General features: G+C 62.6%; 57 protein-coding genes and 6 pseudogenes (1 of these 63 only partly in view). 34 read left to right on the plus strand and 29 right to left on the minus strand.

Going from position 1 to position 53,790, the window contains the following annotated elements:
- Positions 1–98: 98 nt before the first annotated feature.
- Positions 99–386 (plus strand): annotated as a pseudogene (locus tag AC25MA_RS05300) (IS3 family transposase); the annotation flags it as partial.
- Positions 387–519: 133 nt separating this feature from the next.
- Here the strand turns inward: AC25MA_RS05300 and AC25MA_RS05305 are convergent.
- From AC25MA_RS05305 to AC25MA_RS05325, 5 genes and pseudogenes are all read right to left on the minus strand, one after another.
- Complete coding sequence (locus AC25MA_RS05305) at positions 520–1,152, minus strand: hypothetical protein (RefSeq protein ID WP_486971838.1); 633 nt, start codon at positions 1,150–1,152, stop codon at positions 520–522.
- 64 nt (positions 1,153–1,216) lie between these two features.
- On the minus strand, positions 1,217–2,383 hold the full coding sequence (locus tag AC25MA_RS05310) for a DUF3800 domain-containing protein (RefSeq protein WP_486971839.1): 1,167 nt from the start codon (positions 2,381–2,383) through the stop codon (positions 1,217–1,219).
- A gap of 377 nt (positions 2,384–2,760) precedes the next feature.
- Entirely contained in the window at positions 2,761–3,315 is a 555-nt protein-coding gene (locus AC25MA_RS05315; protein WP_486971840.1) for a hypothetical protein, read from the minus strand.
- Positions 3,316–3,627: 312 nt separating this feature from the next.
- A complete protein-coding gene (locus tag AC25MA_RS05320) occupies positions 3,628–4,341 on the minus strand; it encodes a hypothetical protein (protein WP_486971841.1) in 714 nt (237 codons plus the stop codon).
- Positions 4,342–5,003: 662 nt separating this feature from the next.
- Positions 5,004–5,944, minus strand: a pseudogene (locus AC25MA_RS05325) (tyrosine-type recombinase/integrase).
- Positions 5,945–6,263: 319 nt separating this feature from the next.
- On the opposite strand from AC25MA_RS05325, the gene AC25MA_RS05330 reads away from it, so the two are divergent.
- Positions 6,264–6,788: an arsinothricin resistance N-acetyltransferase ArsN1 family A gene (locus AC25MA_RS05330; protein WP_082750395.1), complete on the plus strand. Its 525-nt coding sequence runs from the start codon at positions 6,264–6,266 to the stop codon at positions 6,786–6,788.
- Here the strand turns inward: AC25MA_RS05330 and AC25MA_RS05335 are convergent.
- Together AC25MA_RS05335 and AC25MA_RS05340 are read right to left on the minus strand one after the other, a co-directional pair.
- Positions 6,763–7,806: pseudogene (locus AC25MA_RS05335) on the minus strand (flavin-containing monooxygenase); the annotation flags it as partial. The gene AC25MA_RS05330 and the pseudogene AC25MA_RS05335 sit on opposite strands and share 26 nt — an antisense overlap.
- 44 nt (positions 7,807–7,850) lie before the next feature.
- Positions 7,851–8,189 (minus strand): ArsR/SmtB family transcription factor, encoded by a 339-nt coding sequence (locus AC25MA_RS05340; RefSeq protein ID WP_028692330.1) that lies wholly within the window; start codon positions 8,187–8,189, stop codon positions 7,851–7,853.
- A gap of 116 nt (positions 8,190–8,305) precedes the next feature.
- Between AC25MA_RS05340 and AC25MA_RS05345 the strand changes: the two genes are divergently transcribed.
- Genes AC25MA_RS05345 through arsJ form a run of 8 tightly spaced genes read left to right on the plus strand, consistent with a single transcriptional unit; the run spans position 8,306 to position 14,170 of the window.
- On the plus strand, positions 8,306–8,719 hold the full coding sequence (locus tag AC25MA_RS05345; protein WP_486971842.1) for an arsenate reductase ArsC: 414 nt from the start codon (positions 8,306–8,308) through the stop codon (positions 8,717–8,719).
- A gap of 8 nt (positions 8,720–8,727) precedes the next feature.
- Positions 8,728–9,084: a metalloregulator ArsR/SmtB family transcription factor gene (locus AC25MA_RS05350; protein WP_307945142.1), complete on the plus strand. Its 357-nt coding sequence runs from the start codon at positions 8,728–8,730 to the stop codon at positions 9,082–9,084.
- A 20-nt stretch (positions 9,085–9,104) separates the two neighbouring features.
- Complete coding sequence (locus AC25MA_RS05355; protein WP_069017335.1) at positions 9,105–9,575, plus strand: arsenate reductase ArsC; 471 nt, start codon at positions 9,105–9,107, stop codon at positions 9,573–9,575.
- Between the two features lie 18 nt (positions 9,576–9,593).
- A complete protein-coding gene (gene arsB, locus AC25MA_RS05360; protein ID WP_486971843.1) occupies positions 9,594–10,655 on the plus strand; it encodes an ACR3 family arsenite efflux transporter in 1,062 nt (353 codons plus the stop codon).
- Positions 10,656–10,658: 3 nt separating this feature from the next.
- Positions 10,659–11,375: an arsenical resistance protein ArsH gene (gene arsH / locus AC25MA_RS05365; protein ID WP_088853001.1), complete on the plus strand. Its 717-nt coding sequence runs from the start codon at positions 10,659–10,661 to the stop codon at positions 11,373–11,375.
- 12 nt (positions 11,376–11,387) lie between these two features.
- A complete protein-coding gene (locus AC25MA_RS05370) occupies positions 11,388–11,891 on the plus strand; it encodes a phosphatase domain-containing putative toxin (protein ID WP_486971844.1) in 504 nt (167 codons plus the stop codon).
- A 32-nt stretch (positions 11,892–11,923) separates the two neighbouring features.
- Positions 11,924–12,928, plus strand: a complete 1,005-nt coding sequence (locus AC25MA_RS05375; protein ID WP_069017338.1) for an ArsJ-associated glyceraldehyde-3-phosphate dehydrogenase — start codon at positions 11,924–11,926, stop codon at positions 12,926–12,928.
- 9 nt (positions 12,929–12,937) lie between these two features.
- Entirely contained in the window at positions 12,938–14,170 is a 1,233-nt protein-coding gene (gene arsJ / locus AC25MA_RS05380) for an organoarsenical effux MFS transporter ArsJ (protein WP_213883369.1), read from the plus strand.
- Between the two features lie 23 nt (positions 14,171–14,193).
- Here the strand turns inward: arsJ and AC25MA_RS05385 are convergent.
- Together AC25MA_RS05385 and AC25MA_RS05390 are read right to left on the minus strand one after the other, a co-directional pair.
- Positions 14,194–14,990, minus strand: a pseudogene (locus AC25MA_RS05385) (NAD(P)-binding domain-containing protein); the annotation flags it as partial.
- Between the two features lie 113 nt (positions 14,991–15,103).
- Positions 15,104–15,604 (minus strand): lactoylglutathione lyase family protein, encoded by a 501-nt coding sequence (locus tag AC25MA_RS05390; protein ID WP_069017340.1) that lies wholly within the window; start codon positions 15,602–15,604, stop codon positions 15,104–15,106.
- Positions 15,605–15,701: 97 nt separating this feature from the next.
- On the opposite strand from AC25MA_RS05390, the gene AC25MA_RS05395 reads away from it, so the two are divergent.
- Positions 15,702–16,577: a LysR family transcriptional regulator gene (locus AC25MA_RS05395; protein WP_069017341.1), complete on the plus strand. Its 876-nt coding sequence runs from the start codon at positions 15,702–15,704 to the stop codon at positions 16,575–16,577.
- Between the two features lie 43 nt (positions 16,578–16,620).
- On the opposite strand, the pseudogene tnpC reads toward AC25MA_RS05395, so the two are convergent.
- Together tnpC and AC25MA_RS05405 are read right to left on the minus strand one after the other, a co-directional pair.
- Positions 16,621–17,481, minus strand: a pseudogene (tnpC, locus tag AC25MA_RS05400) (IS66 family transposase); the annotation flags it as partial.
- Positions 17,482–17,705: 224 nt separating this feature from the next.
- Positions 17,706–17,939 (minus strand): DUF4224 domain-containing protein, encoded by a 234-nt coding sequence (locus tag AC25MA_RS05405; protein ID WP_207852794.1) that lies wholly within the window; start codon positions 17,937–17,939, stop codon positions 17,706–17,708.
- 106 nt (positions 17,940–18,045) lie between these two features.
- On the opposite strand from AC25MA_RS05405, the gene AC25MA_RS05410 reads away from it, so the two are divergent.
- The 3 genes from AC25MA_RS05410 to AC25MA_RS05420 all read left to right on the plus strand — a co-directional run bounded on the left by AC25MA_RS05410 (position 18,046) and on the right by AC25MA_RS05420 (position 19,021).
- Positions 18,046–18,210 carry a hypothetical protein gene (locus AC25MA_RS05410; protein WP_155952720.1) on the plus strand — a complete coding sequence of 55 codons (165 nt, stop codon included), beginning with the start codon at positions 18,046–18,048 and terminating at the stop codon, positions 18,208–18,210.
- 217 nt (positions 18,211–18,427) lie between these two features.
- Complete coding sequence (locus tag AC25MA_RS05415) at positions 18,428–18,652, plus strand: hypothetical protein (RefSeq protein ID WP_051555742.1); 225 nt, start codon at positions 18,428–18,430, stop codon at positions 18,650–18,652.
- Between the two features lie 141 nt (positions 18,653–18,793).
- Complete coding sequence (locus tag AC25MA_RS05420) at positions 18,794–19,021, plus strand: hypothetical protein (RefSeq protein WP_028692304.1); 228 nt, start codon at positions 18,794–18,796, stop codon at positions 19,019–19,021.
- Positions 19,022–19,099: 78 nt separating this feature from the next.
- On the opposite strand, the gene AC25MA_RS05425 is transcribed toward AC25MA_RS05420, so the two are convergent.
- The 6 genes and pseudogenes from AC25MA_RS05425 to AC25MA_RS05450 form a co-directional block, all read right to left on the minus strand.
- On the minus strand, positions 19,100–19,711 hold the full coding sequence (locus AC25MA_RS05425) for a hypothetical protein (protein ID WP_486971845.1): 612 nt from the start codon (positions 19,709–19,711) through the stop codon (positions 19,100–19,102).
- A 269-nt stretch (positions 19,712–19,980) separates the two neighbouring features.
- On the minus strand, positions 19,981–21,021 hold the full coding sequence (locus AC25MA_RS05430) for a purine-nucleoside phosphorylase (protein ID WP_486971846.1): 1,041 nt from the start codon (positions 21,019–21,021) through the stop codon (positions 19,981–19,983).
- A 23-nt stretch (positions 21,022–21,044) separates the two neighbouring features.
- Positions 21,045–22,004: a nucleoside-specific channel-forming protein Tsx gene (locus tag AC25MA_RS05435; RefSeq protein ID WP_486971847.1), complete on the minus strand. Its 960-nt coding sequence runs from the start codon at positions 22,002–22,004 to the stop codon at positions 21,045–21,047.
- Positions 22,005–22,331: 327 nt separating this feature from the next.
- Positions 22,332–22,517, minus strand: a complete 186-nt coding sequence (locus AC25MA_RS05440) for a hypothetical protein (protein ID WP_028691853.1) — start codon at positions 22,515–22,517, stop codon at positions 22,332–22,334.
- 297 nt (positions 22,518–22,814) lie between these two features.
- Positions 22,815–22,976 (minus strand): annotated as a pseudogene (locus tag AC25MA_RS05445) (alpha/beta hydrolase); the annotation flags it as partial.
- A gap of 349 nt (positions 22,977–23,325) precedes the next feature.
- Positions 23,326–24,237, minus strand: coding sequence for a LysR substrate-binding domain-containing protein (locus AC25MA_RS05450; RefSeq protein WP_486971848.1), 912 nt, complete (start codon positions 24,235–24,237; stop codon positions 23,326–23,328).
- Between the two features lie 103 nt (positions 24,238–24,340).
- Between AC25MA_RS05450 and AC25MA_RS05455 the strand changes: the two genes are divergently transcribed.
- From AC25MA_RS05455 to AC25MA_RS05465, 3 genes are all read left to right on the plus strand, one after another.
- Complete coding sequence (locus AC25MA_RS05455) at positions 24,341–25,045, plus strand: SDR family oxidoreductase (protein WP_028691850.1); 705 nt, start codon at positions 24,341–24,343, stop codon at positions 25,043–25,045.
- A gap of 71 nt (positions 25,046–25,116) precedes the next feature.
- Positions 25,117–25,608 carry a GNAT family N-acetyltransferase gene (locus tag AC25MA_RS05460; RefSeq protein ID WP_028691849.1) on the plus strand — a complete coding sequence of 164 codons (492 nt, stop codon included), beginning with the start codon at positions 25,117–25,119 and terminating at the stop codon, positions 25,606–25,608.
- 47 nt (positions 25,609–25,655) lie between these two features.
- Positions 25,656–26,009 (plus strand): SH3 domain-containing protein, encoded by a 354-nt coding sequence (locus AC25MA_RS05465; RefSeq protein ID WP_028691848.1) that lies wholly within the window; start codon positions 25,656–25,658, stop codon positions 26,007–26,009.
- A 2-nt stretch (positions 26,010–26,011) separates the two neighbouring features.
- On the opposite strand, the gene AC25MA_RS05470 is transcribed toward AC25MA_RS05465, so the two are convergent.
- Positions 26,012–26,572: a cysteine hydrolase family protein gene (locus AC25MA_RS05470; protein ID WP_028691847.1), complete on the minus strand. Its 561-nt coding sequence runs from the start codon at positions 26,570–26,572 to the stop codon at positions 26,012–26,014.
- A 615-nt stretch (positions 26,573–27,187) separates the two neighbouring features.
- Here AC25MA_RS05470 and AC25MA_RS05475 point away from each other — a divergent pair.
- Entirely contained in the window at positions 27,188–27,379 is a 192-nt protein-coding gene (locus AC25MA_RS05475) for a hypothetical protein (protein ID WP_028691846.1), read from the plus strand.
- A gap of 121 nt (positions 27,380–27,500) precedes the next feature.
- On the opposite strand, the gene AC25MA_RS05480 is transcribed toward AC25MA_RS05475, so the two are convergent.
- Positions 27,501–28,418, minus strand: coding sequence for a LysR family transcriptional regulator (locus AC25MA_RS05480; RefSeq protein ID WP_028691845.1), 918 nt, complete (start codon positions 28,416–28,418; stop codon positions 27,501–27,503).
- Between the two features lie 101 nt (positions 28,419–28,519).
- On the opposite strand from AC25MA_RS05480, the gene AC25MA_RS05485 reads away from it, so the two are divergent.
- The gene (locus tag AC25MA_RS05485; RefSeq protein ID WP_028691844.1) at positions 28,520–29,281 is read left to right on the plus strand and encodes a sulfite exporter TauE/SafE family protein; all 762 of its coding nucleotides are present in this window, start codon (positions 28,520–28,522) and stop codon (positions 29,279–29,281) included.
- A 1-nt stretch (position 29,282) separates the two neighbouring features.
- Here AC25MA_RS05485 and AC25MA_RS05490 read toward each other — a convergent pair whose 3' ends face one another.
- The 4 genes from AC25MA_RS05490 to AC25MA_RS05505 all read right to left on the minus strand — a co-directional run bounded on the left by AC25MA_RS05490 (position 29,283) and on the right by AC25MA_RS05505 (position 33,447).
- Positions 29,283–30,704 carry a GGDEF domain-containing protein gene (locus tag AC25MA_RS05490; RefSeq protein WP_069017199.1) on the minus strand — a complete coding sequence of 474 codons (1,422 nt, stop codon included), beginning with the start codon at positions 30,702–30,704 and terminating at the stop codon, positions 29,283–29,285.
- Between the two features lie 112 nt (positions 30,705–30,816).
- Complete coding sequence (locus tag AC25MA_RS05495) at positions 30,817–32,646, minus strand: SLC13 family permease (RefSeq protein WP_069017201.1); 1,830 nt, start codon at positions 32,644–32,646, stop codon at positions 30,817–30,819.
- Positions 32,647–32,812: 166 nt separating this feature from the next.
- The gene (locus AC25MA_RS05500; RefSeq protein WP_028691841.1) at positions 32,813–33,193 is read right to left on the minus strand and encodes a glycine zipper domain-containing protein; all 381 of its coding nucleotides are present in this window, start codon (positions 33,191–33,193) and stop codon (positions 32,813–32,815) included.
- Between the two features lie 74 nt (positions 33,194–33,267).
- Positions 33,268–33,447 carry a hypothetical protein gene (locus AC25MA_RS05505; RefSeq protein WP_028691840.1) on the minus strand — a complete coding sequence of 60 codons (180 nt, stop codon included), beginning with the start codon at positions 33,445–33,447 and terminating at the stop codon, positions 33,268–33,270.
- A gap of 176 nt (positions 33,448–33,623) precedes the next feature.
- On the opposite strand from AC25MA_RS05505, the gene AC25MA_RS05510 reads away from it, so the two are divergent.
- Positions 33,624–33,974 (plus strand): hypothetical protein, encoded by a 351-nt coding sequence (locus tag AC25MA_RS05510; RefSeq protein WP_028691839.1) that lies wholly within the window; start codon positions 33,624–33,626, stop codon positions 33,972–33,974.
- An 18-nt stretch (positions 33,975–33,992) separates the two neighbouring features.
- Here AC25MA_RS05510 and AC25MA_RS05515 read toward each other — a convergent pair whose 3' ends face one another.
- Positions 33,993–34,445 carry an Lrp/AsnC family transcriptional regulator gene (locus tag AC25MA_RS05515; protein WP_028691838.1) on the minus strand — a complete coding sequence of 151 codons (453 nt, stop codon included), beginning with the start codon at positions 34,443–34,445 and terminating at the stop codon, positions 33,993–33,995.
- Positions 34,446–34,557: 112 nt separating this feature from the next.
- Between AC25MA_RS05515 and AC25MA_RS05520 the strand changes: the two genes are divergently transcribed.
- A complete protein-coding gene (locus AC25MA_RS05520; protein WP_028691837.1) occupies positions 34,558–35,172 on the plus strand; it encodes a LysE family translocator in 615 nt (204 codons plus the stop codon).
- 61 nt (positions 35,173–35,233) lie between these two features.
- Complete coding sequence (locus AC25MA_RS05525) at positions 35,234–35,701, plus strand: hypothetical protein (RefSeq protein WP_062573578.1); 468 nt, start codon at positions 35,234–35,236, stop codon at positions 35,699–35,701.
- A 35-nt stretch (positions 35,702–35,736) separates the two neighbouring features.
- On the opposite strand, the gene AC25MA_RS05530 is transcribed toward AC25MA_RS05525, so the two are convergent.
- Positions 35,737–36,486, minus strand: coding sequence for an SIR2 family NAD-dependent protein deacylase (locus AC25MA_RS05530; protein ID WP_486971849.1), 750 nt, complete (start codon positions 36,484–36,486; stop codon positions 35,737–35,739).
- A gap of 128 nt (positions 36,487–36,614) precedes the next feature.
- Here AC25MA_RS05530 and AC25MA_RS05535 point away from each other — a divergent pair, with 128 nt between their 5' ends.
- The 5 genes from AC25MA_RS05535 to AC25MA_RS05555 all read left to right on the plus strand — a co-directional run bounded on the left by AC25MA_RS05535 (position 36,615) and on the right by AC25MA_RS05555 (position 41,254).
- Entirely contained in the window at positions 36,615–36,827 is a 213-nt protein-coding gene (locus AC25MA_RS05535; protein WP_028691834.1) for a PLDc N-terminal domain-containing protein, read from the plus strand.
- Between the two features lie 109 nt (positions 36,828–36,936).
- On the plus strand, positions 36,937–37,353 hold the full coding sequence (locus AC25MA_RS05540) for a RidA family protein (RefSeq protein ID WP_028691833.1): 417 nt from the start codon (positions 36,937–36,939) through the stop codon (positions 37,351–37,353).
- Between the two features lie 97 nt (positions 37,354–37,450).
- Positions 37,451–37,951 (plus strand): acetyltransferase, encoded by a 501-nt coding sequence (locus tag AC25MA_RS05545; protein WP_036986332.1) that lies wholly within the window; start codon positions 37,451–37,453, stop codon positions 37,949–37,951.
- 140 nt (positions 37,952–38,091) lie between these two features.
- Positions 38,092–40,191, plus strand: coding sequence for a putative bifunctional diguanylate cyclase/phosphodiesterase (locus AC25MA_RS05550; RefSeq protein WP_236180146.1), 2,100 nt, complete (start codon positions 38,092–38,094; stop codon positions 40,189–40,191).
- Positions 40,192–40,375: 184 nt separating this feature from the next.
- The gene (locus AC25MA_RS05555) at positions 40,376–41,254 is read left to right on the plus strand and encodes a DMT family transporter (RefSeq protein ID WP_062359711.1); all 879 of its coding nucleotides are present in this window, start codon (positions 40,376–40,378) and stop codon (positions 41,252–41,254) included.
- A 12-nt stretch (positions 41,255–41,266) separates the two neighbouring features.
- On the opposite strand, the gene AC25MA_RS05560 is transcribed toward AC25MA_RS05555, so the two are convergent.
- The gene (locus AC25MA_RS05560) at positions 41,267–42,175 is read right to left on the minus strand and encodes an AraC family transcriptional regulator (RefSeq protein WP_062359714.1); all 909 of its coding nucleotides are present in this window, start codon (positions 42,173–42,175) and stop codon (positions 41,267–41,269) included.
- Between the two features lie 102 nt (positions 42,176–42,277).
- On the opposite strand from AC25MA_RS05560, the gene AC25MA_RS05565 reads away from it, so the two are divergent.
- The 5 genes from AC25MA_RS05565 to AC25MA_RS05585 are packed head-to-tail and all read left to right on the plus strand — an operon-like array spanning position 42,278 to position 46,715.
- Positions 42,278–42,838, plus strand: a complete 561-nt coding sequence (locus AC25MA_RS05565; protein WP_028691828.1) for a carboxymuconolactone decarboxylase family protein — start codon at positions 42,278–42,280, stop codon at positions 42,836–42,838.
- Between the two features lie 47 nt (positions 42,839–42,885).
- Positions 42,886–43,950, plus strand: a complete 1,065-nt coding sequence (locus tag AC25MA_RS05570) for an acyl-CoA dehydrogenase family protein (RefSeq protein WP_236248638.1) — start codon at positions 42,886–42,888, stop codon at positions 43,948–43,950.
- Positions 43,947–44,768, plus strand: coding sequence for an ABC transporter ATP-binding protein (locus AC25MA_RS05575; RefSeq protein ID WP_028691826.1), 822 nt, complete (start codon positions 43,947–43,949; stop codon positions 44,766–44,768). Before AC25MA_RS05570 ends, AC25MA_RS05575 begins: the two co-directional genes overlap by 4 nt.
- Positions 44,755–45,960 (plus strand): ABC transporter substrate-binding protein, encoded by a 1,206-nt coding sequence (locus AC25MA_RS05580; protein ID WP_028691825.1) that lies wholly within the window; start codon positions 44,755–44,757, stop codon positions 45,958–45,960. The genes AC25MA_RS05575 and AC25MA_RS05580 overlap by 14 nt, the downstream gene beginning before the upstream one ends.
- Positions 45,960–46,715: an ABC transporter permease gene (locus tag AC25MA_RS05585; protein ID WP_028691824.1), complete on the plus strand. Its 756-nt coding sequence runs from the start codon at positions 45,960–45,962 to the stop codon at positions 46,713–46,715. The genes AC25MA_RS05580 and AC25MA_RS05585 overlap by 1 nt, the downstream gene beginning before the upstream one ends.
- A gap of 50 nt (positions 46,716–46,765) precedes the next feature.
- Here the strand turns inward: AC25MA_RS05585 and AC25MA_RS05590 are convergent, their stop codons facing one another.
- The 3 genes from AC25MA_RS05590 to AC25MA_RS05600 all read right to left on the minus strand — a co-directional run bounded on the left by AC25MA_RS05590 (position 46,766) and on the right by AC25MA_RS05600 (position 51,112).
- On the minus strand, positions 46,766–48,931 hold the full coding sequence (locus AC25MA_RS05590; RefSeq protein ID WP_486971850.1) for a TonB-dependent siderophore receptor: 2,166 nt from the start codon (positions 48,929–48,931) through the stop codon (positions 46,766–46,768).
- 115 nt (positions 48,932–49,046) lie between these two features.
- Positions 49,047–49,895: a TIGR03915 family putative DNA repair protein gene (locus AC25MA_RS05595; RefSeq protein ID WP_028691822.1), complete on the minus strand. Its 849-nt coding sequence runs from the start codon at positions 49,893–49,895 to the stop codon at positions 49,047–49,049.
- Positions 49,892–51,112 (minus strand): putative DNA modification/repair radical SAM protein, encoded by a 1,221-nt coding sequence (locus AC25MA_RS05600; protein WP_028691821.1) that lies wholly within the window; start codon positions 51,110–51,112, stop codon positions 49,892–49,894. The genes AC25MA_RS05595 and AC25MA_RS05600 overlap by 4 nt, the downstream gene beginning before the upstream one ends.
- Before the next feature lie 332 nt (positions 51,113–51,444).
- On the opposite strand from AC25MA_RS05600, the gene AC25MA_RS05605 reads away from it, so the two are divergent.
- Together AC25MA_RS05605 and AC25MA_RS05610 are read left to right on the plus strand one after the other, a co-directional pair.
- The gene (locus tag AC25MA_RS05605; protein ID WP_051555719.1) at positions 51,445–52,647 is read left to right on the plus strand and encodes a TolC family protein; all 1,203 of its coding nucleotides are present in this window, start codon (positions 51,445–51,447) and stop codon (positions 52,645–52,647) included.
- A 105-nt stretch (positions 52,648–52,752) separates the two neighbouring features.
- Positions 52,753–53,790 carry the 5' portion of an efflux RND transporter periplasmic adaptor subunit gene (locus AC25MA_RS05610; protein WP_028691819.1) on the plus strand. It continues 183 nt past the right edge of the window, so the window shows 1,038 of its 1,221 coding nt (coding positions 1–1,038); the start codon lies at positions 52,753–52,755; its stop codon lies off the right edge, out of view.

Raw genomic sequence — 53,790 nt, forward strand, 5'->3', positions numbered from 1 at the left:
GCAGACTATGAAGCGCTACTGCCGTGGAACTGCTCGCCGGAGATGCCACGATAACTGCGACTTCCTATTCTCGGTAGGTGGGGTTCATGGATCGCTTACAGTTCAGTAGCTCAGATTGGCAAAGCTTCCTGAAGGCCAACAATGTGATCAGCAGCATGAGCCGACGGGGAAACTGCCACGACAATGCCGTAGCCGAGAGCTTTTTCCAGCTTTTGAAGCGGGAGCGAATCCGACGAAAGATCTACGCAACGCGTGACGAAGCCCGAAGTGATATTTTCGATTACATCGAGATGTTCTATAACCCCAAGCGTCGACACAGCAGTGCTATGCAGCTGTCTCCAGTAGAGTATGAGAAACGCTATTTCCTGAGCTTGGAGAGTGTCTAGGAAACCAGGGGCGATTCAAAGGGCTTGGCAGCTCGAGCATCGGGTGCTGAATGGCGCGGTTTACTACGCCGTCCTGGACTTTTTACAATTACGTTCATCATGCTGTTTTTTGGGGCCTGATCAGAGCCTTTATTTACTCATCTGTAGCCGCTGGTTGCCAGAGCCATTCGATGCCCCACAGCGGTCGATCCTTTTGAATTTCCTTCACAACATTGATGTGGGCGTCATACGCTGCCTTGTCGAATGTCGTCCAGCTGCTGCCTTTTATAAGCGCTTCCTTGAACACTTGCTGGAGATTCGATCCTTTGAATGGTGGAGTATTAAGGTGCCGACCGATCGCTACGAGCAGCTGCCTGTCAAGGGGAGGGTGCAGCCTGGCAAGCTTGGCGTCGTGCTCATCCACGCCAGCTACGATGAGCTTGGATTTGAGGAAAATGTTCACCAGCTTTTGCGCTCTGCCATAGGTGCATTCGAGCTGGCATTCTTCGGTTCGAGTGTGGCCTGTGGTTTTGTCTTTCCACTCGCGTTTGTACGTGATCTTCTCGGCTCGACCCATGACCTCACGAAAAAGCCCATCCAGGTGGTCATCGATTTCATTTGGCGGAGGAAGGTCGTCCAAGGTGGCAATCTGACCCACCGGAGTATCGTTGATCAATTGTGACGCCACTGCCATCGTGTGGCCTGGCCCTTGTCTTGAGTAGGCGCGGCCTGCCGCCCAGATCGCAAAGCGATGCCGATGTTCCATCAGGGTGTATTTGTCTTGCATTCGGACTGCTTCCTGCGTTCTAAAGTGGGGTACGAGTTGACCGTCAATGAGGTGCGGGCAGAGGTTAGCCGTTACGCACGCCTCCACCTACGACACGGACAAATTCATCCTGCGCATCTTTGTCGAACAGGAAGACCGCATGCTTGTGATGCTCAGTTTGAGACATGACGTAATGAAGCATCTCAGGCTGCTCATCGTCAGACTTTTCCACGAGCTTTTGCAGCAGTGCTAGGCATTCCTGCTGCTTGTCGGTTAGCGAGTTCTTGGCTTCTAATACGTCAGCGACGCTCGTTTGGGCTAGGAAGGTGAAGTAGTTTTTGAGAAGGCCACTGATTACATCGGAGACCTGGACTGCCGGATGCAGTTTGGAGTCTACGAACTCAAAGTGGCAGGAGCCCAGTACCCCATCCTGTCTTTGAATTTCCTTGAAACTTTTCTCGATTTCGAACTCATTGTCGAAAATATGACGTGAGGAGGAAAAGCGGCTAATGCAATGGCGGTAGAACATTGACAGTCCGTCAATGAGCTTGAATGGCGTATGCGTGTACACCATGTCTAGGGATTCGATATTACGGCACAGATCAAACAGCTTGGACAGGCTAATGGTGCGGCTCAGATCTTCCTTGCTCATCTTACCGCCCAATCGGGCTGAAACCTGGCGATTTTTTTTGACGATTTCATTCAGGCGCTTAATGAATGGAGCCGCATTTTTGGGCGTCACGTTCGGATAGCGGTATTTTGTGAGTGCTGACAGGATATCGGACTTATACTTGCGCATAATGTAGTACAGCGCGTCTTTGTGATAGTCCGCATATGCCCGCCGCCCGCCCGCCGGTGCATAATTCAGCATGCCGTGCAGGTCAGCGTGGTCACAGCAATCATCGATGATGTCGACCAGCGACCAGTATTCCATATTCAGACTACTGTAGTGCAGGTAGTAGTCGGACGCCACCAACCATTTAAGAATTTGCGTGACTTTCGATGACTTCAAGTTATCAAGAAAGCTTCCTTTGGCAACCTGCTTGAATTTCAGTTCTTTCGCAGTGGGCGGTAAGCGCAGTGAGGCAATCAGCTCTTCACATTTGCTCTGTGCATGTTCTCCCTTATGGGCGATACCTGCCAGTACAAAGGATGGCGAGGGGTTTTCATGGGCATCAGTATTGAATCGGCCACCTGTCAGATACAAAGACCGGATATTGTTAGACTCATCATAGTAAAAGGTATAACTCATTACGACTCCTCTACATTACGTCGTAGGAATAAGCATTCAAAGAGGAAGGCGGGCTCATACTAGGTTCGGCGTATCCCATCCTGAGATTTGGCTGCCAATAGCCTCTATTGCGCGCGACTTTAGCATGATGGCCAGGTGCCGTCATCCAGCATAGCCCTCTCTACTAGTAGAAAAGTTTGGTAAATCGGAACGGATTGCGTGATCGAGTGAGATGTCGACATTTGTCAATACGACGAATGCAGAGTGAAGTCGTGACTGCTCTGCGTAGCGGCGTTAAGGAGCAAGTACCTCAGGAACAATCTACCCAATTGGCGTCAAACGTTAACGGTAGCTACGATCTATGACTGATCGGTAGGAAGGATTGAACAAGCTCAGGCTTACTCTTGTGTGCGGTTTGCTTTTGCCCGGTTGACCTTCCAAGGCAACGCTGGCTGAGTACGCACTTTCTTATGCTTACCTTTGGCAAACATATACGTTTGTAACTCCTGGAAATAACGGCTGCGGCCAGATAACTCATAGGTGATGAGGAACACCATCAATGGCGTGTCCGCCTTTTGCCACTGTGTGCCAATACGCTCCAGCGTGAGCGCGATATCATCAGTCCTGCTGTAACCTATGAAAATCTGGAATACCGCGTTGTCGGCGCGGTCATACAGCTTGGAAATCTCGTTGATATCAGTGTGCGCGCGCTTCCACTCCCACTCGACGTACGAAAGAGTGTCGCCCTCGGGGTAGCGCAGCACTGCGTCGGTGCGTCCACCTTGCTCGAACAGTGCCCTAGCCCCGAGAAGCGTAGCGCACTGGCGTACCACCAAGCCCAAGTGGATTGTCCAGTCCGCCCGCCCCGCAAGATCATTAGCCTCGGTTACCGGAAAATCACGGTACCAAAGGCAGTTAAAGAGCGTTATGAAATCCCGTTCAACTCTCTTCACAAGCGTCCTTGTCGATATGATTGGCCTGAGAACTGTAGCGGCGGGAACTCGCGAAAGTTGAGTGCGTGTCGAAATGTTTGTGAACGTCCTGTCAGTTGGCTTCGCATTTGGCCTTGGCGGGAAGGGAGGGCAGGGGATGAACCTGCCTTCCGAGAGTTATGCGGCCTATTGCTCGATCAGGCTTTGACGCTCATATCATTGGGTTCTTGAGAGATAGCATGAAGCGAAGCTCCTGATCAGCCAGCCTCACTCGTTCGTCGTAGGAGAATAGGCCATCAAAAAACGACCCTACTACGACATAGTGCTGGTCGATCACATCGTTGGTTGCCTTCTCAGGAGTAAGGTTTTCGATGCCCCCTTGATTGCCCACTCCATGGCGTGTCGCACAAGCGCAAGCTGATAGCGCAAAAACAGTGGGTTGCCTCTCAAAAAGCGTCGGATCCGAGCGGGAGGGTGACCTTTTTTGATCAGAAGGTCTTGAGCAATGCGAGTGGCCGCAAAATAGGCCAATGCCAGCCTTTCGACACTTGTGCAAGTCGGACGCTTGAGGAGTTTCAAATTATCAGGGCCCAAATGGTGCTTGACCGCCCGGGTGGTGTCTTGCAGGCGGCTGAGATTCTTCTCGTGATTGAGCTCATCACGTTTGAGTTTTTCCTGCGCGGCGGGTAAGTCCGCTGCGAGCTGCTGCAGTAAAGGCCCATCTGGATCGTTGGAGGCGAGCGCGGCCGACAGCGCCCTGTAGTAGCGCGTGTGATCCTTGCAGACCAAGCTCAGCGATCCGTGCTCTAGCTTCTCCATCTCATGACGCAGAGCTTCGGACAAAGAGATTGCGCCTAGGATTCGTCCAGGCGTTTTGGCCAGCTTACCCAGCGAGCCCTGCATTGTTTTCTTCCAATGTTCCCCTTTGGCCATCTCAAGGAAAGCAACGTCCAAAATCACAAATTTGGCTTTGGGGTCTTCTGCGATCACCCGCTCAAGCCCACCTCTCCTGAAGTAATTCTGGTCAAGCGCGTACACGTTCGCCATGTCCTGCTCCCTCGTCGTGAAGGGCTTGCCAACCCGGGGGCTGGGGCAGCCGTTTGGGTTGATGACGCGAGCATAGCGTCTGATCGATTCGAAAGGAAATGCAGGCTGACGAGTGACGAAAATTCCTCATTTAGAAGGGGAGGCGCATTGGCTGTTTACTGGCAGAGTCTTGGCTTTGAAGGCGCGATGCGAGCGATGCTGGTCTAGAAATTAGGTTAAGAACAGGGGGCCAAGCCTTCCTTTTCTAATGGGCCTTTCTGCATATGGTGTAGCCGTGGTGGTGGTGGTGGTGGTGGTGAGGCTAGCTAGCCAGATACCTTTTCCCAATGGCGGGACTGTGTCAGACAACCGGAGCCCCATAATTTTTGCTAGGGTTGGCAAGTGCGCAGTCAGATGCATGCTTGATGGGCATCCGGTGATGTCTGCAGGAGCCCCGGAATCATGGGACTAGTAGGATTTTTGGGTGTTTTGATTTCAAGGGTATTCAGAGGTTTTGGGGGAGGGTACCTTGGATAAGGGTTCGAATCCCTACGCTTCCGCCATACAAAAGCCCCTAAATTCGGGGCTTTTCGTGTTTCTGGGGTATGCGTTCACGCCAGATTATTCCCGCATGTGTTCCGCATCTTTTTAGTGGTGTTCCGCAACTTGGCTTGTTTAACCCATCACCGGGTGGGTTTTACAACCTCGCCAACGCGGCGGTAAACCACCTCTATTATGCGCTTGTCGGTGTGACCGAGCAGCCTGCTTGCATGGGCCACGTCCTCGATTTCGCTGGCGGCCTTCGGGCGAATGTCGCGGAACTGGAATTGGCTGATCCGGCCCGCAAGCACCTGGTCTCCGGCTGCTACAGCCTCCTTCACCGCTTGCTCTCGTGCATCGTCCCAGCGGTGTTGTAGCATTGCGGCTGTCACCCGTTTGCCTGCCTCGGTGAGTATCAAGTAGGGCGAGCCATGAGCCTCGTTGCGTTTCAAGATCTTTTCGATCAGGACGCCCATCCCGCTGGCCAATCCGTCCACCTCTAGCATGATCCGCAGCTTCTTGTGGGTCTTCTTCTGTTTGACGCCGAGGGCTTTGTCCTTGATGTCATCCTTCCCCATCACCAGCACGTCCGCAGGACGCTGACCTGTCAAATACGCCAAGTCCATGGCGACCCTCACATCATCAACCGCCTTCGCATATACCGCACTCCAGACCGCGTCATTGGCGTAGAATTCTCGCGGCGTCTCCTTGTTTTTACGCACACCTTGGCAAGGGTTCTCCTTCGTGGTGAGCCCCACTCTCGGGCCAGGTTGTAGACGTGGGAGTGAAGTGCGATCTCCCGATTTGCCCTCACGGGCGCTGACCTGGCATCCCGGTACTGTGCGACTAGGACCGGCGTTTTTGCGTCAATCGGCGCCTCGTCGAAGAAGGGGCGAAGCTGGCGGAGCTCTGCCAGATTGTCCTTTGGTGTTCGTTCTGCCTTCTCGGGGATTACGTCGCGTTGGTACCTATCGAAGATCGCTTTCATTAGCAGCAAATCAAGAGGCTTGTCTTTCGCTTCCAGCTCAGCCCATTTTTGACGCCGGGGGCGACAGGGCAAATGACCCTCTACGGTTCGGGACATCAAACAGCGGCATCTCAATCCTCCCCCGTTGCTTCGCCTTGCGAAAAGCTTCGTAGAAGGCGGGCGATTTTCTGCGCCGCACATCGCTACGGAAATGGGCTTGGGAGTGCATCGAGGGAGAGCAAGTCGAACAGTTTCCCCCGTCGATTTGTTGGTTGAGGACATCCCTAAAAAGTGCTGATTGCTCGGCGAGTCGCCGCCGAAATGTGAAAATCCCCATGCCCGCGTTGTACAGTGCTGGTACGCCGGGGGGTGAATAGGCAGTTGCCGAAAGAAAAATGCAGTCCTTTAACCACTAGTTCCCGCGAAAGGAAGTCAGATGCACATCCGCCTTGCTCAACTCAGCGATGTCCAGGCCATTGCCGAGATCTACAACCAGGGGATCGAAGACCGCAGCTCTACGTTCGAGACCCTGCCACGCACCGCCATGGATGTGCAGCCCTGGGTGGCCGACATGTCTCGCCATCCGGTGCTGGTCGTCGAGGTCGACGGCGCGGTAGTGGCGTGGGCAAACCTGAGCAGCTACCGCGCGCGTTCGTGCTACGCCGGCATCGCCGACTTCTCGATCTATCTGCACCGTGACGTCCGCGGACGTGGCATCGGCAAGGCACTGCTCAAAGCATTGCTCGGTGAGGCTGAGGCACGTGGCTTCTGGAAAGTCCTCTCACGCATTTTCACCTTCAACGAGGCGAGCCTCGCGCTCTGTCAGTCCTGCGGTTTCAGGACGGTTGGCGTCTATGAGAAGCACGCTTGTCTTGAAGGCCGTTGGCTGGACTGCGCGATCGTTGAACGGGTGTTTCCGTCGAACCAACCCGGTCCAGATGGCGAAGCAACTGCGGCATGAGATAGCCCGCATCAGCCCCTACACCCCTGAGGGTTGCCGAGGCGAAGTTCCTTTGCTTGGGTAACCCGACGAAGTACAGGCCGGGCACCTGATTTGCCACGCCGTTTCGCTGCAGGACACGCCCTTGCCGGTCGGCGACTGGAAGCTGTGCCAGAAACTCCAGGTTCGGCCGGAAGCCGGTGGCGAAGATCAGCGCGTCGGCCTGGTGGATGGTTCCATCCGGCCAGACAACGCCGTCGGGCAACACCTCCTGGAACATGGCTTTGCGCTGGAACCGGCCGGTACGTAAGGCCTGCCGGTACTTGCCGGTATCCAGCACGGGCGTGCTCTGGTCACTCAACCACCGCGTGTGCTCCAACCGGGTGAGTTTCAGCCAGGCATGAAAATCGAGCCCCAGGATCCGCTGGGGGAAGAAGCGGATCTTCTCGCGGGTCGCCAGCACTACCTGCGCAACGCCGGCAAGCTCATAGGCAATTTGAACCGCCGAGTTCGCCGCGCCGACCACGACGACGCGCTGGCCGGCAAAGGCCTCAGGCGTTCGATACGCCGAGCTGTGCAGGCAGGTACCTGAAAAGCTTTCCAGGCCAGGGATGTCAGGCGTGCTTGGACGGCTGAAGCCCCCTGATGCCACGACCACCGCACGCGCCGTGAAGGTCGATCCGTTGGCAGCGCGAACTTCGAATGCCTTGTCCTTCTGCACGACGTCCAGCACTCGGGTGCCGCCCTCAAAGGGCAGTTGAAACTCGGCGGCGTATGCCTCCAGGTACTGCACCACTTCGTCTCGCAGCGGGTAGCCCTGGGGATCGCCGGGAAACACCATCCCCGGTAGCGCTGAATACTCTGCCGGGGAGAACAGTTGCAGGCTGTCGTAGTAGTTACGCCAGTTTCCACCCGGGCGCGTCTGCTCATCCAGGATGAGAAAGTCCAAGCCCTGTTGCTGCAAATGCCAGCCAAGCGCCAAACCCGCTTGCCCACCACCGATGACGATCACATCCACCGCGCGACTCGATTTATTCATATGTGCGCAATCATGCATATATCAGGACAAAAAAAGGGCACGAGCTACGGGCAGCACAGCGAAACCAGACCCTTGGTTCGCTGGAGCAGCCCCTCAAGGCGCTCGACGATCGCCCCACCATTCACTTCGTAGAACACCTGCCTGCCCACCTTGGTGGCTTTCACGATCTGGGCATCGTGCAGCACCTGCAGATGCCTGGAGACCACCGAGCGCTCCTGCGGCAGTTCTTTAGCGATTTCGCCGACATCCGCCCGGCCCAGCAGGAGCACGCGCTTGAACACCGCGACCCTGGAGGGCTCGCAGAGTGCTTTGAAGAAGGCTTCGTCCAGCGACTCGATGGCAGCGTCGATGGCTTGGGTGCGGAGGTTCTGGTTGGTCGTCATGCCGCCAATATATGTGCGCGAATATGCACATGTAAAGCCACCCATCATCGGAGGGGTTGCGATACATTCGAAAAAGCGTATATTCGAAAAACCATATGCACGCAGAGCACCTCGTGATGACTGGCAAGATCCGCGTCCTGTTTGTTTGCACCGCAAACGCTGCTCGCTCCCAGTTCGCCGAAGCATTGCTCCGACACACAGACCCTGTGCGCTTTGAAGCATTCAGCGCCGGTACTCAGCCTGGCGAAGTAGATCCGCGTACCTTCGCGGCGCTTGAGCACCTCGGTATCGATGCCAGCGGCCTGCGCAGCAAGTCCATTGATGAGTTCGCCGACGAACACTTCGACTCCGTCATCACCCTTTGCGACAAGGCGGCATTGGAATGCCAGGTACTGCCGGCATTGGGCGATCGCTTGGCGTGGCACTTCGAAGATCCGGCCACCAGCGAAAAACACGATGCCTTCCGCCATACGCTTCACGAGATCCATGAGCGCATCAAGATGTTCGTCCTCGTGAAAACCCAACACTGAGAATCGTTATGACTGATCCACTGACCCCTACCAAGGTTTTCAAATGCCTCGCCGACGAGAACCGCATTCGGATGATGTTGCTGATCGCCCGCGAGGAAGAGCTCTGCGTCTGTGAGCTGACCTGTGCGCTGGAGGAAAGCCAGCCCAAGGTTTCCCGCCACCTGGCGCAGCTGCGCACGTGTGACCTGCTGGTAGACCGCCGCCAGGGCCAATGGGTTTACTACCGGCTACATCCGGAGCTGCCCGCCTGGGTACGCGAGATCCTGAAAACGACGCTGGAGGCCAATAGCGAGTGGCTGAACAGCAGTTCCACTCGACTGGACGCCATGGGTGACCGCCCACAGCGCGTCGCCACCTGCTGCTGATCACTGCCGAGCGAAAATCGATGAGAGTTCTGTTCCTCTGCACCGCCAATAGCTGCCGCAGCATCCTGTCAGAAGCCGTTTTCAACCACCTGGCCCCGGCCGGTATGAAGGCCTACAGCGCCGGCAGCCAGCCCAAGGGCGAGGTACATCCGCTGTCCATCTCCGCGCTGCAGCGCGCCGGTATTTCCACCGATGGCCTCAGCAGCAAATCCAGCGATGCACACGCCGAGCTGGCACCGGACTTCGTCATCACTGTCTGCGACAAGGCCGCCGGCGAAGCCTGTCCTGTGTTCTTCGGGCCGGCAGTAAAAGCCCATTGGGGGCTTTCCGATCCATCGGACCTGCAGGGTAGCGCCGCCAAATTGGATGCGGCTTTCGACACCACGCTTGAGCAGATCGAGCGACGTATCACGGCATTCCTTGCACTGCCTTTTGAACAACTGAATGCCGGGCAGCTCAAGGTCGAGCTGGCCCGCATCGGAACGCTCTGACGTTTAGGGAGATCCACCATGAGCAAAAGCCGACTTTCCTTCCTTGACCGTTACCTGACGGTCTGGATCTTTCTGGCCATGGGCCTCGGTATCGCCCTGGGCAGCTTGCTCCAGGGATTGCCCGCGTGGCTGAACAGCCTGTCGGTAGGCTCGACAAACATCCCCATCGCGATTGGCCTCATCGTCATGATGTACCCGCCGCTGGCGAAGGTGAAATACGAGGAACTTCCTCAGGTTTTCAAGGACAAGCGCATCCTCGTGCTGTCGCTGGTCCAGAATTGGGTAATCGGCCCGGTACTGATGTTCGGGCTGGCAGTAGTGTTCCTTTCCGACAAGCCTGAGTACATGACTGGCCTGATCCTCATCGGCTTGGCGCGCTGTATCGCCATGGTGCTGGTGTGGAACCAGATCGCCGGTGGCAACAACCAGTACGTGGCGGGCCTGGTCGCCTTCAACAGCATTTTCCAGATCCTGTTCTTCAGCGTGTACGCCTGGATCTTCCTGGGCCTGCTGCCGCCGCTGTTTGGCCTTGAGGGGAGCGTCATCGAGACCAGCTTCCTCGACATCGCTCAGTCGGTGATGATCTATCTGGGCATCCCGTTCCTGGCCGGTTTCCTGACCCGCAAGATCCTGATCAGTAGCAAGGGTGAGACCTGGTACCAGTTGCGCTTCATTCCGAAGATCAGTCCGCTGACGCTCGTGGCGTTGCTGCTGACCATCGTGGCCATGTTCAGCCTGAAAGGCGACATGGTGCTGCAGCTGCCGCTGGATGTGCTGCGCATCGCCATCCCGCTGACCATCTACTTCGTGGTGATGTTCTTCATCAGCTTCTGGATGGGCAAGCTGCTGGAGGCCGACTACCCACGCACCACCGCGCTGGCGTTCACCGCAGCAAGCAACAACTTCGAACTGGCCATTGCCGTGGCCATCGCTACCTTCGGCCTCGCTTCGCCGGTCGCCTTTGCCACCGTCATCGGGCCCTTGGTGGAAGTGCCGGTGCTGATCTCACTGGTAGGTGTGGCCTTGTGGCTCAAGCGCCGCTGGTTTGATCAGCCCTCTGGTGCCTTGTCTCAGGAGTAAATCATGACCGAACATCACATCCCCAACATCGACAACGATCTGGTCGACCTGCCGACAGCAGACAAACTGGCAGTCGAGCAGAAGTCCACCCATAAGCCTCGCATCCTGCTGCTGTACGGCTCGACCCGCGAGCGCTCCTTCAGCCGTCTGCTGACAGAAGAAGCGGCACGCCTGCTGGAGCACTTCGGTGCGGAGACGCGGATCTTCAATCCCTCCGGCCTGCCACTGGCGGATGACGTGCCCGATGACCACCCCATGGTCAAGGAACTGCGTGAGCTGGTGCTGTGGTCGGAAGGCATGGTCTGGTGCTCGCCTGAGCGCCACGGCGCGATGACTGGTGTGTTCAAGTCGCAGATCGACTGGATTCCACTGAGCATGGGCGCCGTGCGCCCAACGCAGGGCAAGACCCTCGCGGTGATGCAGGTCTGCGGCGGCTCGCAGTCGTTCAACGTGGTCAACCAGCTGCGCGTCCTCGGCCGCTGGATGCGCATGTTCACCATCCCCAACCAGTCATCCGTACCCAAGGCCTACCTGGAGTTCGACGAGGCCGGCCGCATGAAGCCCTCGGCGTACTACGACCGTGTCGTCGACGTGATGGAGGAGCTGGTGAAGTTCACCCTGCTGCTTCGTGACCGCGCCGACTACCTGGTCGATCGCTACTCCGAGCGCAAGGAGTCGGCTGAAGAGCTTTCCAAACGCGTTAATCAACGCTCCATCTGAGGCTTTCTGAGCATGCAACTGCACCCGTACTCCGTGCTGGCCACTCCCGAGTTGATCGGCCAGCTGATCTTCACCCCGTGCCCTGGCACCAAGGAAACCTCGGTATCCCACGCGCTGGCAACGCTGCGCGAAGCTGGTGCGAGTGCACTGGTCACCCTGATGCCGAGTGAAGAGCTGCTGCAGAACGAGATCGACCTGCTGCCCGAGGAGTGCCAACTGCTGGGCCTCGAATGGTTCTACCTGCCGGTGGAAGACGACCAGGCGCCCGGCGAGCCCTTTGCTGCCGCCTGGGAGATCCACCGGGACCGCCTGAAAGCGTTGGTGATGACTGGCAAGACGATCGCCATTCACTGCAAAGGCGGCTCCGGCCGCACCGGGCTGTTTGCGGCCCGGCTGATGATCGAGTGCGGCATTCCCGTGCAGGAAGCTGTTGCTCAGGTCCAGGCCCTGCGCCCACGTGCAATTCGGAACCTTGCGCACGTCGACTACATCAACCAGTTCGCCAATACCCTCTGACCGTCCGCTGACGGCTACGCGAGAATAACAACATGGCAATCAAAGTAGGCATCAATGGGTTTGGCCGCATCGGTCGCTTGGCGCTGCGCGCGTCTTGGGACTGGCCAGAGTTCGAGTTTGTGCAGATCAATGATCCGGCCGGCGACGCCGAGACCCATGCCCACCTGATTAACTTCGACTCGGTCCACGGCCGCTGGCACCGTGAAGCCCATGCTGAGGGCAGTATGGTGGTGATCGACGGCAAGCGCATTCAGGTCACCGCGAACAAGACCATCGCCGACACCGACTGGTCGGGCTGCGACCTGGTCATCGAGGCCAGCGGCAAGATGAAATCGATAGCCGAGCTCCAGGCCTATCTGGATCAGGGCGTCAAACGTGTGGTGGTCTGCGCTCCCGTGAAGGAGAAAGGCGCACTGAACGTGGTGATGGGCGTCAACCAGCACCTGTTCGACCCGGCGCAGCACCGCATCGTTACCGCCGCCTCTTGCACTACCAACTGCCTGGCCCCGGTGGTCAAGGTGATTCACGAGAACCTGGGCATCCGCCACGGATCGATCACCACCATCCACGACCTCACCAACACTCAGAGCATCCTCGATACGCCTCACAAGGACCTGCGCCGCGCCCGTGCCTCGGGCATGAGCCTGATCCCGACCACCACGGGCTCGGCCACCGCAATCGCCGAGATCTTCCCCGAGCTGCGTGGCAAGCTGAATGGTCACGCCGTGCGTGTACCGCTGGCCAACGCCTCGCTGACCGACTGTGTGTTCGAAGTTGAGCGTGAGACGACGGCTGAGGAGGTCAACGCGCTGCTGAAGGCGGCGGCCGAAGGACCGCTGAAAGACATCCTGGGCTACGAAGAACGCCCCCTGGTGTCCATCGACTACCGCACCGATCCGCGCTCCTCGATCATCGACGCGCTGTCGACCTTGGTGGTCAATGGCACACAGGTGAAGATCTACGCCTGGTACGACAATGAGTGGGGCTATGCCAACCGTGCAGTTGAACTGGCCCGCCTGGTCGGCGCAGCGGAGTAAATAGCGATCATGAAGGCGTTGTCAGCCCTGTCTGCGGAGGTGCGTCAGTACCTGCTGGTTACCGGCAATTACTGGGCCTTCACCCTCACCGACGGCGCATTGCGTATGTTGGTGGTACTGCATTTCCATTCGCTGGGCTACACACCGCTGCAGATCGCCGCGTTGTTCCTGTTCTACGAAGTGTTCGGCGTGATCACCAACCTGGTGGGTGGCTACCTCGGCGCCCGCCTGGGACTCAACCGCACCATGAACATCGGCTTGGGCATGCAGGTCTTTGCGCTTGTGATGCTCACAGTGCCGGCAGACTGGCTGACGGTGCCGTGGGTGATGGCCGCCCAGGCACTGTCCGGCATCGCCAAGGACCTGAACAAGATGAGCGCCAAGAGCTCCATCAAGCTCTTGGTACCGGGCAGCCAACAGGGGACGCTCTACAAATGGGTGGCCATCCTGACGGGCTCGAAGAACGCGCTCAAAGGTGTGGGCTTTTTCCTCGGCGGAGCACTGCTCGCGTTGCTCGGCTTCACCCTGGCGGTGCTGGCCATGGCGGCAGTACTGGCTCTGATCTGGATTGGCAGTCTGGTGCTGCTGAAAAAGGACTTGGGCAAAGCCAAGGCCAAACCCAAGTTCCGCGACATGCTGTCCAAGAGCCGAGCCATCAACATCCTCTCGGCCGCACGGCTGTTTCTCTTCGGTGCCCGAGACGTCTGGTTCGTCGTGGCGCTGCCGGTGTACCTGAGCACCGCGTTTGGCTGGGACTTCTGGCTGGTCGGCGGCTTCCTCGCCGCGTGGATCATTGGCTACGGCATCGTCCAGTCGTTTGCTCCTCACATCACCGGCAAGAAGCGTGGTCATGTGCCCGACGGCCGAGCGGCCTTCATTTGGGCTCTCGCCCTGGCCGGACTGCCTGCGCTTATTGCCGTGGGCCTATCAGCAGGCTGGTCGGCGCAGGTGGTGTTGCTTGGTGGGCTGATGCTGTTCGGCGTGCTGTTCGCGGTGAACTCCTCGTTGCACAGCTACCTGATTGTCAACTATGCCAAGGAAGATGGGGTCTCGCTGGACGTAGGCTTCTACTACATGTCCAACGCCTTGGGGCGGCTGGTCGGGACACTGCTGTCAGGCTGGGTGTTCCAAGCTTACGGTTTGCAGGCCTGCCTGTGGGTTTCCAGCATTTTCGTACTGGCTGCTGCGCTCATCTCGATCGGGTTGCCCAGACATAGCGAGATGGCTCAGCAGACCCACTGAGCACAGGGTAAGAACGGAGGCACTCAAGCCTCCGCTTTCACCAGAAACTGCTCGATCTCAGCGACAGTGCTTCTGGCTGTGCGGGTCAACCCGATCAAGGTGGCGGATGCAGAGCCTGTCCACTCGCCATAACCCACCAGCCATAGGCCTGGCGCATTCACTGCACGTGTACCTGAAACTTCGACGCGATCGTCACCAGTGACTACCCCGAGGCTCGCCAAGTGCCCCAGCGCCGGCTTGAATCCGGTGCACCAAATCACAGCATCGGCTGCGGTCTCCGAGCCGTCTGCCCAGACCACTCCGTCGGGGGTGAAGCGAACGAAAGGCCTCACTGCATGAAGAACGTCTCGCTTACGCGCCTCGACCACAGGCGGGACCATCACGGTATCGCCCAGCCCACCGACTGGCTGCTCAATCACACGGCCCTCCATCTGCGCTTTCCAGCGCTCTGTCGCCCGTTCGAACAACACTCGACCATCCACATCATCCGGCAGGAAGAGTGGCTCGGTGGGCGTTACCCAGGTCGCATCCGCTACATGGGACACCTCTGCGAGATCTGTGCCCCAGAGTTTCCGCCACCGACGACCAGTACTCGCTTACCCGAGAACGACTGCGGCTCAACATAGTGAGCTGAATGCAGCTGCTGGCCACGGAACAGCTCGGCACCGGGATAAGCAGGGATATTGGGGTTGCTCCAGGTGCCGGTGGCACTGACCACTGCTTTAGCATCCCAGTACCCGCGCTCGGAATGGACACGCAATGTACCGCCCAGGCGCTCGACGGAGGTGACCCGTACTGGCCGCTCAATAGGGAACTGATAGGTAAGCGGGCGGTAGTCACACCTTTTTTGAGAGGTATCCGGTTGTGTGGTGACTATGCGACTGTTGCTGGACATGATGCGGCCCAGGCTCTGTGAGCTTGGGCCGCTAGTCGTCACGTGTAAGCACCAGCCGAATAAATCAGCTCGTAGCTGTGGCTATAGATTTCCAGGATGTTTCCGAACGGGTCTTCCATGTAGACCATGCGGTATGGCTTCTCGCCAGGGTAATACTCACGCACAGGCATGCGTTGCTTGCCACCAGCGGCAACAATCTTGGCTGCCAAGCCTTCAACATCCGGATCTTGGACGCAGAAGTGGAAGATGCCGGTCTTCCAGTATTCAAAATTATTCTGAGGCTTTTCGGCGTTACGGAACTCAAAAATTTCCACGCCGATCCGATCACCCGTGGACATGTGAGCGATACGCAAGGAGCTCCAGCCGGCACCAAACACATCCGTACACATGACGCCTATAGCTGAGTCGTCCTCGGTGATCGTAGTCGGGGGCATGATCAAGTACCAACCCATGACTTCAGTGTAGAACTTCACCGCAGCGTCCAGATCGGTTACCGACAAGCCTAAGTGGGAGAAGCTACGTGGGTAAACTGATGACATAACCTGTACCTCTTCATCGTTGGTGAGGTGGCCAGTCTAGGAAGGCGGAGCCATAATGAAAATGATCATCAGATTATGGTAGTGATAAGAGATTGTTATGCTAAATCCACAATGGCTGAGAACCTTCGCTGCTCTGATCGAACAGGGTAACTTTACTCGCTGCGCTGAGCACCTAGACCTGACGCAGGCCGCTGTCAGCCAGCATGTGCTGAAGCTCGAGGAAAGGCTTGGCCCGTTATTGATACGCCGCCCGCGCCAGCTCGAACTAACACCTGCTGGGCGAGCGCTGGTGAGCTACTGCGAGGAGGTTGGCGCAGCCGATCAGCGCCTGTATCAACGCTTGTCCGAGCATGATGACAAGCACGGAGACGTCGGGTTGATCTGTCCCGGCAGCATTGGACTGGTGCTGTACCCCATGCTGTTGACCGTTCAGCAGACGCATCCTGGCCTAGTTATTCGACAACGCTTTGCCCCTGATAAGGAGGTGCTCGAAGCCGTACTGGATAATCGATTCGAGTTAGGCCTTGTCACGTTCAAGCCCGACGATCCGCGCTTGTGCGTGAGTCGCTTCACCGAGGAGCCACTGGAGCTGATCGCACCTGCCTCGGAGCGAGTCGAAGGTTGGGAGGATCTGAGACGCATAGGCTTCATCGATCACCCTGATGGTCGCGCGATGGGCAGTCGACTGCTCAGTCGTTACTACCCTGATGAGTCGGGCATCGGCAGTCTTCCCTGTCGTGGCTTTACCAACCAGATTGGTCTGATTCTTGAGCCTGTTGCGCGAGGGTTAGGCTTTACGGTGCTACCGCGCTATGCACGGTTGGCGTTTCAACGAGCGGAAAGTATCCAGGTAATTAAGGGGCCACGATTAGTCGAGGACACGCTATGGTTGATACACCGCTCAGAATGGCCTCTATCTACTCGGGCAGAGCTGGTCGTTCAAAAACTGAAGACTCAGATTAAAGAGATGTAAGCGCGGAACTCCTACTAGCAAACATTTTTCCATGAATCACAAATTAGCGATGTGTCCACTGATGCGGTAGCAACAGATCGATTTCACTAGCCCGCTGCGTAGGCAGCCGTGTCAGCACATTATTGAGGTATGCATACGGATCATGCCCATTCATACGCGCCGACTGGATCAGACGCATGATTGCCGCAGCCCGTTTGCCACTGCGCAGCGACCCGGTAAACAACCAGTTCGAGCGACCGAGTGCCCATGGCCGTATCTGGTTTTCGACCTGATTGTTGTCGATGGGCACAGCCCTATCGTCCAGGTAGCGCGTCAGCGCTACCCAGCGTTTCAGGCTGTAATCGAGGGCTTTGGCCGTGGCTGATCCGTTGGGCACCAGATCGCGCTGGGCCAACATCCACTCATGCAGTGTGCTGCTGATCGGTACCGCCATTTCCTGGCGTATTCGCCAACGGTCTTCGTTGCTCAAATCCCGAGCCTGGCGTTCAACCTCGTATAAACCGCCAATCGAGTGCAGCGCCTGTTCGGCCAGCTGACTTTTATTCGCGACATGCAGGTCGAAGAACTTGCGGCGAGCATGAGCCATGCAGCCGCTTTCAGTGATGCCTTGCTCAAAACCGGCTTTTTAGCCCGCGAAGTCATCGCAGAACAACTTGCCGTTCCAAGAGTCCAGGAAGTTGCGCGCATGTTCGCCTGCGCGGCTTGGGCTGAAGTCATACACCACCGCATTAAGCGCCGAAAACGGCGTCGTGCTGTAGGCCCAGACATAGGCCCGGTGGGTTTTCTTCTCGCCCGGCGCAAGCATTTGTACCAGTGTTTCATCGGCGTTGATCACGCCCTGGCTCAGCACCGCTTCACGCAGTGCATCGACCAGTGGCTGGAGTTGCACGCCAGTTTGCCCCGCCTGTTCAGGATGGCTACCCCTCATGCGAGCATGTCATCGACTACCTGAGCCGCTACGAAGCGCGCTATCAGTACCAAAGCCCTGCCGAGCTAAGGCGCGCCTGGTGGCGCTGAACGCAAACGACTGGTCAAGTCGAATGCAAACAGGTGGTCAAATGAATGCAATTACCCAGTCGGTACACACCCGGGGGCAAGTCCCTGTTTTTGGTCTACCTAGGACGCATTTCACCTCACCTTCGAAATGAGAGGTGTCCACGTAGGGACTACAGGTGGTGATGACGCCGGTGGCATAACTCCAAGGCTCCCGCCCAGCTTCAAGCGGACGTAATGGCGACCAACCAGTGGGAGGGTTTCAACGAATACCCAACCTCGTTCTTCTAGCCAGCGGCGCTGGTAGCCTCTGGCCTTGTAGCCGCTAGGGGCGGTCAGCCCTTCGTCCGAAAGGATCTCGGTTTCCATGATGGTCTCTTTGGATATGCAGCCCCGTTACCCGCACCTATCGGGGTAAAGGGGGTATAGTGGGGAGCGAGTCGGCAATCGTCCGGCTCATCGAAGGGGTAAGAACATGTACGAATCCGCGACGCATCAGGCGCATTTGCACCTGAAGCAAAAGATTGAACAGTTCTTGTCTAAAGGCGGGGAAATTCAGAATGTCCCCTCAGGTGTCAGCGGCTTTAACCGAAGCTTACCTAAGGCCCACTGGGCCAAAGGGCAGTCAGTTAAATCGTGATCACGATTCCCAGAGCCGTCGTCAAAAGGCGGCTTTCTAACGTGCAGTGAAAACGCGGGTCGAATAGCTCAACGCAGCCTAAAGGAATGCGATGAGCCACGACCAGTGAAGGATCATGCAGCTAGTACAGGCGCCGCTTGCAACTGTCAGTGCGGTTTATTCGCGTGCTGCGGCGTATTGGTGGCATCCCGGCGTAAGGCCAGAAGGAGCATCACCGATGGAGCGCGAACCTACCAATCGAGAAGTGGCAGCTGAGATTGGCATTACTGAAGCAGAAGTTGAGCGCTACCGTAGCGATACGTTCCGTCTCGATGATGGTTCCTGGTTGATTCACTTCGGCTTCTTGATGCCGAAGGAGCTTCGCAAAGGTCTCACTGGAAGCTTCACCTTTATCCTGAAAGCTGATTGGAAACCGGGCGATTTGAGGCGTCCTGACTGGTGAGGCTGTGTAAGTGAAGCGTAACAGCAGTTGGAGGCGAGGGTAAGGCAGTCGATGCATGGAACAGATTCGGTAAAGGCGCAGTCCAACGTAATGAGCCGTTGAAGCTGATAGCTCATCCATCCCACCACTTAGGTGAGCTACATGCCCAGCGCAAAGGAAGGCCGTTATCAGGCCTATAAGCTATTAAGAGAGCTTGATGCTCAAATTGCCGCCACGATGAACCAGGTGGCCTACGGTCGAATGAGCCGGGTCGACTGGGAGAAGACGTGCAAAGCCCACCGAATTGCCTTTGATGAGTGGATTAAATTCGCTGATCTGCAGACCTGCGAAGAGATCGACTCAGCTGCGAAAAAGCCCGACGATGTGTGACTGATCGTATTGGCAGCGTACCTCGATATCTCGGGTTAGGTGTCAAATCTGCCAGGAACTGCCAGTCTTTGTTTCGCTTTATAGTTTTTTGAAAGTTATAGATTTTCGGCCTTTTAGTGCCGCGCGTGGTAGTACATAGAATTTCCAGTTTTCTAGTTCGATGACGGATCGTGCTAATTGGTACTGGTCAGTTTTATGGGCTGGCTTCTGAGTGGGCTGCCAGTTGTGGTCTCGATTCCAGTTTAAATGACGATTTTTGATCCGCTCGCAGAGGGTTTTGTCAAGATTTAAATAAGCAAAAACGTAAATGTCTGACCAGAGGTCTTTATGGGTGTCTTTGTCTTTAATTGGGTCGTAACCCCGCGCAAAAGAAGTTATAAAGCGCTGATATTTTGAGTAGGAGTCTTTTGATTTGACCTGAATGTTGTATTTTTTGTTTTTAATGAAAAATATGAGGTCGTGTATGTCTCCCTCAATCTTCGTTTTTAAGTGATCGACCGGTACGGACAGTTGAGAATGAGGGGCCAGCATGGATTTGTAAACGAGGTACTCAGCGATGTACCCGCGCAGGTAGGTGTTGTGGAGGGTGGAAAAGCTCCAGGCCCAGAAGTCCTTTAGGAAACCTTTCCCGCTGGGCGCACCCTTGAGGGTAAACGGCAGCCTTCCATCGAGAGGATCGTGCATATGCATCAGAAAACAAACCTAACGAAATGATGTTGAATAGCCATTATTACAGGCTTGCGATCGTGCCAATAGATCTATACCCGAATGCTGCTCTTCTTGGCTGACGGGGAAGCGCGGACGAGGGTGGAGCCTATCGATGTTCTTTCTCATGGCATGGTCAGTTGCGGCTATGACCGAAATCCCTGTGTGTAGAATCCGCCTTCCGGCGGGTTTCTTGTCCAAGTTGATTCAGCAGGCTTACTGGGTGGACGTGGTTGCCTGCTTAGAATTCCAGATCATTCCGGTATCCCTTTCTCCCAAACCGCCCAATTCTTCAGAATCTCCTGCACCAGCGGATTGGCAGTCCGATAGAGATTCTCCAGCGCCGGAACAAAGCCACCCTGGTCGTCATACTTGAGCAGATTCTCAACCTCACTTCCCCCCGGCTCAGGCCGATCAAAGTCAGACCCCGCCCGCACCACCGCCACCCGCTGCACATCCACCAACCCTTCGCGACTGGCCCGCAGCAGCGCTTCATAGGTGGAGTTATCCTCCTGCTGGGTCGTGCAGTACTCCCCCTTGTTATCCGTCAGCAACCGAGTCCAGACCTCGGCCCGCTCACTCAGGCGCGTCCCGGAAAACCAGGTGTTGCCCGCCACGGTGTCACACCGGGTCACCACCGGCGGCTGGTTGGCCGGCGCCATCGGGTACTTGAGCCGCCAGGTCGCCGATTCCTTGCTCTCGCTCAGGCTCACCCCGTGTGACAGGGCATAGGCCTTGGCTTGCAGCTTCGGATTGAGTTCGAAGACCTCGGTCTTGTAGTCCAGCGGCGGCTTCTCGTTCGGGCCCTGGGTGTTGATCCCCAGGTAGCCCGTCGGCCAGTCCTTGGGCGCATCCCGCGAGTCCAGCTCCCACTGGGTGCCGAACTCCACCAGGTAATGGGCCCAGGCGGTGGTGCCGAGGGTCCCGTGCTTCGGGTTGATCCCGGCGATCCCCGCGACCAGGAAGTAGCTCTTGCGCAGGTCGAACTTCGGCGATAGCGCCAGTGCCAGGGTCGAGGCCGCGGCGTTGGTCTGGCCCATGCCGGTCACCAGCAAGCAGACGTCCTGGCTGTTGCAACGTATCACTGGATACTCCGCCGACAGGCCCGGTACACGCACTTCCTGCTCCAGCTCCAGGCGCTCGATCCAGTGCTGGGCCTCGGGTGCGAACAGGGTGATCAGCATCACCTTGGGCTTGATCGGCGGCGCAGCCGTCTCGCCGGCCTGGGCCGTCGAGGCGAGCAGGATGCCGCAGGCCAGGCCCACGGCGAGGGAAAGACGATGCATCAGGTGCATGCGAGCCTCCATGGCGCAAGTGATCAGAACTGGTAGCCGACCCCGGCGTAATACCCCCAGCCATCGGACCGGCCGCGGAAATCGCCATCGCCGAAATTCAGCTGGCTGCCGTCCTGCCAGTTGCCGCCATTGTGGAAATGGCGGCCCACCAGGGTGAAGCGCAGGTGGGTGAAGGCGTACAGCAATACGTTGGTGGATACCGTGGCATTGGCCGTGCGGTTGGGGTTGTCCTTGTGCAGATCCGAGCCGAAATCGAAGTTGGTGAAGCCGATATAGGTCAGTGAGGCGCCGTTGTCGAACTTGCCGAGGGGCACGATGTACTTGAGCTGGGCCCGGTAGCCGTCCCACGAGTACTCGTTGCTGGCGCCATAGTTTTCCCACTGGTAGCGACCATAGAAGTTGGCCGACAGGTTGACCCGCGAATGGGTGTCGATGTCGGTGCCCAGGCCGCTGTACAGGGTGTTGGCGCGGTTGGCGCTGTTGCTGCCGTGGTCGTAGATCCAGTCGAAGGCTACGTACCACTCCTTGAACGGGCCGACGGCCAGGCTGCGGCCGGCCAGGTAGTCGATGGAGATCCGTGGCTCGTGCTCCATGAACAGCGGCGAGCCGTGGTCCCACGCGCCTTTGTCATGGCTGTTGCCGATGTCGAGGATCTTCGGGATGTCGATGTAGCCGTACAGCTCGAACGGCCCCTTGCGGCCGAAGTACTCGTATTCCAGGTAGATATCGTCGACCGGGCGGGGGCCGAAACTGATGTCCTTGGTGCCGATCAGGGTGAAGTTCTGGTTGTACCAGTCCGACAGGTAAGGGCCGGATTTTACCGGCGCGGCGGCGGGGCTCAGGGCCTCGCCTTGGGCTGACTCATTGGAGGCAGTGTCCAGGGCGTGGCTGGTGGTGCTGAGTAGTCCCGTAACAGCGCCCAGTAGCAGAGAGACAGCCAGGGGGGAGCGAGCCGCTGGGCGCAGGGATGCAGGTTGACGCATTGAAAGTCCTTGTTCATGCGGTGGTAGCCCAAAAAGGCTGAGGTGAGCGAAAGCTTCGGCGATTGTTCGCTTAATTGTTTTGAGCAAACGTTTGCATACTCTGTACCAACCTGCCAGAGGTCTTTCAAATAAAGCTGAATTCGGGGTGTTAGCTGACCTTTCGGTTAAAAAGCTGCATGGAAAATGGGCGTGGGATGGAGGCAGTTACACGCAAGGGGCTGCGCGGTAATGGGTGGTCGATTGAACGCGGGTGGTTTAAGCGATGGGCTTGCGGCGCCTCATCAGAAGGACCAGCCGCAACTCCATCGTCATCTTGCTGGCATCACTTCACTGCAGGGTCTCGGGCTTCATCCCTTGGGAGGCCTCCTTCAATCCCTGTTCCATCCGCCCGATCACCTGCGCCAGAATCGCCGCTCTTTCCAGCTCTCCCGCCGCCTTCATCCGTGCATGATCCCGCCGTAGGTTCAGCAGGCATTTCTGCAGTCCAAGTGCCGAGCTGTCGTAGTTGTCCATGTCGTTCTCACAAGCCGTGGGCATCCATGCCGTTGTAGGAAAGGCTCGACGGTATCAGGTCAATTCCCCAGCCAATACTGATTATTCATACACTGGCTCACAAATCCGTTGAAACGTCCTACAGCGATAAAAGAGACATCTCACAGAGTGATTTGGGTGGGTGTTTCTGCATGCTTCCGCTCACTTCGCGGCAGGCCCCGGCGTACAGGGCCTGGCTCGAAACAGATGGGGCGCAGAGGTCATTCGTGCACCCCGTCTCCCTTCGAGGCCTGCCGAAACGATATGTTGCAATTACCCTTACAGATGCTCGGCATCCAACACTGCATTGACGAACGCTTCGGGCGATTCCAGCGGCCGGTTGTGGCCGATACCACCGCTCACCAGGTGATAGGCGTACTTGCCGGTGAAGCGCTTGGCGTAGGCCTCGGCCAATGGGTGCGGTGCGCCGTTGGCATCCGAAGGAAGTGGCCTGGCGAGCTGCGGCACGCGTGCGGGTTTCCTCGGCCTGGCCTGGGGAGGCGGCCAGCAGGGCCGGAGGAGCACGGCGCAGGCGAGCAGGGCTGAGCGGTTGATGCGGTTGGCGGTGGCGAACATGGTGCATCTCCTTGGCGGGCCATCGGTGTGGGCTGGATGGCGTGTAGTTAAGGCGGTGGCTGTGTCCGGGGGGGGCGGGTGCTGGCGGGGTGGGCGTTCGTGTGTATCGGAAGGCGGTTGGTACACAGAACGCTACAAAGGCAGGGCCGCATTGCGGTCGATCGCCGGCTTGCCAGCGATGAGCTGCGCAGCAGCCCCACAGGGCGAGACAGGATCAGTCTTGCTTGTTCGCTTGCGCCTGCAGCCAGCGCACCACCTGCTCGGCGGCCGAGCCTGCCTGCGGAGCATGGCCGGCGAGCAGGTGAAAGCCGGCATCGCTGTGCAGCTCATGGTCCTCCAGGGCCAGTACCAAGGTGCCGGCCCTGAGGGCATTTTCTACCAGCAGGCGGGGTACCAGGGCGATGCCCATGCCTTGCTCGGCGGCCTCGATGGCGAGGATGGTCTGGGAGAACACCGGGCCGCTGAAGCGCGTGCCGGGCAGCGCGTAGTGATCGAACCAGCGCTTCCAGTTGTTGTGGCTGTCGGAGATCAGCGGCTGCTGCGCAATATCCGTGACTAGCCGCCAAGGGCGCTCGCCGCGCAGTGCCGGCGCGCACACCGGTACCGCCACGCCGGGCAGCAGGGGCATGGCGTAGGCGTCGGCGAAGGGCGGCGCTCCCCAGCGCACGGCAAGGTCCACGGCACCCTTGCCGTTCAGCGGGCGGGTAGTGTCGGAGGCGTCGATCATCAGCGCCACCTGCGGGTTTGCCTGGGCCAACAGGCCCAGGCGCGGGATCAACCAGCGGCTGGCGAAGGCGGGGGTGGTGCTGAGCAGGATCTGCCGGGGATCGCGCTGGCTGTCGCGCTCCAGCAGTTCGCCGGTGGCATCCTCAATGATGTCCAACGCCAGGCGCACGCGGGTCAGGTAGTCGGCGCCGTCCGGGTTGGGTCGCAGGCCTCGGGGCAGGCGTTCGAACAGCGGGCGCCCGAGCTTGTCCTCGAGGGTGCGCACCTGCTGGGCAACGGCGCCGGGGGTGACGTGCAGCTCGTCGGCGGCGGCGCGGAAGCTGCCCAGGCGGGCGGCGGCCTCGAAGGCCACCAGGTGGTTGACGATGGCGGGGGCATTGCGTCGCTTGGGCGCGCTCATCCAGTAGATTTCCTGCAGGCTGCTGCCAGTATTTGTGATTGGTGCGTTAAGCCGGATTCTGGCTTCATGGGCCTACTTGATCAACTCCCTGAAGGAGCAGCAAATGTCTTCGCAGAAAGTCGCAATCATTACCGCAGGTGGCAGTGGCATGGGCGCTGAGGCCGCACGGCGGCTGGCCGCTGATGGCTTCAGGGTGGCGATCCTGTCGTCGTCTGGCAAGGGCGAGGCGCTGGCGGCCGAGCTGGGCGGCATCGGCGTGACCGGCTCGAACCAGTCGGTAGAAGACCTGCAGCGTCTGGTGGATACCGTGATACAGCAGTGGGGGCGGGTTGATGTGCTGGTCAACAGCGCAGGCCACGGCCCGCGCGCACCGATCCTCGAGCTGAGCGACGATGACTGGCACCGTGGCATGGAGGTGTACTTCCTCAACGTGGTGCGCCCGACTCGCCTGGTGACGCCGATCATGCAGCGCCAGGGCGGCGGCGCCATCATCAACATCTCGACCTTCGCCGCCTTCGAGCCGGATCCGGCGTTCCCGACCTCCGGGGTGTTCCGTGCCGGGCTCGCGGCCTTCACCAAGCTGTTCGCCGACCGTTACGCGGCCGAGAACATCCGCATGAACAACGTGCTGCCGGGCTTTATCGACAGCCTGCCGGAGAAAGAAGAATTCCGTAACCGGATTCCGATGGAGCGGTACGGCAAGGCCGAGGAGATCGCGGCCACTGTCGCTTTCCTGGCCTCCGAGGGCGCGGGCTACATCACTGGGCAGAACCTGAGGGTCGATGGCGGCATCACCCGTTCGGTGTAACTGGTGCATGCAGCTGGGCGACGACTTCCGTTAGCATGTTGCCCCTGTTTCCCGCTATCCGGATCCGCCCCATGAGCACCTCGATGTTCCGCCAGGCCACGGCAACCGACGTGGACCGCTGCTACCAGATCGAAACCAGCGCCTACGAAGGCGACGAAGCCGCCACCCGTGAGAAGATCGCCACGCGCATAGCCCAGTACCCGGAGGGCTTCCTGGTGCTGGAGGCCGATGGCCAGGTGATCGGCTTCATCAACAGCGGCTGCGCCGACCAGGTGGTGATGTCCGACGAGGCCTTCAAGGAGCTGGTCGGACACGACCCGCAGGCGCCTAACGTGGTGATCATGTCGGTGGTGCTCGACCCGGCGTACCAGGGCCTGGGCCATGCCAGCCGGCTGATGGCGCGCTTCGTCGAGCAGATGCGCGAGCGCGGCAAGGCGACCATTCACCTGATGTGCAAGGATCGCCACGTCGGGCTGTACGAGAAGATGGGCTACACCTATGTACGCCCGTCGGCCTCCGATCATGGCGGCATGGCCTGGCACGAAATGATCATGGTGCTCTGAAGGGCCTTCGACTAGCATCGACGCTTTTCGCAGCCAGGGAGAGGCCTGTGAACTACGTCGTGATTGCCGCACACCGCAGTGAATACCCTGCGCCCATCACCTTTGCCCAGGGCACGTTGCTGGATATTGGCCAGCGTTACGAGGGCGACGAGCACTGGGAGGACTGGTACTTGTGCAGTTGCCACGGTCAGGAGCCGGGCTGGGTGCCCGGCCAGCTCATCGAGCGGCTGGGCGTCGGTCGAGGCAGGGCAGTGGAGGCCTATTCGGCGCATGAACTGGACGTTGACCCCGGCCAGCCGCTGGAGGGCCTGCGCCCGCTGAACGGCTGGATCTGGTGTCGTCGTGCCGGTAACGGGGAGCTTGGCTGGGTGCCGCTGGCGAAGCTGCGCCTGCTGGACTGAGTTCAGGCCATGGCCAGGACAGCCGCGCTGTCGAGAATCCGCGCATAGTCCATGGCCAGGTTGCCCAGCGCCAGGGCATGGACATCCTCCGCCGGCCACAGTCGGCCCTGCAAGTCGTGCTGGTCGAAGGTGTAGCAGGCATCGGCCACCACTACCGTATCGAACCCCAGGTTACCTGCCGAGCGTGCGGTCGACTCCACCGAGTTGTTGGTGATCACCCCAACGATGACCAGCTGGCTGATGCCGCGCTGGTGCAGCCAGCGTTCAAGCCCACTGTTGCAGAAGGCGTCGGGCACGTGTTTTTCGAACACGGTCTCGCTGGCGTGTGGAGTGAAGGCGGGCTGGAACTCGCAACCGGGTTGGCCCGGCCAGAACACCGAATCGGGATCGCGGGAAACATGGCGCACATGCACCACCGGGCGCATGCTCGCGCGCCAAGAAGCGAGCAGTTGGTTGATGCGCTGTTCGGCTTCGGGGTTGTTGCGACGGCCCAGGCGAGGGTGGTTGATGCCGTTCTGCATGTCGATGATCAGCAGGGCGGCGTTGTTGGCGAGCGCGGTCATCTCCGGTAGTTCTCCTTGTCTGGGCTTCGGACCGTAGCACAGGTGTGTTACCTGCGCAGACGTCATTGCGGGGCAAGCCCGCTCCCACGCCGATCGCCTTAACCTCGCGTCTTTTACCCGTGGGAGCGTGCTTGCCCCGCGATGGGAGAAATCATCATCTGATATGCTTTTTTTCCTCGAACCTGAATCTGTAACCGTATCAGCGGCTGCCGGACAATACGTTCAGGCCCAGCCTTCCAACCCGGTGTGCGCTGGGCAGGTTGCCCCGCTGCACTGCCGCAGCGGCCAGCCCCGCCGTTACGACATCACACTGTAGAGGTTCCGATGGGCAAGCTCGCGCTGTTTCTGGGTGGTTTTCTGCTGCTGACTATCATGATTGGCCTGCTGGGTACCATCCCGCCAAGCTGAGCCGTAAAATTTTCTTGTCCCGGCCCGCCTGGCGCAATGGCGGGCCAGACACGTTGCCCGGTTTACCCTGCCCCCCTGGCCGCAGTCGTCTAGACAAGCGGTATCTGCAAGTCGTTCTCAAGTACAAGTCGCTCGTGTAATCTCGCGCCCCCAATCCCAGGGCCCGGGCACACGGGCCGTTCACTTGCCTTGGAGACAATACACACTATGGAATGCAAGAAGGGCACTGCAGCGATGCTGGAGTGGCGCGGTCGTTTTCTCGGTGAGGGCATCCTCCACGAAGCGGACTACGATCAGGCACTGCGCCGTGCCGAAGAGTTGGAGCGTTCTGGTGTGATCAGCGCAAGCGAATGGATCGAGTTGGTCAAGCTGGCCAATGCGGCTTTACTGCGCTTGTAAAAATTCCTTCAAGGCTTGTAGAAACTGTCCACAAAAATCGTGGGTAGGTCTGTGGATAAAGCGCTGCAGGCCATTGTTTTCAGGGTCTCTGTTAGATTGAGCAGAAATTGAGCAGCCCTGTTCAGGGCTGTTTCCCACTGCGCAGACCAGCTTCGCGCAGGGCTTGCAGCAGTTCGCGGACCTTCGCCGGCCGGTCGCCGGCTGGGTACACGGCGTGCATCTGCGGGTCCTGTCCGGTGCTGGATGTCAGGTGGTAGTCGGGACAGACCCGCACCAGGCGCCCGGCACGTACCTCCGGCTCCCCCAGCCAATCCGCCAGCCGGGCGATACCGGCCCCCGCCAGGGTACTCTGCAGCACCGCCACCCCCGAGCCCAGGCGCAGCCGAGGCCGCGGGCGCAGGCTCACGGTGTGTCCATCCTTGCTGAAATGCCAGGCCTTCAGGATGCGCGGCGCGGTGTGCAGGATCAGCGTATGCCGCTCCAGGTCTTCCAGTACCTGCGGTGTGCCGGCCAACGCCAGGTACTGAGGGCTGGCGTAGAGATGGCGGCGGTAACGCCATAGTGGATAGCCGATCAGCTCGCTGGACTGCGGGAAGGCCCCGCGGATCACGAAATCCAGCTTGCCTTGCAACGGGTCGAAAGCCTGGTCGCCGTACTGTACGTCGAGGGTGACGTGGGGGTGGCGCCGGGCGAATTCGGCCAGCACCGATGGCAGCACTTGCAGGGCCAGCACCTCGGGCGCGGCCAGGCGAATCCAGCCTTGGGCGTCGCCGGTCAGCGCCGCCAGTTCGTCGGCGGCATCCCGTTGCACATCCAGCAAGCGTTCGGCGTGGGGCAGTAGCCGCTCGCCAGCTTCGGTCAGGGAAACCGAACTGGCGCTGCGGTTGAACAGCTTGGCGCCGCTGTTATCCTCCAGGGCCTGCACAGCTCGGGTCACCGCGCTGGGCGAACGCCCCAAGGCACGGGCGGCGCTGACGAAGCTGCGCTTGTGCGCGACGCTGACGAATGCCTGTATTTCACGCAGCATGTCCAGTGCCATCACGGGCCTCCTTGTTGCAGTTTTCGCAATATGGCATTTCAACACACGCGCGCCGCTTTGATTAGTCTGGCAGCCTGTTTTGTGCCGCCCGGACCCTCGAGATGATGGATATCGCCCTGCTTTCGCTGTTCGCCTTCGCCGCTGGCCTGATCGACGCTGCCGTTGGAGGTGGCGGGCTGATCCAGATCCCGGCGTTGTTCAACGTGCTGCCCAACGCCCAGCCGGCGGCCTTGCTGGGCAGCAACAAGCTCGCCTCGGTGTGCGGCACCAGCTTTGCGGCGCGTTCGTTCATCCGCAAGGTCACGCTGGACTGGGGGCTGATCGTGCCGGCGGCGCTGAGCGCCTTCGTCATGTCGTTCTTTGGCGCGGCCACGGTATCGCTGGTGCCGGCAAGCGTGATGCGGCCGATGGTGCTGGTGCTCATTGTGCTGATGGCCATCTACACCTTCTGCAAGAAGGACTTCGGCACCTTGCACAAACCGAGGGTGATCGGCCGCAAGGAACAGTGCCTGGCGGTGCTGATCGGTGGCGCCATCGGCTTCTATGATGGGCTGTTCGGGCCGGGCACCGGCAGCTTCCTGATCTTCCTGTTCATTCGTTTCTTCGCCCTGGACTTCCTGCATGCCTCGGCCTCGGCAAAGCTGGTCAACATTGCCACCAACCTGGCCGCGCTGGTGTTCTTCATCCCGTCGGGCAATGTGCTGTGGGCCATTGCGCTGCCGATGGCGCTGTTCAACATCCTCGGTGCGCTGACCGGCACCTGGCTGGCGGTGCGCAAGGGTGCGGGTTTCGTGCGCGGGCTGTTCCTGGTATTGCTGTGCGTGTTGATCACCAAGCTCAGTTGGGACCTGCTGGTCGGATGAGTCACCGCACCTGGCGCTGCCCTTCGGCCTGCTCGACCCGGTTGCGGCCTTGGGCCTTGGCCCGGTAGAGCGCTTGGTCGGCGCTGGCCAGCAGTTCGTCGAGGCTGGGCGCCGGGGTGTCGGCGGCGCAGCCGCTCAGGCCGATGCTGACGGTGATCCGCAGCGCCTGCTCTGGCTGGGCGATATGCAGGTCCTGCACTGCCCGGCGCAGGCGCTCGGCGGTAAACCTGGCCAGCTCCGGCGCCAGCCCCGGCACGATGATGACGAACTCCTCGCCACCGAGGCGGGCGAACAGCTCGCCGTCGTGCAACTGGTCCTGCAGGGTCATGGCGAACTGGCGCAGCACCTGATCGCCGACCCCGTGGCCATGGCGGTCGTTGATGGTCTTGAAGTGGTCGATATCGAGCATCATCAGGGTCAAGGGCAACTGCGGCGTGTGCTGACGGCTGTCCAGCAGGGCGTTGGCGCGGCGGGTGAAGGCACTGCGCGACAGTGTGCCGGTGAGGTGGTCGATGGTTGCCTGATGCGCCAGGCGCGCCATCAGGCTGCGGTTGGCGCTGCTGACGCAGGCCAGCACCAGCGGGCCGAGCACCAGCATGGCGATGCCCAGGCGTGCCGACATCAGGGTGGTGACCCCCGATTCGCTCTGCGGGATGCTGAAGTGCATGAGGTTCTGCGCCACGGCGACGATCAGCGTACTGCCCGCGGTCAGGGCCAGCAGCGCCACCAGGAACGGTGAATAGCTCAGCGCGCACCACAGCAGTGCGGCGATCGGGAAGGCGATGGCCCCGGGGCCGCCGAAGACGATGCTGACCGCCAGCGAGGCCAGCAGTACCAGCAGCGGTGCCAGGCGGATCGGCTGGCTGCCGTGGCCGCTCAAGGCGCGGGGCGAGGGGGCGGTGAGCAGCACGGGCAGGACCAGCACGCTGGTGGAGAACTGTTCGCTGAACCAGGCAAGCCATGTGGCGCGCAGCGATTGTTCGAACCAGGGCGTGGCCATCACACAGGCCAGGCTGGCGGCGACCATGGCACCGACCGCGCAGGCGCCGAACAGGCGCAGGGTGCCGTGGGGCGTACGCAGGCGTCGATGCACGCGTGGCAGGCGGGCCATCAGGTACCAGATGCTGACGATGGCGCCGAGGTTGCACAGGTTGAACCACAGGGCCGGTTTCCAGGCGCTGCCGCAGCCGAGGTCGGCGACCACCATGGCCAGGTAGATGAGGGCGAATCCGGAGGGGGTGGCCTGGCGCGGATTGCGCAACAGCACCCCGGCGAGTACGGCGTTCACCGGCCAGAACAGCGACAGCGACTCGATGGGGCGGGCGAGGATGCCGGCCAGGGTCAATGCCAGGGTCAGGCCGAACAGGATCAGCGGGGGCAGCAGGCGCGACGGAGCTGATGACACCATGGGCTCGACCGACAAGCGAAGACAGAATCCAGGAAAACGGCCGTAGGCACCTGGGACGATAGTCTGTGAGTGTCTTTCAACTGCCCAATTGATGTCAATTCGCCGCAAACCGCCTGGATCGTGGCGACTACAGGCCGAACACCCACGGCACCATCAGCACGGTGACCAGCATCACCAGGAAGGTGAAGGGCACCCCGACCTTGACGAAGTCCCCGAAGCGGTACTGCCCGGGCCCAAGCACCAGGGTGTTGACCGGCGACGACACCGGCGTCATGAACGCCGCCGACGCCGCCAGGGCCACGGTCATGGCGAACGGGTAGGGCGACATGCCCAGCTGCTGCGCGGTGCTGACCGCCACCGGGGCCATCAGCACCGCCGTCGCGGTGTTGGAGATGAACAGGCCGATCAGCGCGGTGAGGGCGAACAGGCAGGCGAGGATCACGCTCGGCCCTGCGCCGCCGAGGGCGCCGACCAGCGCGCCGACGGCCAGGTCGATGCCGCCGGTCTTCTGCAGGGCGAGGGCGAAAGGCAGCATGCCGACGATCAGCACCAGGCTCTGCCAGTGGATGGCGCGGTAGGCGCTGTTCATGTCGATGCAACGGCCGGCGCCCATCAGCAGGCAGCCGATCAAGGCGGCGATGACGTTGGGTACCAGGCCGCTGACCATCAGCCCGACCATCACCGCCAGGCTGATCAACGCGTAGGGCGCGCGGGCGCGGGCCGGGGCGACCTGGTCGATTTCCGCCGGCAGGCTCAGCACCAGGAAGTCGCGGGGCTTGCCCTGCAGCTGGCGCACCGCTTTCCATGGGCCGACCACCAGCAGGGTGTCGCCCAGTCGCAGCTTCTCTTCCACCAATTGCCCTTCGATCGCTTGCTGGTCGCGGCGCAGGCCGACCACGTTGAGGTCGTAGCGCGTGCGGAAGGTCAGTTCGAGGAGGGTCTTGCCGATCAGTTGTGAGCCCGGAGGCAACGAGATCTCGGCCATGCCCACTTCCTGGGACTGGTCGATGAAATAGGCCGCCTTGAAGTGCAGGGGTTCGAGCAGCATCGACTGGCACAGGCTGCGCAGGTCGTCGCGGTTGGCGAATAGGTCCAGCAGCAGCACGTCGTCCTGTTGCAGCAGGGTACCGGAGTCGGCAGTGATCACCCGGGTGGTGAATTTGTGCTGGCGCTCGATGCCGATCACGTTGGCGCCGTGGCGGGTGCGCAACTCCAGCTCGCCCAGTGTGTGGCCGATCAGCGGCGAATGGGGGCGAATGCGCAGGCGCCGCTCGCGGCCGCTGAGCTTGTAGTCCAGTACCAGGTCGAGCAGGGTGCGGCGGCTTTCGACGCGGCCGTCCTTGCGTACCTCGCCGTTGAGCCAGTGGCGGGTCAGCAGCATGTAGCCGATACCCAGCACCAGCACCACCAGGCCGAAGGGCGTGAAGCTGAAAAAGCCGAAGCCGCTTTCGCCGTGGCGCACCAGCTCGCTGTGCACCACCACGTTCGGCGGGGTCGCGACCAAGCTGAGCATGCCGCTGATCAGGCCGGCGAAGCTCAGCGGCATCATCAGCCGGCTGGGCGAAAGCTGCAGGCGTGCGGCGATGCTCAGCACCACCGGGATGAAGATCGCCACCACGCCAGTGGAACTCATCACCGAGCCCAGGCCAGCCACCGCGACCATCAGCAGCACCAGCAGGCGCGCCTCGCTGTTGCCGGCGCGTTCGCTCATCCATTCACCGATGCGGTAGGCGATGCCGGTGCGCACCAGCCCCTCGCCGATCACGAACAGCGCGGCAATCAGTACCACGTTGGGGTCGCTGAAACCGGCCAGGGCTTGCTCCACGGTAAGAATGCCGGACAGCGGCAGCGCGAGAATCACCAGCAGGGCAACCACGTCCATACGTGGACGGTTGATGATGAACAGGACGACGACGACGGCCAGCAGGCCTAGGACCCAGAGCAACTCATGGTTCATGGGGAGGGGATGTTCCTTCACACAGGGGCACGATAGGCGATGGCCCTAGTGTGGCAGCTCGACGCGAATGCGTCGTTGACGTGCTGCAGTGTTTTTGCCGGTTGGCGATCTGCTGCGTAATGGCAGGGCGCTTGGGGCGGGCCCGCGGCCCCCCCGTACTGCTGAATCAGTGGCGATGCTTGTGCTTGCGGTTGCTGTCGCCCATATGGTTGCCGATCGCGCCGCCCGCCGCGCCGCCCAGGCCTGCGCCGATGGTCGAGCCGTTGGCGCCGCCGAGCTTGCCGCCGATCAGCGAGCCACCGGCCGAACCCAGGCCGCCACCGATGGCGGCTTCGGCCCGGTTGCCCTTGCGGGCGCCCACCGCGCTGCCGGCCGCACCGCCCAGGCCCGCGCCGATGGCTGCGCCGGTGCTGCCGCCGATCTGTTTGCCGACGACGTTGCCCAGGGCGCCACCCAGGCCTCCGCCGATGGCCGCAGTGCCGTCACCGGCGAAGGCGCCCTGGCAGAGCAGCAGGCCGAGGGCGAGGGAAGGCAGAGTCAGACGCATGTTGTGAACCTCAGGGAAGTCATCAGAAGTAGGGTGCCACGTGATTGGCGGCGAGTCAGGGTTGGAATGACGCTTCAGCGGTAGTAGCGGTCACGGTACTGGCGGTCGTCATCGTCACGGTCGTGGCGATGGTGATGACGGTGGCCGCGGTCACGGTCGCGCCAGCCGTCGTCATCGTCGTGGTAGTGATTGCTGTAGCAGCCGCCGAGCAGCAGCAGGGTGGCGATCATCGAAAGGCTGGCAAAGCGTTTCATCACGTTATAGGCCCTTGATCCGCAACGGTTTACGCGGTACCTCCTGAGACCTGTGGCGATCGATTTGGTTCTTTGCCGCGCAATTATTTATCGCGGCGGCGATGAGCGGCAGCGGCGATTCCCCGGTCGGCCAGGCGGTGCTAGAGTCAGCTTCTTTTTTGTCCCGAGGATGGAACATGCGAGCAATTCTGCCGATCACCGTGGCGCTGCTGCTGGCGGGCTGTGCATCGTCGACCATGGAAGCGGCGCGCAACGGGTCGCCCACCGCACGCCTGGATTCGCACAAGACGCCGGACCTGGTCGCCCAGTGCATCCAGTTCAGCTGGCAAGAGGAAAACACCTTCGGGGTCGATGCCAGCGGTTACCTGGAGGCGCGCAAGCAGGGTGGGTTCACGGTGTACACCCGAGAGGCCGAGTCATTCGTCGATGTCTACGCCCAGGCCGGGGGCACCCGTGTGGACTACTACGCGCAGAAGGACGACCAGATGGCCCTGCGCCGTCGCGCGGCGGCGGCGACCTGCCTGTAGGGCCATCCCCGCCGGTGGTCACATCGGCAACAACCTGTCCTGAATCACTTCTTTCATCACCAGTGTCGAGCTCAAGCGCTTGACATTGGGGATGCTCGTCAGCTGTTCGTCGTACAGTTTCTGGAACGCCGGCAGGTCCTTGGCCACCACATGCAGCAAGTAGTCCGGATCGCCGAACAGGCGTTGGGCCTCGACAATCTGCGCAATTTCCCCGAGCGCCGCCTCGAAGTCCGCCACCGGCTGGCGGGTCACTTCACGCAGGGTCACGAACACCAGCGCGGCGAAATTCAGGCCCAGGGCCGCCGGGGCCAGGCGAGCGTGGTAGCCGAGGATGGCGCCGGATTCCTCCAGCGCCTTGAGGCGGCGGTGGCAGGGCGACAGGCTCAGGCCCACGCGCTCGGCCAGTTCGGTAACCGACAGGCGTCCGTCCTTCTGTAGCTCGGCAAGGATTTTTCGATCGGTTCGATCCATGGGGGAGAATCTTCCAGTATTCGGCGTGTTGCAGGGAATATACGAAAGAAAATCCCCGGGTGATATCCGTAGTCTTTCTTTCACCGAAACCTGTGTGGAAGGAAGGGTCGACATGACCATGAGTGTATTGGCGGCGTTCTGGGCCGTCTCCCTGCTGTTCGTGATCACCCCTGGTGCCGACTGGGCCTATGCCATCTCGGCCGGCATGCGCGGGCGCTGGGTGGTACCGGCGGTGGCCGGCATGCTCTCCGGGCATTTCCTGGTCACCCTGGTGGTGGCGGCCGGGGTCGGTAGCCTGCTCGCCGGGCACCCGCTGGCGCTCACCCTGCTGACCTTGGCTGGCTGCGTTTACCTGCTGTGGCTGGGCGGCAACCTGCTGCTGAGCCCGGCGGTGCCCGAGGCGGGCGAAGGCGGCGAGCGAGACTCGGGGTCGCGCTGGGCGTTCAAGGGCCTGTGCGTGAGTGGGCTCAACCCCAAGGTCTTCCTGTTGTTCCTGGCGTTGTTGCCGCAGTTCACCGATCCGCAGTCGAGCTGGCCGCTGCCGCTGCAGATCCTGCTGCTGGGGCTGGTACACCTGGGCAGCTCGCTGGTGGTCTACCTGATGGTCGGCTATGGGGCCAAGGCCGTGCTGCGCACCCGGCCTGTGGCGGCGCGGGCGGTGGGGCGGCTGTCCGGCGGCGTGATGATCCTGATTGCCGTGGGGCTGATTGCCGGACAGTTGCGTTGATCCTCTCAACAGCGGCGGCTTGGGCTATGCTGACGACCTTCTTGAACCGGAACCGCCAACCATGAAATACGCCGCCGCACTCTTGCTCAGCCTGCTTCCGTTGCTGGCCCATGCCGTGCAGACCGGGGAAACCCTCGCACCCTGGACCCTGCTTGACCAGTACGATCAGCCCTACAGTCTGGGCGCCGACACCCGCATCCTGCTGGTTGCCCGCGATATGGACGGTGCCAAGCTGGTGAAGGCGGCGCTGGCCGAACAACCCAAGGGCTATCTTGAGGCGCGTGGTGCGGTGTTTGTTGCGGATATCCAGCGCATGCCGGCACTGATCAGCAAGCTGTTCGCCATCCCGGCCATGCGCGACTACAGCTACCGGGTGCTGCTGGACCGTGAAGGCCGGGTCGCCAGCCGCTATGCCGGGGAGCAGGGCAAGGTGTTGTGGCTCTCGCTGGACAATGGCGTACTGGTCGGGCAGAAGAGCTATACCGCTGCCGATGACCTGAAAGCGGCATTGGACCAGGCCAGCCGCTGAAACCTGCGGGCTTGCCCGGCGACAGCACGGCAGGTTCAGGGAAACGCCTGGCGCATCAATTCAGGCAACACCTCGCCCGCCTTGCCGGCCAACGCGAATGCCCGCGGATGCGGCTCACTCGCAGGCTGCGGGTTGACCTGCACCACTGTCGCCCCCGCCGCCAACGCCAGGCGTGGCATCGAGGCCGCCGGCTGCACCACGCCGGACGTTCCCACCGACAACAGCACATCGCATTGCTGCGCGGCGTCGAATGCCCGCGCCAGCGTCTGCTCCGGCAACCTCTCGCCGAACCATACCACCCCGGGGCGTACCGGCCCGGCGCAGTGGGTGCAACGTGGAGGCTCGATGCGCCGGCCTTGCAGGGCGTCCTCGGGCACGGCCACCGGTCCGTCCACCCGGCGCGCGCAGTCCAGGCAGCGGAACGCATCCAGCCGGCCATGCAAATGCAGCACGTTCTGGCTGCCAGCGCGTTCGTGCAGGTCATCGACGTTCTGCGTCACCAGCGTCAGCTTCGGCACCCGCGTCGCCAGCGCGGCGATGGCCAGGTGGGCGGCGTTTGGCGTGGCCTGGGCGATCCCGGCGCGGCGCATCTGGTACCAGCCCCAGACCAGCGCCGGGTCGGCGCGAAAACCTTCGGCACTGGCCAGCTGCGCCGGGTCGAAGCGTTCCCACAACCCGGTCAGCTTGTCGCGGAAGGTGGCAATGCCGCTTTCGGCGCTGACGCCGGCGCCGGTGAACACCACCACATGGCGGGCTTGGGCGAGCAAGGTTGGATCGAACGGCATGGGGGCTCCACGGCGTGGGTGCTGGACAGCTACCCACTGTGCCAGTGGGTGGCAGGCCGGACAAGATCCGAGTGAACCCTTGCTGTGTTCGGTGACCCAACCCAGTACATGCCAATAGGAGAAGACTCATGGAAATCGGAACACTGTGGTTCGTCGTCGCCCTCGTGGTCATCCTCCTGGAGCTCTGGGCCATCTGGCATATCATCGGCAGTGACCGGCGCGCCGAACGCAAGATGCTGTGGGTGGTGTTCGTGGTCTACGCGCCGTTCCCCGGCCTGTTGATCTGGGCTTGGCGCGGGCCGCGGGCAGTGAAGGGGCGGGCGGTGCTGCACGAAAAATAGAGGCGTTGGATATTAAAGGGGGCACGATCCGCGGTGGTTTGAAGGGCTTGACCTCGACTTAACCTGAGGTTTGATACTCGGCCGCTCATTCCATCGACGGAGCGATACCATGACCCAGCCAGCCGCCTTCGCCCTAAGCAACCCCGAAGGCCTCTACGACCCCAGTGGCAATGCCTATTCCCACGTCGCCGAAGTGCGTGCCGGCAGCCGTCTGCTGTACATCGCAGGGCAGGGCGGCGAAGACCTGCAGGGCAACCTGTCGGCGCGTTTCGATGAGCAGGCGCGCCAGGCCCTGGTGAATCTGAAGATCGCCCTGGCCTCCCGTGGGGCTGCCCTTGAGCACGTGTTCAAGCTCACCTTGCTGGTGGTCGACCATTCCGAGGCGCGCCTGAGCCAGTGGGTGGCCGAGGCCCAGCGCGCCTGGGGTGACCGAATGACGCCGACCTGCACGCTGATTCCGGTCCCGCGCCTGGCGCTGGACGGAATGCTGGTGGAAGTGGATGCGATGGCGGCGCTGCCCGAATAACCTGGCCCTACAGGGGAATAGTCCAAACCATCGTGCAAGGGCTTGCCCCACGCTGGGCTGGTAGACTCGCGATTTGCGAATTGATCGAGCCTGCACCATGACTGTCCCTGTCGAGTTGCTCCAGACCGGCCCCGAGCACGCCGAGCTGGTGCGTAACCTCTACCAGTTCTACGCATACGAATCCTCCGACTGGGAGCAGGAGGACGTCGAGGTGGACGGGCGCTTCTACATTCACGAGCCGCACTTCGCCCGCTACTGGCAAACCCCCGGCTGGAGCGCCAGCCTGATCCTGGTGGACGGCTTCATCGCCGGCTTCATGCTCATCGAGCGCAGCGAGCTGCCCGGCATCGAGGCCTGCGAGCTGGCCGACCTGTTCATCCTCAAGAAGTACCGCCGCCAGGGCGTGGGCCTGGCGGTGGCGCGGCAGACGCTGTGCGAAGGCGACAGCGACTGGCTGGTGCGCTGCTATCCCGCGGATGCCCCGGCACTGGCGTTCTGCCAGGCAGTGCTGGCGGACCTGCCGCGTGCGGTACGGGAGATCACGCTTGATGATGAGCCGCCACTGCGCAACTTCCTGGTGACCCGGCAGCGGCACTGAAAACTTGCGGATTTTTTGTGACGCACTTCACAAAAGCCCCGCGTCGAGCGGCATAATGCCAGCACTTCGTAATTTCGGACTGTTCCGACGTACGGTCCGGAGGTTTCCTATTCCTGCTGTGAAGGAGTCAGGTCATTCCCATGTCGCTCGCCGCCAATCCCGACATGATGTACCGGTTGTTGATCCAGAGCGTGGCGGACTACGCCATCTACCAGCTCACCCCCGAGGGCATTGTCGCCAACTGGAACCCGGGCGCGCAGCGGGCCAAGGGCTACCAGGCCGAGGAGATCATCGGCCAGCACTTCTCGGTGTTCTATACCGACGAGGACCGCCATGCCGGGCTGCCGGCACGCAGCCTGGACACCGCGCGCAACGAGGGGCGTTTCCAGGCCGAAGGGCTGCGCCAGCGCAAGGACGGGTCGCACTTCTGGACCAGCGTGGTGATCGAGCCGATCAAGGATGAACACAGCGGCCAGTTGATCGGCTATGCCAAGATCACCCGCGACATTTCCGAGCGCCGCCAGCATGAGCTGGAGCTGCTCAAGGCCAAGGAGTTGGCCGAACAGTACAGCCAGGAGATGACCACCCTGTCGCAGTTCCTCGACTCGGTGATCGCCAACATTCCCGCCAGCGTCATTGTCCAGGACCTGCAGAGCCAGCAGATCCTCCTGGCCAACCAGCAGGCCGAGCGCTTGTTCGGCCGCCAGGGCACACGCATGGTCGGCCAGTTGCCGCGCCAATGCCTGGTGCCGGCGGCCGTCGACTACCTCGAGCAGCAGCTGGCGCGCGGGGCGCGCAGCACCAAGGGCTACGCCGCCGAAACCCGGGTCGACACCGCCACGGGGCCGCGTACGCTGCGCAGCCGGGCCACGCTCTGCGACAATCGTGAAGGGCAGGGGGACTACGTGCTGTTCGTCGCCGAGGACGCCACCGAGGAACTGGCCGCCCATGCCCAGATCCACCACATGGCCCATCACGATGCGCTGACCGGGCTGCCCAATCGCACCTTGTTCCATGAACGTCTCAAGCAGGCGTTGCTGCGCGGCGAGGACAGCGGCAAGCTGACCGCTGCCCTGTGCCTGGACCTGGACAACTTCAAGAACATCAACGACACCCTCGGCCACGCCTTCGGCGACAAGCTGCTGCGCGCCCTGGGCAAGCGCCTGCGCCGCGAGCTGCGCGAGCACGACACCCTGGCCCGGCTTGGCGGCGACGAGTTCGCCGTGGTGCTGTCGGGCCTGGAGACCTGTGACGCCGCGCGCATCACCGCCCAGCGCCTGATCGAGGCGATCTGCCCGCCGTTCCATATCGAAGGGCACCAGTTCAGCGTAGGGGTGAGCATCGGCGTGGCGGTCGCGCCCGATGACCACCACCAGGCCGAGCAGTTGCTGGGCTACGCCGACATGGCCCTGTACGAGGCCAAGCGCAACGGCCGCAACCGCTACGAGTGCTTTCATGTCGAACTGGATGTCGCCGCCCGCCAGCGCCGCCTGGTCGAGACTGACCTGCGCACCGCGCTGCACCTGGGCCAGCTGCAACTGCACTACCAGCCGGTGGTGAACCAGCAGAGCGCCACTGTTACCGGTTACGAAGCCCTGCTGCGCTGGGAGCACCCGAGCCGCGGCATGATCATGCCGATGGATTTCATTCCCATCGCCGAGGAAACCGGCCTGATCCACGAGATCGGCGCCCGGGCGCTGAACCTGGCGTGTCAGGAGGCGGCCAGCTGGGGCACCACGCAGACGGTATCGGTCAACCTCTCGGCGGTGCAGTTCAAGAACGCTGGCCTGGTCCACACAGTGGCCCTGGCCCTGGCCGATTCAGGCCTGCCGGCCACGCGCCTGGAGCTGGAGATCACCGAGTCGGTGCTGCTGGGCAACAGCGAGGAGAACGTGCGGACCCTACGCGCGCTGAAGGACCTGGGGGTGTCGATTTCCCTCGACGATTTCGGCACGGGGTATTCTTCGCTGGGCTACCTGCGCTCGTTTCCGTTCGACCGGATCAAGATCGACAAGTCGTTCGTCCACGACATGTGCGAAAGCCGCGAGGCGATGTCGATCATCCGCGCCATCACCGAGCTGTCCAACAGCCTGATGATCAAGACCACGGCCGAAGGGGTGGAGTCGGCCGAGCAGATGGAGCGCCTGCTGGCCGAGGGGTGTTCGCATTTCCAGGGCTACTTGTATGGCCGGCCGGCGCCGGCGAGCGAGCGCTTGACGCAGGTGCTGCCGCGAGCCTGACAGGCCGCAAAGCGGCCTCAGCAATCGTTGCATCACAACTGAGATCCTGGCCACTTGGGTAAAAGTGGTCGATCAGCGAACAAAATGTACCAGCTGGACCACAAGGCTTTGTCGCGTCCCCGGGTTCTCTTCTAGAATCCGCCCATGCCCCGGCACCATGCCGGGGCCCTCGCCCGAGAGCCTCATGAGTTCCAGTTCGTCGCTGTCCGGAGTCAACCAGCCACTGCGCGGCATCGCCCTGGTGGTGGTGGCCACCTTCCTGTTCGCCAGCCACGACGCACTGTCGAAATTCCTCGGTGGGATCTATCCGATCATCATGGTGGTCTGGGTGCGTTACCTGGTGCACACCGTGCTGATGGCCGGGATCTTCCTGCCCAAGGCGGGCCTCGCGGTGCTGCGTACCCGCCGGCCGTTGCTGCAGACCCTGCGCGCGTTGAGCCTGCTCAGCACCAGCCTGCTGTTCACCGCCGGGTTGCAGTACCTGCCGCTGGCGGAGGCGACTTCGGTCAACTTCCTCGCGCCGGTACTGGTCACCGCGCTGTCGGTGCCGCTGCTCAAGGAGCGGGTGACGCCGGGGCAGTGGCTGGCGGTGGTGATGGGCTTTGTCGGCGTGCTGGTGGTGGTGCACCCGGGGGGAGCGATGTTCACCCCGGCCATCCTGTTTCCCTTCGGCTCGGCGCTGGGGTTCTGTTTCTACCAGTTGCTGACGCGCAAACTGGCGGCCCACGACAGCCCGACCACCAGCAACTTCTACGCCGGGTTGTGCAACACCCTGATCATGACGGCACTGGTGCCGTTTTTCTGGCAGGCGCCGCAATGGTCCCATGTGCCGCTGATGCTGGCGCTGGGTGGCTGCGGGATGACCGCGCACCTGTTGTTGACCCAGGCGTTCCGCCATGCGGCGCCGGCGTTATTGGCGCCGTTCAGCTATTGCCAGATCGTGTTCGCCGGGTTGCTGGGCCTGGTGGTGTTCGGCCAGGTGCCGGACGGCACGAGCCTGGTCGGCATCGCGGTGATCTGCCTCAGCGGGCTGGGGGCGGCGTGGATGCAGCGGCGGCCCTGAGGGGGCTGCGCCTTATCCCGCACCCTGCTGTTTGCGATAGGCTCCTGGCTGCACGCCGACCGCCTTGGCGAATGCCCGGGTAAAGGCCGCCACTGACTGATAGCCCGCCTGCGCGCCCACCTGTTCGACGGTATTGCCCGTCTTGAGCAATTGGCAGGCATGGCGCATGCGCAGCGCCAGCAGTACCTGCCCGGGTGATTGCCCGGCCAGCTCGTTGAAGCGCTTGAAGAAGGCCGAGCGCGAAAGCCCCGTGCAGGCCGCCATGCTCTCCAGCGTCCAGGCCTGCCCCGGCTCCTCGATCAGGCGTTCCAGCAAGCCGGCGAAGGCCGGCTGGCGGGCGAGGGCGACCAGGCCGCCCAGCGACTGGCCGGCGTGCACCTGCTGGCGCAGCACATACAGGAACAACAGGTGGGTGAGGCGTTCGAGCAGCGCCTGGGAGGGCTGCGGACGACGGCATTCCTCGAGGATCAGCCCGAACAGCGCCCGCGCCGCGCTGCCGGCCGGCTCGCTGGCGCGCAGCAGGATCCAGTCCGCCAGCCCGTCGACGATCAGCGACGACAACCCCGACTGGAAGTGGAAGAACCCGCACACTAGCCCCACGCCGTCTCCGGCTTCGAGGTCCAGCGGCTGCATGCTTCGGCGCGGTTGGGCACAGGCGTCGCCGGCCTCCTCGTCGCCGGACAGCCGATAGGCCAGGTCACGCAAAAGGAACACCGCATCGCCGCTCTCCAGGCGCAGCGGCTGCGCCTGGCCATCGATATGCAGCCAGCAATGGCCCTGCACCACCAGGTGGAAACTGGCCCGGCCCATGCCCTGGGTGCTGGCGTGCCAGCCGCCGCAGTAGCGGCCGACATGGAACAGGCTGGCGTCGAGCTCCAGGCTCTCTAATAACCAATCGACGAGGGGGCTGGAAGAAATCATCTAATGCAAGGACTCTGGAGCAAGGAAAGGCGACTGATGAATATGGATGCTACTTCTTATAACCAACAGACTGTAGCGACCTACATCAAAGGAGACCACTCCATGTCCGCACGCATCACTCTACACAGCCTGCAGACCGCCCCGGAAGCCGCCCGCCCATTCCTTGAGAACGCGCAAAAGAACTCCGGCTTCATCCCCAACCTGCTGGGCATCCTGGCCAACGCCCCGGCGGCGCTGGAAACCTACGTTACCGTCTCGGCGCTCAACGGCAAATCCGAGCTGACCCTGGCCGAGCGCGAAGTGGTGCAACTGATCGCCGCCACCCAGCATGGCTGCGATTTCTGCGTTGCCGGCCACACCGCCGTGGCGCTGAACAAGGCCAAGCTGCCCCAGGAAGTGGTCGATGCCCTGCGTGCCCGTGGCGAGCTGCCCGACGCCCGCTACGAGGCCCTGGCCGCGTTCGCCCGCGAGGTGATCGACACCCGTGGCAACGTTTCTGACACCACCTATCAGGCGTTTCGCGATGCCGGTTTCAGCGAAGGCAACGCCCTGGAAGTGATTCTCGGCGTGAGCCTCGCAACCCTGTGCAACTTTGCTAATGTGTTCGCCCAGACGCCGCTCAACGACGAGCTCGGCAAGTACCGCTGGCAGCCATCGGCCTGATCGGGGCCTGATGCCGGCGCGCCCGGCGTTTCAACAGGAGTAGGGACATGCTTGATCATGCATTTCGACAATGGCTGGATGCCAATGCCGAGGCCATCGACCAGGGCCAGTGCGATCCACACCGGGTGCTGGCGCAGATCGCCGAATCGCAACTGCTGCGCATCGGCGTCGACCCGGCCTTTGGCGGCTCGGGTGGCGACGTCACCGCGGCGGTCGAGGCCATCGCCGCCATCGCCAGCCATTCGCTGGCCGCGGCCTTCGTCTGCTGGGGCCAGCGCGCCTTCATCGAATACTTGCTGCAAAGCCCCAACCGGGCGCTGTGCGAGCGGCTGCTGCCCGATCTGCTGAAGGGCGAGCTGGCCGGGGCCACCGGCCTGTCCAACGCCATGAAGTTCCTTTCCGGCATCGAGGCCTTGCAGGTGCGTGGCCGCGCCGAGAGCGATGGCTGGAACCTGGAAGGACGCCTGCACTGGGTGACCAACCTGCGCCAGCACGGTTTCGTGGTGGCCGCGGCCATCGAGGATGATACCGGTGGCGCGCCGTTCGTGGTCGCCATCCCGTCGAACGCGCCGGGCCTGGAGCGCTCCGACGACCTGCAACTGATGGGCCTGCAGTCGAGCAACACGGCGGCGCTGGCCTTCCACCAGGTGCCTTTGGCGCGCGACTGGCTGCTACACGACAACGCCCGCGCGTTTCTGCCCAGGGTGCGTCCGGCGTTCCTGGCGCTGCAGTGCGGCATGGCCATCGGCCTGGCACGCCGCGCCCTGGAGGAGGCACAGGCGCACCTGCAAGGGCGTGGCGCCTTCCTCGAGGAGGCCCGCCAGGTGCTCGCCGAGCGCCTGGAGAACACCGTCGCGGAGCTCAAGCAGGGGCTGCGCGACGACCGCTTCCAGGGCCAGCCGGCCGCCTTGTTCAAACTGCGCATCACCCTCGCCGAATGCGCCGCCGACGCCGTGCAGCTGGAGCTGCAGGCCAGCGGTGGCAAGGCCTACCTGACCGCCTATGGCGAGGGCTTCGCCCGCCGCTGGCGCGAGTCGGCGTTCGTGCCGATCGTCACTCCGAGCCTGGTGCAACTGCGCGCCGAGCTGCAACGCCAGGCGGCCTCTGCATGACCGACGTGCTACTCGAAGCCCGTGACATCAGCCTGGGCTACCCGCGCGAGGGTGGCTGGCAGGCGGTGCTGGAGCAGTTCGACCTGGCGCTGGCGCCGGGGGAGGTGGTCAGCATCCTCGGCCCCAGCGGGGTCGGCAAATCCAGCCTGCTGCGTGTGCTGGCCGGCCTGCAGCAGGCCCGTGGCGGCCGCGTGCAGTTGCGCGGCGAGCCGCTGCAGGGGCCGCATCCGCGTCTGGCGGTGGCGTTCCAGGACCCCAGCCTGCTGCCCTGGCTGACCCTTGAGAAGAACGTCGCCTTCGGCCTCGACTTCGCCCGCCAGCCCAAGCTGTCGGCGGCCGAGCGGCGTGCACGGATCGACCATGCCATCGACGCGGTGGGCCTGGGCCACGCCCGTGGCCAGTACCCGGCGCAGCTGTCCGGCGGCATGGCCCAGCGCACCGCGCTGGCCCGCTGCCTGGCGCGCCAGCCCGAGGTGCTGTTGCTGGACGAACCCTTCGGCGCGTTGGACGAGGTGACCCGGGCCGACATGCAGCAACTGCTGCTGCAACTGATCGCCACCCACAATACCGCTGCGGTGCTGATTACCCACGATATCGACGAAGCCCTGCTGCTGTCCGATCGCGTGCTGCTACTGGGCAACCACCCGGCGCGCACCCTCGGCCAGTGGCACATCGACCTGCCGCAGCCCCGCGCGCAGCGGGTCGAGGAATTGGGCGCGCTGCGCATCGAGATCCTGAAAACCCTTCGGCGGGCAAGCCGCACAGCCGAACCCACTCCACCCCCCTTGCCCTCGGAGGCTGTCCATGTGCATGGATGACTGCTGTTCCACGACGTCCCGTCGCGATTTTCTCAAGCTGAGCGCCATGCTTACCGCCGCCGGTGCCGTGCCGCTGCTGTCGAGCCTGCAGGCCCGCGCCGCCGCCGAGCCGGACGCGCCCGTGCGTATCGGCTACCTGCCGATTACCGACGCCACACCTTTGCTGGTGGCGCACAACAACGGCCTGTTCGAGGCCGAGGGCATCAAGGCCGAGCGCCCGGTGCTGCTGCGCAGCTGGGCGCAGGTGATCGAGGCGTTCATCTCCGGCCAGGTCAACGTCATCCACCTGCTGTCGCCGATGACCGTGTGGGCGCGCTACGGTAGCAAGGTGCCGGCCAAGGTCGTGGCCTGGAACCATGTCGGTGGCTCGGGCCTGACCGTGGCCCCGGACATCACCGAGATGAAGCAGCTCGGCGGCAAGACCGTGGCCATTCCGTTCTGGTACTCGATCCACAACGTGGTGCTGCAGCAGATGCTCGGTGACAACGGTCTGAAGCCCGTGTCCAAGCCGGCCGACGCGCAACTGGCGGACAACGAGGTCAACCTGCTGGTGCTGCCGCCGTCGGACATGCCGCCGGCCCTGGCCAGCAAGCGCATTGCTGGCTATATCGTCGCCGAGCCGTTCAACGCCCTGGCCGAGAACCTCAAGGTTGGCCGCGTGCAGCGCTTCACCGGTGATGTCTGGCGCAACCATGCCTGCTGCGTGGTGTTCATGCACGAGCACGACCTGAACAATCGCCCGGAGTGGTCGCAGAAGGTGGTCAACGCCATCGTCAAGGCCCAGCAGTGGACCCGCGAGCACCGCGCCGAGGCCGCAGCCCTGCTGTCCAAGGCCGGCCCCAACAAGTACACCCCGCACGAGCCGGCGGTGCTGACCAAGGTGCTGGCGCCTTCCGCCGAAGATCGCGCCGGCTACATCGCCAGCGGCGCGATCCAGCACCAGCAGTGGGACGAGAAGCGCATCGACTTCCAGCCTTACCCCTTCCCCAGCTACACCGAGGAACTGGTCAAGCGCCTGAAGAACACCCTGATCGTCGGCGAGAGCGATTTCCTCGCCGGTCTGGACCCGGCGCAGACTGCCCGCGACCTGGTGGACGAGCGTTTCGTGCGCAACGCCATCGCCGCCGTGGGTGGCCCGGCCGCGTTCGGCATCGCCGAGGACTTCCAGCGTAGCGAGGAGTTCGCGGTCTGATGCGCAGGCATGTCGTGCATGGTGCCCTGGGCCTGGCGGGCCTGGCGGCGCTGTTGTTGCTGTGGTGGGCGGGCGTGCGCCTGTTCGGCGCCGCCGATGGCCTGTCGGCGCGCTTCGCGCCCCAGGCCACGCTGCAAAGCCTGGTGGAGTTGCTGGGGCAGGGCGAGGTCTATGGGCACATCTGGGTAAGCTTGAAACGCATCCTCGTCGGCCTGTTGCTGGCGCTGCTGATCGGCGTGCCGCTGGGCCTGCTGGTGGGCAGCTACCGGCACCTGGAGGCGGCGACCACGCCGGCGTTCCAGTTCCTGCGCATGATCTCGCCGCTGTCGTGGATGCCGGTGGTGGTGATGCTGATGGGCGTGGGCGACCAGCCGATCTACTTCCTGCTGGCCTTCGCCGCGCTGTGGCCGATTTTGCTGAACACCGCCGCCGGGGTGCGCCAGCTCGACCCGCGCTGGTTGCAGTTGAGCCGCAGCCTCAGTGCCACGCGCTGGGAGACCTTGTGCAAGGTGGTCATCCCCGGGGTGATCGGCCATGTGCTGACCGGTGTGCGCCTGGCCATCGGCATCCTGTGGATCGTGCTGGTGCCGTGCGAAATGCTTGGGGTTAGCGCCGGCTTGGGATACTTCATCCTCGATACCCGCGATCGGCTGGCCTACTCGGAGCTGATGGCGATGGTGCTGCTGATCGGTGTGCTGGGGTTCATGCTCGATGCCCTGGCGCGCGGGCTGCATCGGCGGTGGGTGCATGCGTGAAGTCTGTAGAAGCGTGTTAGGCATGGAGGCGCATCCTTGCGCCCTGGGATTCAGAAGCTGTACTTGGCCGTCAGCATCAGGTTGCGCGGATCGCCGAAGGTATCGCCGCCATAGTTCACCGACTTGGAGATCGACGAGTAGTATTTCCTGTCGAACACGTTGTTGGCGTTGAGCTGCAGGTCCAGGTGCTGGGTGACCGCGTAGCCGGCCATCAGGTCGGTGACGGCGTAGGCGCCCTGCTCGAGGCGATAGCTGCTGCCGTCGGCCACGGTGAAGTCGTTGTACATGCGGCTTTGCCAGGTAACGCCGCCACCGACCCGCAGTTTCTCCAGCGGGCCCTGGAAGCGGTAGGTGGTGAACAGCTTCAACTGGTGCTGCGGCGTGTCGGATTCGAACGGCTTGTTGACGTTCTGCGGGTTCTTGGCGTCCTTGACCCTGTGCACACGGGCATAGGTGTAGCCGGCGCCAATCTGCCACTGCTCGGTCAGCGCGCCCTGCAGCTCGAAGTCGATCCCCTGGCTGCGCACCTCGCCTGAGGCTTCGTAGCAGGCGAACTGGCCGGCCCGGCACAGGCTCTTGTCCACCTCGACCGCGCGGTTCTGCTGGTCGATACGGAACACCGCGAGGCTGGCGTTGAGCGCGCCGTCGAAGTACTCGCCCTTGATGCCCACTTCGTAGTTCTTGCCTTCGATCGGTCGCACCGGCGTGCCGCTGGGGTCTTTGTTGTCCTGAGGCTGGAAGATGTCGGTGTAGCTGGTGTACAGCGAGTGGTGCTCGTCCAGCTCGTAGATCAGGCCGGCATAGCGGGTGACGTTGCGGGTCACCTTGTAGTCGCCCTCGTTGCTGCCGCGCTGGTCGTAGTCGTACCAGTCCAGGCGCCCGCCGAGGATCAGCTTGAGCGGGTCGGCCAGGCTCAGGCGGGTGGTGGTGTACACGCCTTCCTGGTTGATCAGGTAGCGGCTGCTGCCAGTGTGCAGGAAGTCCGGTTTGCCGCCGTCGATGGGGTAGTCCAGGTCGTAGGGGCTGTAGTTGCGCTCGGTCATGTCGTAGATGCGCTTGCTGGCACCGACCACCAGCTCGTGGGTGCGGCCGAAGGCCTCGAACGGGCCGCTGGCGAAGGTGTCCAGGCCCAGCTGGTTCTCGTCGTGGGCCGACTGGTAGACCGTGCGGCTCAGCGGCTTGGCCAGGTCCCAGCGCGATTGGTACGAGCCGCGGAACAGCGCGTTCTGCTCGCTGTAGATGGCGTTGACCTGCAGCTTCCAGTCATTGGCCAGGCGCTGGCGCAGCTCGGCGAACAGGGTGTTGATTTCCTGGTCCTTGACCTCCCAGTCGGTGGCCGGGTTGTATGAGCGCGGCAGGTCCTGATGGTGGCCGTTGAGCTCGGTGGGGATCGCGCCCCAGAACACGTTGGTCTTGTCCTTCTGGTGGGACAGGCCGAGGGTCAGGGTGGTGTCCTCGCCCAGGTCGGCCTCGGTGATCGCATAGAACAGTCCGTGGTCTTCCTGCTGCCCATCACGAAAGCCGTTGGCGTCGCGGTACGAGGCCACCACGCGGCCGCGCAGTGTGCCGCTGTCGTTGAGCGGGCTGGAGGCGTCGAGTTCGCCGCGGTAGTTGTCCCAGCTGCCGGCGGCGCCGGTGAGCGTGACCTTCTGTTCCGCCAGCGGGCGCTTGCGCACCAGGTTGATGGCCGCCGACGGCGTGCCGGAACCGGTGACCAAACCGGTGGCGCCGCGCACCACCTCGACCCGGTCGAACATCGCCAGATTGGGCTGGGCGCCGACCACCCAGCCGGTGTACGCGCTGGGGATGCCGTCGTACATGACGTTGTCGACGTCGAAGCCGCGGGCCTTGTAGGTCTGCCGGCCCGGACCGTTGGACTGGTTGAGGAACAACCCCGGCGTGTACCGGGCCACGTCGTTGATACTGGTCATGCCCTGGTCGTCCATGCGCTGGCGGGTGATCACGGTCACCGCCTGGGGCGTTTCGCGCATGGTCAACGGCAGCTTGGTGGCGGTGGCCATGGAACCAGTGGTGTACGACTTCGACCCCTCGGTGGTGCTGCCCAGGCTGCTGTCGTTGATGGCCGTGGCGCCCAGCTCGATCACGGCCGGCGCTTGTTCCTCGGCCAGCGCGGGAGTGAGGGTTGCCATGCAGATGGCCATGGCCAACAGGTTGCGGGCGGGCGTGAAGCGGTGAGGGGAGATGTGCAGTGACATGCCGGGCTTTATCCTTATCGCTAGTGCTTATGAGAATAATTAGCAATAAGTGTGTCGGATTGTCAGGCCCGCAACAATGCTTTCGAATCGGAAAATGGTGAACTTTTCACAAATTCTATTCGTTTGGTTTGTGGTTCCCTGAAGCAATGCGTTTGCCACGCTGGCGCCCGACCTCCAGCGCCTGCCCGTCGCGCTGTTTGCCATGTCGCGCCTGGCCGACCAGCTCAGGGATCAGTGGGCCCTCCGGCAGATGACGCCAGAAGCGCCCGGGCAGGTGCTGGCGCAACGCGCCGGGGTTGAGCCGGGCGGGGTTGAAGGTGTGCCGGTAGTAGGCCAGCCACAGCTCGGCACCGGGGTCCTCGGCGTTGCGCGCCCACTGCCGCCATTGCTCCGGGCATTGGCGCCGGTAGTCCAGGTGCTGGCCGTCGAAGCGTACGCCGTCGCGGGGCGTGGCGATCAACCAGCGCTGGCGCCCCAGGCGATCGGCGAAATGCCCGCAGGCGCTGTCGAGGATGTCGTGGGCAGGTTCGTGGTAGGCCACCAGGTCCAGTTGCAACTGCTCGGCCAGTGCCTCGGGCAGTGGCACGAAGCGCACGAAGGCATGCAGGTGATGGGCTTCGCGGCCGACCTGGCGGATGCGCCGCTGCATCTCGCTGCCCAGGCGGTCGCCGGCGAGCATGGCGGTGCGGTCGCCATGGGCGACGCGCCACAGCACTTCGTACAGCAGGTTCCAGCGTTGCTCGCCGCGGTATCGCCCGGCCTGTTCCAGCTGGGCCAGCAGCGCCGCCGGCACGCGGGCGCGGAACGGACCGGGGCCGTCGGGCAGGGGCGTGGGCACGGCCAGCAGGTCGTCCATGCGCGCCTGGCCCCAGGTCACCGTGGCCGGGTCGATGCCATGGCCGAGCAGTTGCCGCGCCTGGTCGCGCCAGGTGGCGAAGTCGTCATCGCAATCCAGCGCGATCATCCCCACAGGCCCATCTGCACCGGTGCCTGGGGTTCGCGCAGGCGGGCGCGCAGCAGGCCGCTGCGCAGCTCGGCCTGGGCCGGGCGGTAGTCGCTGGTGACGATGAACGGGCGGGCCTTGTCCAGCACGCAGCGCAACTGGATCAGGTCGTCGTAGCGGATGCGCCGCTCGCGACGCAGGGCCACCAGGCGCTGCACGCTGCGCAGGCCGATACCGGGGATGCGCGCCAGCAGGGCCGGCTCGGCGCGGTTGACGTCGAGCGGGAATACCTCGCGGTTGGCCAGCGCCCAGGCCAGCTTGGGGTCGATATCCAGGGCCAGGTTGCCAGTTTCGCCCAAAAGCTCGCCGGCCTTGTAGCCGTAGCCGCGCAGGAGGAAGTCGGCCTGGTACAGGCGGTGCTCGCGCAGCAGCGGCGGGGCGGCCAGGGGCACGCTGGAGGGGCTGTCGGGGATCGGACTGAAGGCGGAGTAGTAGACGCGCCTGAGGCCATAGCCCTGGTACAGCGACTCGGCGTTGCGCAGCAGGGCGCTGTCGTCGGTGGCGTCGGCGCCGACGATGACCTGGGTGCTCTGCCCGGCGGGGGTGAAGCGTGGCGCTCGTGGTTCGCCGGCGACGGCCTGCTGGCCGTGGTGGATTACGCCCATGGCCTGGCGGATGGTACTGGCGCGCTTCTCCGGGGCCAGGCGTTCGAGGCTGGCGTCGGTGGGCAGCTCGATGTTCACGCTCAAGCGGTCGGCCAGGCGTCCGGCTTCCTCGATCAGCAGCGGGTCGGCGTCGGGGATGGTCTTGAGGTGGATGTAGCCACGAAAGCCATGCTCCTCGCGCAGCAGACGGGCCACCCGGATCAGCTGCTCCATGGTGTAGTCGGCCGAGCGGATGATGCCGGAGCTGAGAAACAGGCCGCTGATGCAGTTGCGCCGGTAGAAGTCCAGGGTCAGGCGCACCACTTCCTCGGGGCTGAAACGCGCCCGCGGCACGTTGCTGGAGCGGCGGTTGACGCAGTACTGGCAGTCGTACAGGCAGAAGTTGGTCAGCAGCACCTTGAGCAGCGACACGCAGCGCCCGTCCGGGGTATAGCTGTGGCAGATGCCCATGCCGTCGGTGGCGCCGAGGCCGTCGCGGCCACGAGAGCTGCGCTTGGGGGCGCCGCTGCTGGCGCAGGACGCGTCGTACTTGGCGGCGTCGGCGAGGATGCCGAGCTTGGCGATGAGCTGCATGGGAGTGTCCGAGATAACTGTTTATTCATACAGTATTTCGGGATTGGGCTGATGGCAAGTGTTTGCGGGTGGTTTTGATTGGGTGATGGCGCAGAGGTGCCTGGCGAGAGTTCTGTAGCGCCTATGAGATCGAGCGCCGCCCGCGCGGCGCTCGATCTCATAGGTGCTGCAACGCTAACGTCGAACACCCTGAAAGGCCCAAATCTCAGGGCGATGCACCCTCGGCATGCTTGATTACAAAATTGTAATCTTCCCGCCACCGCCCCGATAACCACCGCTGCCTACAGTCCCTCGCCAAAGCATTCCGCCGCTTGTCGACGAGGACTTCCGCCGTGCCCATCCCCCGCAAGATCGCCTTGCTCTGCCTGTTGCTGGCCGGCCCTGCCGGTGCCCAGGGCCTGAGCCTGGACCAGGCGCTCGACGCCGCCTTCTCCCAGAACCCGGACTTCGCCGCCATCGGCCGTGAGATCGGCATCGCCGAGGGCGAGCGCCAGCAGGCCGGGTTGATCCCAAACCCCGAGCTGTCCTGGGAGGTCGAGGACACCCGCCGCGCCACCAGCACCACCACCGTGACCCTCAGCCAGGCCCTGGAGCTGGGCGGCAAGCGCGGCGCGCGGATCGAAGTCGCAAAGGCCGGCCAGGCAATCGCCCGGCTGGAGCTCGAGCGCCAGCGCAACAGCCTGCGCGCGGATGTGATCCAGGCCTTTCATGCCGCCTTGCGGGCACAGACCGCGCTGGAGCTGGCGCAACAGTCGCAGGCGCTGACCGAACGCGGCCTGCGGGTGGTGGAGGGGCGGGTGCGCGCCGGGCAGTCCTCGCCGGTGGAGGCCACCCGCGCCCAGGTCCAGCTGGCCCAGGCCGAGGCGGCGGTGCGTCGGGCACGCACCGAACGTGGCGTGGCCAACCAGGTCCTGGCGCGTCTGACGGGCAGTGCCGAGGCCCGTTTCGACCGGCTCGACGCGAGCAACCTCTCACCCGGCCCGGCGCCGCAGGCCGAACCCCTGCTGGCCAAGGTCGAGCAGACCGCCGAATGGCGCCTGGCCGCGGCACAGATCGAGCGTGGCGATGCCAGCCTCGGTTCCGAGAAGGCCCAGCGCATTCCCAACCTGACCGTCAGCCTGGGCAGCCAGTACAGCCGCGAGGACCGTGAGCGGGTCAACGTGGTCGGGCTGTCGATGCCGCTGCCGCTGTTCGACCGCAACCAGGGCAACGTGCTGGCCGCCGCCCGTCGCGCCGACCAGGCCCGCGACCTGCGCAACGCCGTGGAGCTGCGCTTGCGCAGCGAAACCCGCAGCGCCCTGGAGCAGTGGGGCACGGCCATGGGCGAAGTGCAGGCCTACGACCGCACCATCCTGCCCGCCGCCCAGCAGGCGGTGGACACCGCCACACGCGGCTTCGAGATGGGCAAGTTCGCCTTCCTCGATGTGCTCGACGCCCAGCGAACGCTGATCGATGCACGGGGCTTGTACCTCGAAGCGCTGGCCCAGGCGACCGATGCCCGGGCGCAGGTGGAGCGGATCTACGGCGAGCTTTGAGCCTCGACCCATCGCGGGGCAAGCCCGCTCCCACGCATTCCCGCGGGAGCGGGCTTGCCCCGCGATGGGCCCTGAACTGCAACGACTTTTCCAGCAGGAGCAACAATGACCAACCCACGCAAGCTCGCCATCCTCGCCGCTGCCCTGGCCGTTATCGGCCTCGGCGGTGCCGCCTGGACCGGCACCCTCGGTAAGGCCGGCAGCGGCCAGGCCCAGCACGACGACCACGGCGAAGCCGGCCACGGCCACGACGAAGACAAGGACGATGGCCACGGTGAGTCCGCAGGCGAAAGCCATGCCGACGAAGAGGGCCAGTTGCATCTCTCCGCCGAGCAGATCCAGGCCGCCGGCGTGCAGCTGGCCACTGCCGGCCCGCGCACCTTGGGCACTGCCATCAGCTTCCCCGGTGAGATCCGCTTCGACGAGGACCGCACCGCCCACGTGGTGCCCCGCGTCCCCGGCGTGGTCGAGTCGGTGCAGGCCGAGCTGGGCCAGGCGGTCAAGCGTGGCCAGGTGCTGGCGGTGATCGCCAGCCAGCAGATCTCCGAGCTGCGCAGCGAGCAGCAGGCCGCCCAGCGCCGCCTGGAGCTGGCCCGCTTGACCTTCGAGCGTGAGAAGCAGCTGTGGCAGGAGCGCATCAGCGCCGAACAGGACTACCTGCAGGCCCGCCAGGCGCTGCAGGAGGCCGAGATCGCCGCTGCCAACGCCGGGCAGAAGGCCGCCGCCGTGGCGCCGGCCGGCAAGGGCAACCGCTACGAGTTGCGTGCACCGTTCGACGCGGTGGTGGTGGAAAAGCACCTGACCGTGGGCGAGGTGGTGGACGAGACCAGCAATGCCTTCACCCTGTCCGATCTGAGCCGGGTCTGGGCCACCTTCGCCGTGGCCCCGCGCGACCTGGACAAGGTGGTCAGCGGCCGTGGCGTCAGCGTCAGCGCGCCGGACCTCGGCGCCCAGGTGGAGGGCAAGGTCAACTACGTCGGCAGCCTGCTCGGCGAGCAGAACCGCGCCGCCACCGTGCGCGCCACCCTGGCCAATCCCAATGGCGCCTGGCGCCCCGGGCTGTTCGTCAACATCGCGGTTACCGTCGAGCGTTTCGACGCCGCCGTGGTGGTGCCGGAAAGCGCACTGCAGACCTGGGATGAA

Source organism: Pseudomonas sp. P65(2024) (assembly GCF_057480955.1).

Bases quoted from the DNA above. Each gene is read 5' to 3' on its own strand.
- AC25MA_RS05305 (WP_486971838.1), bottom strand. From the start codon at position 1,152: ATGCAAGACAAATACACCCTGATGGAACATCGGCATCGCTTTGCGATC.
- AC25MA_RS05310 (WP_486971839.1), bottom strand. From the start codon at position 2,383: ATGAGTTATACCTTTTACTATGATGAGTCTAACAATATCCGGTCTTTG.
- AC25MA_RS05320 (WP_486971841.1), bottom strand. From the start codon at position 4,341: ATGGCGAACGTGTACGCGCTTGACCAGAATTACTTCAGGAGAGGTGGG.
- AC25MA_RS05330 (WP_082750395.1), top strand. From the start codon at position 6,264: ATGCACATCCGCCTTGCTCAACTCAGCGATGTCCAGGCCATTGCCGAG.
- AC25MA_RS05340 (WP_028692330.1), bottom strand. From the start codon at position 8,189: ATGACGACCAACCAGAACCTCCGCACCCAAGCCATCGACGCTGCCATC.
- AC25MA_RS05345 (WP_486971842.1), top strand. From the start codon at position 8,306: ATGACTGGCAAGATCCGCGTCCTGTTTGTTTGCACCGCAAACGCTGCT.
- AC25MA_RS05350 (WP_307945142.1), top strand. From the start codon at position 8,728: ATGACTGATCCACTGACCCCTACCAAGGTTTTCAAATGCCTCGCCGAC.
- AC25MA_RS05355 (WP_069017335.1), top strand. From the start codon at position 9,105: ATGAGAGTTCTGTTCCTCTGCACCGCCAATAGCTGCCGCAGCATCCTG.
- arsB (WP_486971843.1), top strand. From the start codon at position 9,594: ATGAGCAAAAGCCGACTTTCCTTCCTTGACCGTTACCTGACGGTCTGG.
- arsH (WP_088853001.1), top strand. From the start codon at position 10,659: ATGACCGAACATCACATCCCCAACATCGACAACGATCTGGTCGACCTG.
- AC25MA_RS05370 (WP_486971844.1), top strand. From the start codon at position 11,388: ATGCAACTGCACCCGTACTCCGTGCTGGCCACTCCCGAGTTGATCGGC.
- AC25MA_RS05375 (WP_069017338.1), top strand. From the start codon at position 11,924: ATGGCAATCAAAGTAGGCATCAATGGGTTTGGCCGCATCGGTCGCTTG.
- arsJ (WP_213883369.1), top strand. From the start codon at position 12,938: ATGAAGGCGTTGTCAGCCCTGTCTGCGGAGGTGCGTCAGTACCTGCTG.
- AC25MA_RS05390 (WP_069017340.1), bottom strand. From the start codon at position 15,604: ATGTCATCAGTTTACCCACGTAGCTTCTCCCACTTAGGCTTGTCGGTA.
- AC25MA_RS05395 (WP_069017341.1), top strand. From the start codon at position 15,702: ATGCTAAATCCACAATGGCTGAGAACCTTCGCTGCTCTGATCGAACAG.
- AC25MA_RS05405 (WP_207852794.1), bottom strand. From the start codon at position 17,939: ATGGAAACCGAGATCCTTTCGGACGAAGGGCTGACCGCCCCTAGCGGC.
- AC25MA_RS05410 (WP_155952720.1), top strand. From the start codon at position 18,046: ATGTACGAATCCGCGACGCATCAGGCGCATTTGCACCTGAAGCAAAAG.
- AC25MA_RS05415 (WP_051555742.1), top strand. From the start codon at position 18,428: ATGGAGCGCGAACCTACCAATCGAGAAGTGGCAGCTGAGATTGGCATT.
- AC25MA_RS05420 (WP_028692304.1), top strand. From the start codon at position 18,794: ATGCCCAGCGCAAAGGAAGGCCGTTATCAGGCCTATAAGCTATTAAGA.
- AC25MA_RS05425 (WP_486971845.1), bottom strand. From the start codon at position 19,711: ATGCATATGCACGATCCTCTCGATGGAAGGCTGCCGTTTACCCTCAAG.
- AC25MA_RS05430 (WP_486971846.1), bottom strand. From the start codon at position 21,021: ATGCACCTGATGCATCGTCTTTCCCTCGCCGTGGGCCTGGCCTGCGGC.
- AC25MA_RS05435 (WP_486971847.1), bottom strand. From the start codon at position 22,004: ATGCGTCAACCTGCATCCCTGCGCCCAGCGGCTCGCTCCCCCCTGGCT.
- AC25MA_RS05440 (WP_028691853.1), bottom strand. From the start codon at position 22,517: ATGGACAACTACGACAGCTCGGCACTTGGACTGCAGAAATGCCTGCTG.
- AC25MA_RS05450 (WP_486971848.1), bottom strand. From the start codon at position 24,237: ATGAGCGCGCCCAAGCGACGCAATGCCCCCGCCATCGTCAACCACCTG.
- AC25MA_RS05455 (WP_028691850.1), top strand. From the start codon at position 24,341: ATGTCTTCGCAGAAAGTCGCAATCATTACCGCAGGTGGCAGTGGCATG.
- AC25MA_RS05460 (WP_028691849.1), top strand. From the start codon at position 25,117: ATGAGCACCTCGATGTTCCGCCAGGCCACGGCAACCGACGTGGACCGC.
- AC25MA_RS05470 (WP_028691847.1), bottom strand. From the start codon at position 26,572: ATGACCGCGCTCGCCAACAACGCCGCCCTGCTGATCATCGACATGCAG.
- AC25MA_RS05475 (WP_028691846.1), top strand. From the start codon at position 27,188: ATGGAATGCAAGAAGGGCACTGCAGCGATGCTGGAGTGGCGCGGTCGT.
- AC25MA_RS05480 (WP_028691845.1), bottom strand. From the start codon at position 28,418: ATGGCACTGGACATGCTGCGTGAAATACAGGCATTCGTCAGCGTCGCG.
- AC25MA_RS05485 (WP_028691844.1), top strand. From the start codon at position 28,520: ATGATGGATATCGCCCTGCTTTCGCTGTTCGCCTTCGCCGCTGGCCTG.
- AC25MA_RS05495 (WP_069017201.1), bottom strand. From the start codon at position 32,646: ATGAACCATGAGTTGCTCTGGGTCCTAGGCCTGCTGGCCGTCGTCGTC.
- AC25MA_RS05500 (WP_028691841.1), bottom strand. From the start codon at position 33,193: ATGCGTCTGACTCTGCCTTCCCTCGCCCTCGGCCTGCTGCTCTGCCAG.
- AC25MA_RS05505 (WP_028691840.1), bottom strand. From the start codon at position 33,447: ATGAAACGCTTTGCCAGCCTTTCGATGATCGCCACCCTGCTGCTGCTC.
- AC25MA_RS05510 (WP_028691839.1), top strand. From the start codon at position 33,624: ATGCGAGCAATTCTGCCGATCACCGTGGCGCTGCTGCTGGCGGGCTGT.
- AC25MA_RS05515 (WP_028691838.1), bottom strand. From the start codon at position 34,445: ATGGATCGAACCGATCGAAAAATCCTTGCCGAGCTACAGAAGGACGGA.
- AC25MA_RS05520 (WP_028691837.1), top strand. From the start codon at position 34,558: ATGACCATGAGTGTATTGGCGGCGTTCTGGGCCGTCTCCCTGCTGTTC.
- AC25MA_RS05525 (WP_062573578.1), top strand. From the start codon at position 35,234: ATGAAATACGCCGCCGCACTCTTGCTCAGCCTGCTTCCGTTGCTGGCC.
- AC25MA_RS05530 (WP_486971849.1), bottom strand. From the start codon at position 36,486: ATGCCGTTCGATCCAACCTTGCTCGCCCAAGCCCGCCATGTGGTGGTG.
- AC25MA_RS05535 (WP_028691834.1), top strand. From the start codon at position 36,615: ATGGAAATCGGAACACTGTGGTTCGTCGTCGCCCTCGTGGTCATCCTC.
- AC25MA_RS05540 (WP_028691833.1), top strand. From the start codon at position 36,937: ATGACCCAGCCAGCCGCCTTCGCCCTAAGCAACCCCGAAGGCCTCTAC.
- AC25MA_RS05545 (WP_036986332.1), top strand. From the start codon at position 37,451: ATGACTGTCCCTGTCGAGTTGCTCCAGACCGGCCCCGAGCACGCCGAG.
- AC25MA_RS05550 (WP_236180146.1), top strand. From the start codon at position 38,092: ATGTCGCTCGCCGCCAATCCCGACATGATGTACCGGTTGTTGATCCAG.
- AC25MA_RS05555 (WP_062359711.1), top strand. From the start codon at position 40,376: ATGAGTTCCAGTTCGTCGCTGTCCGGAGTCAACCAGCCACTGCGCGGC.
- AC25MA_RS05560 (WP_062359714.1), bottom strand. From the start codon at position 42,175: ATGATTTCTTCCAGCCCCCTCGTCGATTGGTTATTAGAGAGCCTGGAG.
- AC25MA_RS05565 (WP_028691828.1), top strand. From the start codon at position 42,278: ATGTCCGCACGCATCACTCTACACAGCCTGCAGACCGCCCCGGAAGCC.
- AC25MA_RS05570 (WP_236248638.1), top strand. From the start codon at position 42,886: ATGCTTGATCATGCATTTCGACAATGGCTGGATGCCAATGCCGAGGCC.
- AC25MA_RS05575 (WP_028691826.1), top strand. From the start codon at position 43,947: ATGACCGACGTGCTACTCGAAGCCCGTGACATCAGCCTGGGCTACCCG.
- AC25MA_RS05580 (WP_028691825.1), top strand. From the start codon at position 44,755: ATGTGCATGGATGACTGCTGTTCCACGACGTCCCGTCGCGATTTTCTC.
- AC25MA_RS05585 (WP_028691824.1), top strand. From the start codon at position 45,960: ATGCGCAGGCATGTCGTGCATGGTGCCCTGGGCCTGGCGGGCCTGGCG.
- AC25MA_RS05590 (WP_486971850.1), bottom strand. From the start codon at position 48,931: ATGTCACTGCACATCTCCCCTCACCGCTTCACGCCCGCCCGCAACCTG.
- AC25MA_RS05595 (WP_028691822.1), bottom strand. From the start codon at position 49,895: ATGATCGCGCTGGATTGCGATGACGACTTCGCCACCTGGCGCGACCAG.
- AC25MA_RS05600 (WP_028691821.1), bottom strand. From the start codon at position 51,112: ATGCAGCTCATCGCCAAGCTCGGCATCCTCGCCGACGCCGCCAAGTAC.